The sequence below is a fragment of the Pseudomonas sp. MOIL14HWK12:I2 genome (genome assembly GCF_000510745.1).
GTDB lineage: Bacteria > Pseudomonadota > Gammaproteobacteria > Pseudomonadales > Pseudomonadaceae > Chryseomonas > Chryseomonas oryzihabitans.
The window spans coordinates 54,614-105,087 of sequence record NZ_AZOA01000016.1 but is presented as its reverse complement, the minus strand read 5'-3'; the positions used below and the strand labels follow the sequence as shown (position 1 = coordinate 105,087).

Below are 50,474 nucleotides of genomic sequence, written 5' to 3'. Positions count from 1 at the left end.
CGAAGACCTTGGTTTTCACCTTCAGGCTGCGGACGTCACGCAGCCACAGACAATCGAATTTGTGCTTGCTGATGTCGATACCGATGATCGCCATTTCTCGCTCCTTGCCTTGTGCATACAGCCTCACTCCCGCAGAGGGGCTTGGATACCATTCAGGATGTAGAGAAAGGGAGCCGGCAGGCACACTCTACGGTACAGCATCGAGTGCTCAGGTTGGGTAGGTGCTTAACCGGCTCCGGGTAATGAGGTAGCTAATCCCATTACCCGGGAGAGATACAAGGTTGGGTTGAGGCAACTCCACCGGCGAAGCCCAACAATCAGCCCATCTCCCCGTGTTGGGCTTCGCTACGCTCGGCGCCAACCTACGTCGATTCCCTGGGCCCGTAGGTTGGGTTGCGGCAGCTCCACCGCCGAAGCCCAGCCAGGCAGGCCTTTATCGCGGGTAGGGCTCCAGTGCGTAGAGGGCTAGCCTGTATCGATCTATCGGGACCGGCTCGTCACCCTCGGTGCGCCATGCCCACTCGAATTCGAGGCATAAAAAAGGGGCGCCTAGGCGCCCCTTTTCATGGCTGGCGGAGATCAGCCGGGATGATTTTCCCGCGACTCCTTGAGCTTGCGATCGAGTTCGGCCTGGGTGGCTTCATCCTCTTTCACCGCATCGGCCTTGGGAGCCTCCGCAGGGGTGTCGGCTTCGCCGGTCAGGGCGACGGTAGCCGCTTCTTCCTGCGCAGGGCTGGGCACGGTTTCCACGGGCTCTTCCACCACGATCGGCGCCGATTCGGCTTCGGCTGCAGGCAGCTCTTCAGCGATCGGGGCCGGCTGGGCCTCGGGCGTCTGTTGCGGCTCGACGGTACCTACCGCCGCGGTGGCGAAGGTTTCCTCGGTTTCTGCAATGGCACCCAGGGCAGGGGCCTGAGCGTCCTGCTCGGCCTGCTTGGCGCGTGCCGCTTCGGCTTCACGTGCCAGGCGCTCGCGACGACGGCGCTCACGCGGATCGTTGGAGGCGCGACCGGCAGCCGATTCCGCAGCTTCGGTCTCGACCGGTGCCGCGGGAATGGGCGCGGTGGCCGTTACCGGAGCGGTCTGCTCGACCACCGGCGTGGTGATCTTGACTTCCTGGTGCGGCGCACGCTCGTCCTGCAGCTGGCTCACCTGGGGGGTGAGGATCTCCGGCTGGGCAGGGGCGTCCGCTGCGGGCTGCTCCATTGCAGCCTCCTGGGTGGCTTCGGTGGCGGCCGGGGGTTCGGCGGTGGCTGCCGACTCCTGCTGGCGAACGTCACGAACCTCTTCCTGGGTGGCAATGGCGGTCACGCTTTCGCTGACCACGACGGCGGTACCCAGGGCGACCGCGGCCGGCGCGACAGGGGTGTCGGTGGCTGCAGTACCTTGCTCTTCGTCTTCGATGAAGTTGCCGTTGGCATCACGCTGACGCTCGCGACGGTTGCTGCGACGACGCTGGCCGCGGGAACGGCGACGCGGACGCTCTTCGCCTTCTTCCAGCTCTTCGTTGCCTTCCAGCACCTCTTCTTCGTTCAGCTCTTCGGCGCTGGCCGCTTCCTGGCGCTCTTCGCGGGCCTTGCGTTCTTCGCGCGGCTGACGCTCTTCACGCGGCTTGCGCTCTTCACGCGGCTGACGCTCTTCGCGAGCCGGACGCTCTTCAGCGCTCACGCGCTCTTCGCGGGGTTGACGCTCCTCACGAGGTTGACGCTCTTCGCGGGGCTGACGCTCTTCACGCGGCTGGCGCTCTTCGCGAGTGGCACGCTCCTCGCGGGGCTGACGCTCTTCGCGCGGTTGACGCTCCTCGCGGGGCTGGCGTTCTTCGCGCGGTTGGCGCTCTTCGCGATTGGCGCGCTCTTCGCGGGGCTGACGCTCCTCGCGAGCCGGGCGGTCTTCACGAACCTGACGCTCTTCGCGCGGCTGGCGCTCTTCACGCGGCTTGCGCTCTTCGCGGGCCGGGCGCTCGCTGCGCTCGCCGCGATCAGCGCGCGGCTGGCGTTCTTCACGCGGCTTGCGCTCGTCGTCACGGCGGCCTTCACGGCGGCGATTCTGCTGACGACCGTTGCGGCGCTCGTCCTGGCGACGCTGCTCGTCGCTGCTCTTGGGCGCTTCCGGAGTGGCAGCGGTCTTGTCGACCATGGGCTGCTCTTCGGTCTTGCCGGCGAACAGGCTGACCAGGGACTTCACCAGACCCTTGAACAGGTTCGGCTCGGCGCTGGTCTTGGCGGCAGGGGCAGCGGGGGCGACCACTTCGGCGGCGACCGGGGTGGGAGCCGGTGCGCGCTCGGGCGCCACCTTCACGGCCGCTTCCTGGCGCACCAGGGTACGGGTGGAGCTGACCGGCTGCACCTCTTCGGCTTCGGTGTTGGCCATCTCGTAGCTGGACTGGCTGTTCAGCAGCTCGGGATTGTCGTCACGCAGACGCTGCACTTCGAAGTGCGGGGTCTCGATGTGATCGTCCGGCAGGATGATGATGCGCACGCGGGTGCGCAGCTCGATCTTGGTGATGCTGTTGCGCTTCTCGTTGAGCAGGAAGGACGCCACCTGGATGGGTACGTGGGCGCGCACCTCGGCGGTGCGATCCTTGAGGGCTTCTTCCTCGATCAGGCGCAGGATGGCCAGCGACAGGGATTCCACGTCGCGGATGATGCCCTGGCCGTTGCAACGGGGGCAGACGATGCCGCTGGTTTCGCGCAGGGAAGGGCGCAGGCGCTGGCGGGACATTTCCAGCAGGCCGAAGCGGGAGATGCGACCGATCTGCACGCGGGCGCGGTCGGCTTCCAGGGCTTCGCGGACGCGATCTTCCACGGCGCGCTGGTTCTTGACCGGGGTCATGTCGATGAAGTCGATGACGATCAGGCCGCCGATGTCGCGCAGGCGCAGCTGACGGGCGATTTCCTCGGCCGCTTCCAGGTTGGTCTGCAGGGCGGTTTCTTCGATGTCGCCACCCTTGGTGGCGCGCGCCGAGTTGATGTCGATGGACACCAGGGCCTCGGTGGGATCGATGACGATGGAGCCGCCTGACGGCAGCTTCACTTCACGCTGGAAGGCGGTCTCGATCTGGCTTTCGATCTGGAAGCGATTGAACAGCGGGACACTGTCCTGATAGAGCTTGATCTTGCTGGCGTACTGCGGCATCACCTGACGGATGAAGCTCAGGGCTTCTTCCTGGGCTTCGACGCTGTCGACCAGGACTTCACCGATGTCCTGACGCAGGTAGTCGCGGATGGCGCGGATGATGACGTTGCTTTCCTGATAGATCAGGAAGGGGCCCTTGCGCTCACCCGAGGCTTCGGTGATGGCGGACCAGAGTTGCAGCAGGTAATCGAGGTCCCACTGCAGTTCTTCGGTGCTGCGGCCCAGGCCGGCGGTGCGCACGATCAGGCCCATGTCGCCCGGGGCATTCAGGCCGTTCAGGGCTTCGCGCAGTTCGTTGCGCTCTTCACCCTCGATGCGACGGGAGATGCCGCCGGCACGGGGATTGTTGGGCATCAGCACCAGGTAGCGACCGGCGAGGCTGATGAAGGTGGTCAGGGCGGCGCCCTTGTTGCCGCGCTCTTCCTTTTCGACCTGGACGACTACTTCCTGGCCTTCGGAGAGCACTTCCTTAATGTTGACGCGGCCTTCCGGGTTCTTCTTGAAGTATTCCCGGGAGATTTCCTTCAGCGGGAGGAAGCCGTGGCGATCGGCGCCGAAGTCGACGAAGGCGGCTTCCAGACTGGGTTCGATGCGGGTGATGCGGCCTTTGTAGATGTTGGCCTTTTTCTGTTCGCGGGCTCCGGACTCGATGTCCAGGTCGAACAGCCGTTGACCGTCGACCAGTGCAACCCGCAATTCCTCGGGCTGGGTCGCGTTGATGAGCATTCTCTTCATGTAATACCACTACGTTCCGGGCTCTCGGCCCGCAGGGTGGCAACAGGATTCAAGAGAAGGGTGCACGGGGTCGTATCGAAGCCGGGCAAAGCCGGCCTTCGTGTCCAGCAGCAGGCCCTGGGGCGTGCCGCGACTACGTCTCCTGCAGGCGCTTGAGCGACTGCCGTTGCAGCTCCACAGGAGGAGGAATCAACCAGGCATGGTGCGGGCGTGACAGCCGAAAGGCTCGGGCAGCCGGGTCGTCGCGGGATTCGTGTCAGGTGTCGCTCGGTTGGAGCATCGGCCGTTGGCCTTGAGGCTTCCACCTGCGATCGTCACCTTGGCCGAAGCTGGGCGCGAAGCGGGCTGCAGGCGTACTGTCAGGCTACGCGATACGCTGGTTGTGCATCTCCATCCTGCACACAATCTTCAGGAATCAGGTGCCGCCCGCAAGGTCCGGAGCGGTTGTCGTTTTACAGCTGGCACCCTGGGTGCCGCTGCCTTGGTTACCAGGCGGATCGCAGATCGCCACTCAACCCCTTGGGCAGAGTCGGCGTTCTGCTGGACGGCCAGACGTCCAGTGACTATTGCATTTGCAGCCTATATTCGCGGGCGGAATCTACGGCCTCGCGAGCGGTGCCATCCAGACAGGACTGATAACCGCCTCCGGACTATAGCAGCAAGCTTTAAGTGCTTCAAATAAGGGAAAATTGCTATCATCTGCCGATGACTAAGCCTCCTTCTCCCAGCACCGGCGTTCAACTGCTCGATGTGCCCGCCGACTATGCCGGCCAGCGCATCGACAACTTCCTGCGTACCCACCTCAAGGGTGCGCCCAAGACCCTCATCTATCGCATCCTGCGCAAGGGCGAAGTACGGGTGAACAAGGGCCGCATCAAGCCCGACTACCGCCTGCAGGCCGGCGACCAGATCCGCGTACCGCCGCTGCGTCTGTCCGAGCCCGACGAGCCGGCGCCCCTGGCCAGGGGGCTGCTCGAGCGTCTGGAGGATTCCATCGTTCACGAGGACAAGGCCCTCATCGTCATCAACAAGCCGGCCGGGATCGCCGTGCACGGCGGTAGTGGCCTGTCCGGTGGGGTCATCGAGGTCTTTCGCCAACTGCGTCCCGACGCCCGCGACATCGAGCTGGTCCATCGTCTCGACCGGGATACCTCCGGGCTGCTGATGATCGCCAAGAAGCGCAGCATGCTGCGCTTCTTGCACGAGGCCCTGCGCGGCGACGGCGTCGATAAGCGCTATCACGCCCTGGTGCGCGGCCATTGGCCGGCGGCCAAGAAGAAGATCAGCGCGCCCCTGCTCAAGAACACCCTCAGATCCGGTGAGCGCATGGTCGAGGTCAATGACGAAGGCAAGGAGGCGCTCACCGAATTCCGCGTGCTGCGGCGCTATGGCGAATTCGCCACCCTGGTCGAGGCGCGGCCGGTGACCGGGCGTACCCACCAGATCCGCGTCCATGCCCGCCACGCCGGGCACGCCATCGCCGGCGATCCCAAATACGGCGACGAAGACTTCTCCCAGGAGATTCGCGAGCTGGGCGGCAAGCGGCTGTTCCTGCACTCGGCGAGCCTGGTTATTCCGCTGCCCGAAGGCGGCGAGTTGCGCCTGGAGGCGCCGGTCGACAGCACCTGGAGTCAGACGCTGGAGCGTCTGGATGCCTGATTACCAGCTGCTGATCTTCGACTGGGACGGCACCCTGGCGGATTCCATCGGCCGGATCGTCGAGGTGATGCACGTGGCGGCCGAGCAGCTGGGCTTGCCACCGCGCAGCGACGTGGCCGTCAAGGGCATCATCGGCCTGGAGCTGGTCGCGGCCATCCAGACGCTCTATCCGCATCTGGTCACTCCGGCGCAGATCGAGGGCTTTCGCGATGCCTACAGCGCCGAATTCGTCCGTCGCGAACAGCAGGCGTCGCCTCTGTTTCCCGAGGTGCTGAGCGGGCTGCAGCGCTTTCGCGCCCTGGGTTACCAGCTGGCCGTGGCGACGGGTAAGAGCCGGCGCGGCCTGGCCCGTTCGCTGCAGCAGCATGGCCTGAGCGAGTTCTTCGACATCACCCGTTGCGCCGACGAGGCCGCCGGCAAGCCCGATCCGCAAATGGTCGAGGAGATTCTCGCCCATTGCCGCGTGGCGCCGGAGCGCGCCCTGCTGATCGGGGATGCGGTGTTCGACCTGGAAATGGCCCGTCGCGCCGGGGTCGCTGCGGTCGGGGTGGCCTATGGTGCCCAGCCGGCCGAGGTGCTGAGGGATTTCGGGCCGCGCCTGGTGATCGAAGCTTTCGCGGACCTGGCGCTATGGCTGGGTGACAACGTTGTGGTCAGGAGTGAGGTTGGGCATGGCTGACGAGTGGAAGGAAGACAGCGGACGTACGCGTCCGGCGGACGACAAGACCTGGGCCCTGATCGAGAAGACCATGCTCGCCAGCGTGCGCGAGCAGCGGCGGGCGCGGCGCTGGGGCATCTTTTTCAAGCTGCTGACCTTCGCCTACCTGATCGTCATGCTGGTGCTGTTCACGCCCCTGCTGTCGCTGGGCAAGAAGGGTGGGGTGACCGAGTCCGGCGCCCATACCGCGCTCATCGAACTCAAGGGCGTGATCGCCGACGACGAAAAGGCCAGTGCCGACAATGTGGTCACGGCCCTGCGCAAGGCCTTCGACGACAGCAACACCCGTGGCGTGGTGCTGCGCATCAACAGTCCGGGCGGCAGTCCGGTGCAGTCCGGCTACATCTATGACGAGATCAAGCGCCTGCGCGGTCTGCATCCGGATATCAAGCTGTATGCGGTGATCACCGACCTCGGGGCCTCTGGCGCCTACTATGTGGCCAGCGCGGCCGACGCCATCTATGCCGACAAGGCCAGCCTGGTCGGCTCCATCGGCGTGACGGCGGCTTCCTTCGGTTTCGTCGGCACCATGGAAAAGCTGGGCGTGGAACGCCGGGTCTACACCTCGGGCGAACACAAGGCCTTCCTCGATCCCTTCCAGCCGCAGAAGCCCGAAGAGACCCGATTCTGGCAGCAGGTGCTGGATACCACCCATCAGCAGTTCATCGACAGCGTCAAGAAGGGGCGTGGCGACCGGCTCAAGGTCGAGGGTCATCCGGAGCTGTTCTCCGGGCTGGTCTGGTCCGGCGAGCAGGCGCTGTCCCTGGGGCTGATCGATGGCCTCGGCAGCGCCAGCTATGTGGCGCGCGATGTGGTCAAGGAAGAGCGGCTGGTCGACTACACCCAGGAAGACTCGCCCTTCGACCGTTTCGCCAAGCGCCTGGGCGCCAGTGTCGCCGAGCGCCTGGCGCTTTACATGGGCTGGCAGGGTCCGGCGCTGCGCTAGGGCGACAGCCTGCAGGTCTCAAGGGACCTGCAGGCCAGCCTCCCGCAGCAGTGCGGCGAGGCGGATGAGGGGGAGGCCGATCAGGCTGGTCGGGTCGTCCCCCTGCATGGCCTCGAACAAGGCGATGCCCAGGCCCTCGGCCTTGAAGCTGCCGGCGCAATCGTAGGGCTGTTCCGCCAGCAGGTAGCGGTCGATGGTCGCAGCCTCGAGCGGGCGAAAGCGCACCTGGAAATCCACCACCTCGCTGCGGCACTCCCCGGTGCGGCTGTCCAGCACGGCCAGTCCGGTATGGAACACCAGGGTGCGACCGCTGGCCCGGGCCAGTTGCTGCCGGGCTCGCTCATGGGTCAGGGGCTTGCCGAGAATCTCGCCGTCGATGGCGGTCGCCTGATCCGAGCCGATGATCAGGGTCGGCTCCGGCTGGTCGGCCAGGGCAGCGGCCTTGGCCCGGGCCAGGCGCTCCACTAGCGCCCTCGGGCTTTCGTCAGGCCGTGGCGTTTCGTCGATGTCCGGCGACCGATGAGCAAAGGGCAGCTGGAGTCTTTCCAGCAATTGGCGGCGGTAAGGCGAGCTGGAAGCGAGTAGAATGAGAGGCATCAGTTTGTTCTCGGGCGAGATCGACCAGAGGTCGGTCGGAGTCGCTTCGGGGTTAATTTCCTTTGACAGCCGTAAGGCCGTCCCTATAATGGCGCGCTTATGTTGAATGGGCCAATTCCACCTCAGGTCGATCCTCGCAAATTGGCGGATCGCGGCGTAACCCTCAAGGGTGAGCTGCCTCTCGCGAACATGCGGCGTGTCGGCGAGCAGCTCGTGAAGTCCGAAGGCGCGGTAGCCGTCGTCCTCGACTTCGGGCGTGATCAACAGCGGCAGTTCGTCATCCACGGTGTCCTCGATACCGCGGTCGAGATGATCTGCCAGCGTTGTCTGGAGCCGGCAGTGCTTCCCATCCACAGCGAATTCGATTTCGCCGTGCTCTGGGAGGGGCAGTCGGCCGATGCCTTGCCACAGGGTTACGATGCCCTGGAGGTTGGCGAAGATCCGCTGGATCTGCATAGCCTGATCGAAGAAGAGCTGTTGCTCGCTCTGCCGATCATCCCTGTGCATCCGGAAGGGGATTGCCAGCATCCGGAAGGTTTCGAGGCGCCCGAAGAGCCGGCGGACGAGGAAAAGCGACCCAACCCGTTCAGTGTACTTGCGCAGTTGAAGCGTGACCCAAACGTTTAGGAGTTAAATCATGGCTGTTCAGCAGAACAAAAAATCCCGTTCCGCTCGCGACATGCGTCGTTCGCACGACGCCCTCGAAGCGAACGCTCTGTCCGTGGAAAAGAGCACCGGTGAAGTTCACCTGCGCCACCACGTGTCGCCCGACGGTTTCTACTGCGGTCGCAAAGTGATCGACAAGGGTTCCGACGAGTAATCCTCGATCGAAATCGTCATCGCGATCGATGCAATGGGCGGGGACTTCGGTCCCCGCTGCATTGTTCCTGCTTCATTCGACGCTCTCGAGCGTTTCCCCGCCCTACATCTTCTCCTCTGTGGTCAGCGCGACGCCCTGTCGGCCTGGTCACCGCCTGCCTCTCTCGCCAATCGCCTGCAGTTCGACTACGTCGATGCCCTTGTCGGGCCCGATGAACGCCCCGCTGCCGTGGTGCGCAGTCGTACCCGGACGTCCATGCATGCTGCGCTCGACGCGGTCCGGCAGGGGCGTGCCCAGGGCTGCCTGAGCGCCGGCAATACCGGGGCCTGGATGGCGCTCGCGCGACAGCTGCTGGGGACGCTGCCGGACATCGATCGCCCCGCGATGATGTCGGCGTTGCCTGGACGGGGAGAGCACCAGACGCTGCTGCTCGATCTCGGCGCCAATCTCGACAGCTCTGCCGAACAGCTGGTGCAATTCGCCTATCTGGGGGCGGGTGCGGCCCAGGCGCGTGGCCTGGTGCGGCCAAGGGTCGCGCTACTCAATGTCGGGCGCGAACCGGGCAAGGGCACGCCGGTGATCCAGGAGGCGGCACGGCGCCTCGCCCAGAGTCAGGCCTTCGATTTCATCGGCTTCGTCGAGGGCAGCGATCTCTATGCCGCCGTCGCGGACGTGGTGGTCTGCGATGGCTTCACCGGCAATGCGGTGCTCAAGTCCGGCGAGGCGTTGCTGCGCCTGCTGGTCGAGCGCAGCGGCACGGCCTCCTGGCTCGAGCGTCAGTTGCTGCAGCCCTGGCTGGCCCGGCGTTTCCGCCACTGGGATCCGGAGCTGCGCAACGGCGCGAGCTTTCTCGGCCTGAATGCGGTGGTGGTGAAAAGCCATGGCGCGGCAGGCGAAGTCGGTCTCGTTCAGGCCATCGAGCGCGCCCTGCGCGACGTGGAGACTGATCTCCCCGAGCGGATCCGGTTAAACTTGGCGGCTCTGAAAGCGGTGTGACCGACCGGTCGACACCGACATCTCAGTCTGTCAGTGGCGGAACCGCGGTTTCGCCAGCAATGGACCTACAAGAGACCTGCCTATGTCTGCCTCTCTCGCTTTCGTCTTTCCCGGTCAGGGCTCCCAGGCCCTGGGCATGCTGGGTGAGCTGGCCACGCACCACGCACTGATCGGTGAAACCTTCGCCGAGGCCTCCGCCGTCCTCGGCTACGACCTCTGGGCGCTGACCCAGCAGGGCCCGCAGGAGTCGCTCAACCAGACCGACCGTACCCAGCCCGCCATCCTGACCGCCTCCATCGCGCTGTGGCGTCTGTGGCTGGCCGAGGGCGGCGCCAAGCCGGCCTATGTCGCCGGGCACAGCCTGGGCGAATACTCGGCACTGGTCGCCGCGGGCAGCCTGCCGTTCGCCGAGGCGGTCCGCCTGGTGGCGCGCCGGGGTGAGCTGATGCAGCAGGCGGTGCCGGCCGGGCAAGGCGGCATGGCCGCCATCCTCGGTCTGGAAGACGCCCAGGTGCTGGCCGCCTGTGCCGAAGCCGCTCAGGGCGAGGTCGTCAGCGCAGTCAACTTCAATGCTCCCGGTCAGGTGGTGATCGCCGGTGCCGCCGCGGCGGTGGAGCGCGCCATCGAGGCCTGCAAGGCCTTGGGCGCCAAGCGCGCCGTGGCCCTGCCGGTCAGCGTGCCCTCCCATTGCGAACTGATGCGCCCGGCGGCCGAGCGCTTCGCCGAGGACGTGCGTGGCTGCACCTGGAGCCAGCCGCAGATTCCGGTGGTGCAGAACGTCAATGCCGGCGTCAACACCGACCTGGACAGTCTCCAGCAGGACCTGCTGGCCCAGCTGTACAGCCCGGTGCGCTGGGTCGAATCCGTGCAGTACTTGGCGGCCCAGGGCGTCACCCACCTGGTGGAGTGCGGCCCCGGCAAGGTGCTGGCCGGTCTGAACAAGAGATGCGTCAAGGGCGTGGAAACGCTGGCCCTGGACACCCCCGACGCCTTCGCCGCCGCTCGCGCGGCTTTTTGAATCGAGGAAAACGAGATGAGTCTGCAAGGTAAGGTCGCCCTGGTCACGGGCGCTACCCGTGGTATCGGTCAAGCCATCGCCCTGGAACTGGGTCGGCTGGGCGCCACCGTGATCGGCACCGCGACCAGCGAGGCGGGCGCCCAGCGCATCGCCGAGTCGCTCAAGGCCAACGGCATCGAAGGCACCGGCCTGGTGCTCAACGTGTCCGACAACGCCTCCGTCGCGGCCGCCCTCGAGCAGGTCCAGACCCAGTTCGGCGCCCCGTCCATCCTGGTCAACAACGCCGGCATCACCCGCGACAACCTGATGCTGCGGATGAAGGACGATGAGTGGTTCGACGTGATCGATACCAACCTCAACAGCCTGTTCCGCCTGTCCAAGGCCGTGCTCAAGGGCATGACCAAGGGCCGCTGGGGTCGCATCGTCAGTATCGGCTCGGTGGTGGGTGCCATGGGCAACGCCGGCCAGGCCAACTATGCCGCCGCCAAGGCCGGTCTCGAGGGCTTCACCCGGGCACTGGCCCGCGAGGTGGGTTCGCGCAACATCACCGTCAACGCCGTGGCTCCGGGTTTCATCGACACCGACATGACCCGTGAACTGCCGGAAGCCCAGCGCACCGCGCTGCTGACCCAGATCCCGGCCGGTCGCCTCGGCCAGGCCGATGAGATCGCCAAGGTGGTCGGCTTCCTGGCGGGCGAGGGCGCGGCCTATGTGACCGGCGCCACGATCCCCGTCAACGGCGGAATGTACATGAGCTGACCGGCGTTACCCCCGCGCGGCTATTGCGCTAAGCTGGTAAACTGTCGGACCAGCAATGGCCGCGCATACGTCTTGATGTCGCGTCAGCTTGAAATACGGAAATCCCTTTCTATACACTTACGCGCAATCCGTTGTGCGGATTTTTCCTTTAGGAGTGAGAACACGGTATGAGCACCATCGAAGAACGCGTTAAGAAGATCGTCGCTGAGCAGCTCGGCGTGAAGGAAGAGGAAGTTACCAACAGCGCTTCCTTCGTCGAGGATCTGGGCGCCGACTCCCTTGACACCGTCGAACTGGTGATGGCTCTGGAAGAGGAATTCGAGACCGAAATCCCGGACGAGCAGGCTGAGAAGATCACCACCGTCCAGGAAGCTATCGACTACATCGTTGCTCATCAGCAATAAGTAGTCGCCAGTTTCGGACACAAGAAGCCGCACGTCCTGTAGGGCGTGCGGCTTTTCTTTAGGTCCAAGGTCAAGATTGATGGAATCGGCTTTTTTTAAGAGGGGTGGCCGCCCCGGAAGGACAAGAGGAGTTGGGTGTGTCGCGTAGACGTGTCGTGATCACGGGTATGGGCATGGTATCGCCGCTTGGCGCCGATGTGGCGAGCAGCTGGGAAGGCATCCTGGCCGGTCGCAGCGGTATCGCGCCGATCGAGCATATGGACGTCTCTGCCTTCAGCACGCGGATCGGCGGATCGGTCAAGGGATTCGACGTGGAGCAGTACCTGTCCGCGAAGGAAGCCCGCAAGCTGGATCTGTTCATCCAATACGGTCTCGCTGCCAGCTTCCAGGCCATGCGTGACAGCGGTCTCGAGATTAACGATGGCAATCGCGAGCGCGTGGGTGTCGCCATGGGTTCCGGCATCGGTGGACTGACCAATATCGAGGCGAATTGCCAGTCGCTGCTCGCCCAGGGTCCACGCCGTATTTCCCCCTTTTTCGTACCGGGCTCCATCATCAACATGGTGTCCGGCTTCCTGTCGATCCACCTGGGTCTGCAGGGTCCCAACTATGCCATTGCCACCGCCTGTACCACGGCGACGCACTGCATCGGCATGGCGGCGCGCAACATCGCCTACGGTGAGGCCGACGCCATGGTCGCCGGCGGTTCGGAGATGGCGACCTCGGGTCTGGGTCTGGGCGGCTTCGGCGCGGCGCGTGCCCTGTCGACCCGCAACGACGATCCGACCCGTGCCAGCCGTCCCTGGGATCGCGACCGTGACGGCTTCGTGCTGTCCGATGGGGCCGGCGCCCTGGTGCTGGAAGAGTACGAGCACGCCAAGGCGCGGGGCGCCCGCATCTATGCCGAGCTGATCGGTTTCGGGATGAGCGCGGACGCCTTCCACATGACCGCCCCGCCGGAAGACGGCGCGGGTGCCGCGCGCTGCATGAAGGCGACCCTCAAGGACGCCGGTATCGCGCCGGAAGCGGTCGATTACGTCAATGCCCATGGCACCTCCACGCCGGCTGGCGACCTGGCCGAAGTGGCGGCCCTGAAGCAGGTGTTCGGCGAGCAGGCCAAGCGCCTGAGCGTGAGTTCGACCAAGTCCATGACTGGTCACCTGCTGGGTGCCGCCGGCGCGGTGGAGGCCATCTTCACGGTGCTCGCCCTGCGCGATCAGGTGGCGCCGCCCACCATCAATCTGGACAATCCCAGCGACGGCTGCGATCTGGACTTCGTGCCCCACGAGGCGCGGCAGCGGCCCATCGAAGTGGCCCTGTCCAACTCGTTCGGCTTTGGTGGCACCAACGGCAGTCTGGTGTTCCGGCGCTTCGACGCTTGATCCAGGACTGGCTCAATGGCCAACCGCTGGATCCCGGTCTGCAACGCGACCGGGGTCTGGCCTATGGCGATGGACTGTTCGAGACCATCGCGGTTCGCCGGGGCCAGCCACGTCTGCTGGACCGTCATCTGCAGCGGCTGGTCACCGGTTGCCAGCGGCTGCGCCTTCCCTGCGATGTCGCTCAGCTGGACGCGGAGATCCGCGCCTATGCGGCGCTGCTGGGAGAGGGCGTCGCCAAGCTGCTGCTCACCCGCGGTGACGGCCTGCGCGGGTATGCCCCGCCCGCCGAGCCCGAGGTGCGGCGCCTGTTGCTGGGCTCTCCCGTCCCGGCCTATCCGGCGGCCCATGCCATCGAGGGCATCGACCTCTATCCTTGCACCACCCGCCTGGCCCGTCAGCCGTTGCTGGCCGGACTCAAGCACCTGAATCGACTCGAGCAGGTCCTGGCGCGGGGGGAGTGGAATGACCCCCGCTATGCCGAAGGCCTGATGCTGGATCAGGACGGCAGGCCGATCGAGGGCGTGTTCAGCAATCTGTTCCTGGTCCGCGCCGGGCGGCTGCTGACCCCCGCGCTGGACGGCTGTGGCGTGGCCGGCGTGCTGCGCGGTCTGCTGCTCGATATCGCTGCCCGGGAAGGCATCCAGGCCGAGGTCCTGCCGCTGGCGCTGGACGATCTGCTGGCGGCCGACGAAGTTTTCCTCTGCAACAGCCAGTACGGTATCTGGCCCGTGCGCCGGTACGCAGCCGCGAACTGGTCCGTGGGGCCGGTGACCCGTAAACTGCAAGGTTCGATAAACGAGATTCTGGAATAGCCGATGCGCAAGGCGAGAGCTCTGCTTACGGCGCTGCTGGCCGCTGGCGGCCTGCTGCTGGTCCTGGCCGGTTGGCGCCAGCACCAGGCGCTGATTCAGCCGCTGAAGGTCGACGGCGAGCAACTGATCGAGATCCCCAAGGGCGGAACCCCGGGGGGCAGTCTGCTGCGCCTGGAAGAGCAGGGCGTGCTTGATGGCGCCTTCTGGCTGCGCCTGTACTGGCGCTTCAATCTGGCCGGGCAGACGCTGCACAGCGGTGAATACCGCCTGACCCCCGGCATGACGGTGGAACAGTTGTTCAGCCTCTGGCGCAAGGGCGAAGTGGTGCAGTACGGGCTCACCCTGGTGGAAGGCTGGAATGTCCGTCAGGTACGCGCCGCCCTGGCGCGGCAGCCCAAGCTCGAGCACGACACCGCCGAGCTGGACGATGCCGCCCTGATGAAGCGCCTGGGCCTGGACGGCCAGCACCCCGAGGGGCGTTTCTTTCCCGACACCTATCGCTATGTGAAGGGCCAGCGCGAATCCGATCTGTTGCGCCAGGCCAACCAGCGCCTGCAGGCCGTGCTCGATCAGGAGTGGGAGGCACGCGATCCCGCGGTGCCCTACAAGGACGCCTACCAGGCACTGATCATGGCCTCGCTGGTGGAGAAGGAGACCGGCGTGCCCGAGGAGCGCGACGAGATCGCCGGGGTCTTCGTCCGTCGCCTGGCGGCCGGCATGCTGCTGCAGACCGATCCCACCGTGATCTACGGCATGGGCGAGCGCTACAACGGCCGCATCACCCGCGCCGATCTGCGCGAGCCCTCGCCCTACAACACCTATCTCAACGCGGGACTACCGCCGACGCCGATTGCCATGCCCGGTCGCGAGGCCATCCATGCGGCGCTGCATCCCAAGGACGGCGACAGCCTGTATTTCGTCGCCCGTGGTGACGGCAGCCATGTCTTTTCCAAGGACCTGGAGGCGCACAACCAGGCGGTTCGCGACTTCCAGCTCAAGCGGCGCTCCGACTACCGCTCCAGTCCCGCTCCGCAGACGCCCGACAGCAAGGAAACCCCATGACGGCAAACGGCCTGTTCATCACCCTCGAAGGCCCCGAGGGCGCGGGCAAGAGCACCAACCGCGACTATCTCGCCGAACTCCTCGGCAGCGGTGGGCGCGAGGTGGTGCTGACCCGTGAGCCGGGCGGCACGCCACTGGCCGAGCGCATCCGCGAGATCCTGCTGGCGCCGGCCGCCGAGCCCATGGCGGTGGATACCGAATTGCTGCTGATGTTCGCCGCCCGCGCCCAGCACCTGGCCCAGGTCGTCCGGCCCGCCCTGGCGCGCGGTGCCCTGGTGCTCTGCGATCGTTTCGTCGATGCGACCTATGCCTATCAGGGCGGCGGCCGCGGTGTGCCCGTGGAACGCATCGCCACCCTGGAAGCCTTCGTGCTGGGCGACCTGCAACCCGACCTGACCCTGGTCTTCGACTTGCCGGTGGAGATCGGCCTGGCACGGGCGGCCCGGCGCGGCGCCCTGGATCGTTTCGAACAGGAGCAGCGCGCCTTCTTCGAGGCGGTGCGCCAGACCTACCTGGACCGTGCCCAGGCCGTGCCGGCGCGCTATCGCCTGATCGATGCCTCGCGCAGTCTGGCCGAGGTTCAGGCTGAGCTGCGGGCCCTGGTCGCCACCCTGGAGCCGACGCCAGGTGGCTGACGTCTATCCCTGGCAGGAGGAGCTCTGGGCGCGGATCTGGCCCCGGCGACAGCATCCCCATGCCTATCTGCTGCATGGCCCGCGCGGCATCGGCAAGCGCGACCTGGCCGAGCGCCTGGCCGCGCTGCTGCTGTGCCAGGCGCCCCAGGGCGCTGCCGCCTGCGGCCAGTGCAAGGCCTGCGCCCTGCTCAGGGCGGGGACCCATCCCGATTACTGCGTGATCCAGCCGGAAGAGGCCGAAAAGCCCATTCGCGTTGATCAGATCCGCGGCCTGGTGGACTTCGTCTCCCAGACCGCCCAGCTGGGCGGGCGCAAGCTGATCCTGCTGGAGCCGGTCGAGGCGATGAACCTCAATGCCGCCAACGCCCTGCTCAAGAGCCTGGAAGAGCCCTCGGGCGCTACCGTGCTGCTGCTGGTGAGCCACCAGCCGAGCCGCCTGCTGCCCACCGTGCGCAGTCGCTGCGTGCAACAGGCCTGTCCGGTGCCCTCGCGGGCTGAAAGTCTCGCCTGGCTGGGCGAGCGCCTGCCGGACCTCGAGGCGGAGGTCCGTACCCAGTTGCTGGTGCTGGCCGGCGGCTCGCCGCTGGCGGCCCTGCGTCTGCATGGCGAGGACGTGCTGGCCCGCCGGGCCCTAGTGGTGGAGGGGGTCAAGCGCCTGCTCAAGCGCCAGGCGGCGCCCAGTCAGCTGGCCGAGAGCTGGAATGCCGTGCCCCTGCCGCTGCTGCTCGACTGGTTCTGCGAATGGACCCATGGTGTCCTGCGCCAGCAGTGGGGTGGCGCCGATGCCGAGGCTGCGCCGGACATGGCCAAGGTGCTGGGTTATCTGGCGGAGAAGAGCGCGCCGCACGAGGTGCTGGCCCTGCAGGAATGGCTGCATACCGAGCGGCAGAAGGTGCTGGGCAAAGCCAACCTCAACCGCGTATTGTTGCTGGAATCGCTGTTGATCCGCTGGGCCGGTCTGGTGCCCGGACGCTAGCGATCCGCGCGTCCGTCTTGTCTGTGTCGAGAGAATCTCATGAGTTTGCCGCAGAACCTGGGCCCCCGTAATGGCATCCTGTCCCTCACCATCAAGGACAAGTCGGTGCTCTACGCCGCCTACATGCCCTTCATCCGCAACGGTGGCCTGTTCATCCCGACCGGCAAGACCTACAAGCTCGGCGACGAGGTCTTCATGCTGCTCAACCTGATGGACGAGCCGGACAAGATCCCGGTCGCCGGCAAGGTGGTCTGGATCACACCCAAGGGCGCCCAGGGCAACAGAGCCGCCGGGGTCGGCGTGCAGTTCAACGAAGGCGACAATACCGCGCGCAACAAGATCGAAACCTATCTGGCCGGCTCGCTGAAGTCGGACCGTCCCACCCATACCATGTGACGCCTGCGCCGTCCCGCTCGGGGCGGGGCGTCGCTGCTGATTCAAGGCTATTTCCCGTGCACTTCGTCGACTCCCACTGTCACCTGGATCGACTCGATCTTTCCCTTCATGACGGCTCCCTGGATGCAGCGCTCGATGCCGCGCGCGCCCGGGGTGTCAGCCAGTTCCTCTGCATCGGCGTCGATGCCGACAATGCCCCCACGGTGCAGGCCCTGGCCGAACGCTATGCCGACGTCCACTGCGCCGTGGGCATCCATCCGCTGGATGCCGCTCAGGGCAGCGCCATCGATCTCGACTGGCTGCTGGCGCGGCTGGCCCATCCGCGCGTCGCCGCCATCGGCGAGACCGGCCTCGACTATCACTACCAGCCCGACACCGCCGAGATCCAGCAGCGCTCCTTCGCCCTGCACCTCGAGGCGGCTCGGCGCACGGGGCTGCCGCTGGTGATCCACACCCGCGAGGCGCGCGCCGATACCCTGGCCATGCTGGGGGCCGCCGACCTGCCGGGCGCCGGGGTGCTGCACTGCTTCACCGAGGACTGGGCAACGGCCAAGGCGGCGCTGGATCTGGGCTTCTACATCTCCTTTTCCGGCATCCTGACCTTCCGCAATGCCGCCGATCTGCGCGACGTCGCGCGCCAGGTACCGGCCGATCGCCTGCTGGTGGAGACCGATTCGCCCTATCTGGCGCCGGTGCCCCACCGCGGCAAGGCCAACCTGCCGCAATTCGTGGTCGAGGTCGCCCAGTGCCTGGCCGACGTGCGCGGGGTGTCCCTGGAAACCCTCGCCGAGCAGACCACCGCCAACTTCCACCGGCTGTTTCCCCGCGCCACCCTGTAGGCAAAAAATGGCCCGGGTATCCTGGGATACCCGGGCCGGACCAGCGGTTCGCCCAGACGGAGAGCCGCCTCCCTGGCCCGCGCCGCGGGGGTCGACGCGGCCAGTCACTTGAGTATTGGCCAGCTCGGGGAAAGGTCCAGTCGGGATTGGACGTTTTTTAAACAGTTTTGGAATAGCGCCGTCCCGACATTGGCTATCTCGGGCCTTTCAGGCCCTTAGAAGCGTGCCAGCGCCCCGATCAGATCCAGTGTCTGCTCCAGCACGTGCTCGCTGGTATAGAAATGCGGCGACAGGCGGATGCCCGGACCGCGTTGGGCGCAGACCACGTCGGCGGTCTTGAGTCGCTCGAACAGCTGGCGATTGTCCCAGCCCTCGAGCGAGAAGGTGAGGATGCCCGAGCGGCGCTCGGCAGTGACCGGTGAATGCAGGACGGCACCGGGGAGACGGCGGATATGGCTGTCGAGCAGTTCGATCCGTGCCAGCAGGTCTTTGCCCACCTGTTCCATGCCGGCATCTTCCAGCAGCGACAGACTCGCCTCCAGGGCCACCGCGCCAAGCATGTTCGGGCTGCCGCACTCGAAGCGCATCGCCGTCTTGGCCGGTTGCCATTCACGCTGGCTGTAGTCGCCGGCGTTGTCCAGCATGTGCCAGCCGTATTCGTGCAGCTTCAGCTGCTCGCGCAGATCGGCGCGGCAATAGAACACCCCCAGGCCTTCCGGGCCGAGCATCCACTTGTGGCCGTCGGCCATGGCGAAGGCGCAGTTGCAGGCCTGGGCATCGAAGGGCAGGGCGCCCAGTTGCTGGATGGCATCGACGCACAGCAGCACGCCCTTGGCGTCGCAGCCCTGGCCCAGCTGGGGCAGGTCCAGGCGCAGGCCGCTGGCGTACTGCACGGCGCTGATGGCCATCAGGCGGGTGCGCGGACCGCAGGCGGCCAACAGATTGGCCTCGGGGGTGTCACCCAGGCCGACTTCCACCACCTCGACGCCAAAGCGCGCCAGGGCTTCCCAGACCACCCGGTTGGAGGGGAACTCCTCGTCGCTGATCACCACCTGGTCGCCGCTCTGCCAGTCGAGGCCGAAGGCGACGAAGGAGAGAGCCTCGGAGGTGTTCTTCACCAGGGCGATGTCGCTGCTGGACGGCGCATTGAGCAGGCGGGTCAGGCGCTCGCGCAGGCGCTGTTCCATGACCAGCCAGGTCGGATAGTTGCGCGCACCGTACTGGCAGTTTTCGGCGGCGAATTCGGTGACGGCCTGCGCGGCGCGCTTGGGCCACGGGGCCACGGCCGCGTGGTTGAGGTATCTCATGGCGTAGGCCTGAGGGAATTCGTGCTTCCAGGAAGACATTGACTCGATCCGTACAATCTGGGTGTGATGGGGCATAATAAGGGGCGCGCCCGCGCGGTTCACCGATGCTTTCGGTGCAGCTCGCCCAAGGTGTGACGAAGTGCCGGTATGCCGAGGGGTGACTGGCGATTCGAAGGCCCTATCCCTTTTCAAAACAACAAGTGGGCTGCCATGCAGAAAGAATCCCGCAAAGTCCGCGAGTTCCGTCGCCGCGAACAGGAAATCCTCGATACCGCCCTGCAGCTGTTTCTCTCCGAAGGAGAAGACAGCGTCACCGTCGAGATGATCGCCGAGGCGGTCGGTATCGGCAAAGGCACCATCTACAAGCACTTCAATTCCAAGGCCGAGATCTATCTGCGGCTGATGCTGGATTACGAACGGGACCTGGCCGAGCTGTTCCAGTCGGACAACGTTGCCCGCGACCGCGAGGCGCTCTCCCGCGCCTATTTCGAATTCCGCATGAGCGATCCGCAGCGCTACCGCCTGTTCGATCGCCTCGAGGAGAAGGTGGTCAAGACGCGGCAGGTGCCCGAACTGGTCGAGCAGCTGCACAGCATCCGCACCTCCAACTTCCAGCGGCTGACCAGCCTGATCGAAGGCCGCATCGACGAAGGCAAGCTCGAGGACGTGCCGCCCTATTTCCACTACTGCGCCGCCTGGGCGCTGGTGCACGGGGCCGTGGCCCTTTACCATTCGCCGTTCTGGCGCGACGTGCTGGAGGATCAGGAAGGCTTCTTCCAGTTCCTCATGGAGATCGGCGTTCGCATGGGCAACCGGCGCAAGCGAGACGTCGAAACGCCTGTCCGATCCTAGGGTCCGATAGAGGCGAGGGATGCCGCGCCATCCCTTTTCTCTTGTCCCACTGGAGTAACCCCCAAGATGATCGTCGACCGCCAGGGTAGGGCGTTTCGCAACTTGCGGATCAGCCTCACGGCGGCCTGCAACTATGCCTGTACGTACTGCGTGCCCAACGGCAAGCGGCTCGTGGCTGCGCAGGACGAACTCAGTGCCGAAACCATGGCACGGGGCGTGGAATACCTCATCGATGCCGCCGGTATCGAACGGCTGCGCATCACCGGGGGCGAGCCCCTGGTCACGCCGCGGCTGGAACCCTTTCTCGCCCGCGTTTCCCAGCTCGGTCTCAAGGACATCAGCCTGACCACCAATGGTCAGCTGCTGCCGCGCAAGCTGGATTTCCTCATCGACCACGGCATCCGCCGGCTCAACGTCTCCCTGGATACCCTCGATGCCGAGGCCTTTCCGCGTCTGGCGCGGGGGGGCGATCTGGCCACAGTGCTGGCCGGACTCGAAGCGGCCCGTGCGGCCGGTCTCAAGATCAAGCTCAACATGGTGCCCCTGCGTGGCCAGAATCTCGATCAGGTGCTGCCGCTGCTGGACTACTGCCTGGAGCGCGGCTTCGAACTCAGATTCATCGAGCTGATGCGCATGGGCCACCTGGCGAAGGATCCGGTCGCGTTCAACAACCAGTTGGTCTCCCTGGCCGAGTTGCTGGAGATCATCGGCTCGCGCCATGCCTATGTGCAGGCCGATGCGCCGGTGGACTCCACGGCGCTGCGCTACCGCGTCGAGTCGGGTGGGCATTTCGGCGTCATCGCCAATGAAAGCGTGCCCTTCTGCCGGACCTGCTCGCGACTGCGGCTGTCGTCCACGGGCTGGCTGCACGGCTGCCTGTCGTCGAGCAACCGCCACTATGTCGGCGATCTCTTGGACAAGCCGCGGCACCTGGCGCTGCCGGCGTTGCAGCGGCTGCTGGTCAAGGCGCTGGGCGACAAGCAGGACGTGGCCTTCTCGGGGGGCGTGACGGTCATGAAGATCATCGGCGGCTGATCTACCCGCTGCGCCTCAAGCTGGCGCGAAAGCTGCTAAGGCCCCTGTATCGACGGCAACTTGGCGCCGGACAGGGGTCTGCTTTCCATGGTCACACTGCGTTTTCTGTTCATTTCCGTGCTGCTGGCCGCTCTGGGTGGCTGCATGAACGTCAGCGACATGGCGTCCGGGGTCGAGTACCACCTGCGCGATGCGGGGCTGCTCGACTACAGCAAGACCCAGCGGCTGAACAACTTTCGGCTGCAGGCCGACTCCTACATCTACATAGCCCAGGGCGCCTTCGTGCCCCTCGGCCATCCCTATGCCCGCCCGAACGTGGTGGCGGAAGAGGCCTTCAAGGGCTTCGTGGAGTATTTCCCCCGGGTGCGTCGGGCGGACAAGCCGGAGGGCTTCGACGAGGCCATGGCCAAGGCCCGCCAGCTTGGGGCCCACTATGTGCTCTACACTCGCTTCGCCGGTGCGGACGATCGCATCGGGACGTGGGAAGAGTGGGAAGACCAGGACGACATCGGCCGGGTAGGGCGCGATCGCAGCGTCGTGCAGATGATGCTGGTGGAGGTCGCCACCTTCCGCCTGGTGGACACGGCGCGGATCCGCAGTCGTGGCGGCTTCCTGACGTTCTATGACGAGCGTCCGGAAGACCTGCTCGGACCGGCGCTCAACCAATACGCTCAACGCCTGCTGGGGTTGGGCAGCCGCTAGAGGAGAAGGACGTGAGCCAGGTCGATGTGACGCGCAACCTGCTGGCGCAGTTGCCAGCTGCGGAAGAGGGCCGGCTGCCGCCCGTGGAGCTCTGGCATCCGCCCTTCTGCGGCGACATCGACATGCGCATCGCCCGGGACGGCACCTGGTATCACCAGGGCACCCCCATCACCCGACCGGCCATGGTGCGGCTGTTTTCCACCATCCTGCGCCGCGATCCCGAGCGCTTCGTACTGGTGACGCCGGTGGAATGCGTGGGCATCCAGGTGGAAGACGCGCCCTTTCTGGCCGTGGACGTCGAATGGCGTGGCAGTGGCCAGGAGCAGACCCTGGATCTGGTTACGAACGTGGGCGACAGGGTCGCCGTCGATGCCGAACATCCATTGCGCTTCGAGGAGCAGGATGACCAGCCGGCACCCTATGTGCGGGTGCGTGGCGGTCTGGAGGCGCGGCTCAATCGGGCGGTGTTCTACCGGCTGATGGAGAGGGTCGAGGAGAGTGACCACGAGGGCCGTTCCTGGCTCGGTCTCTGGAGCCGTGGCAGCTTCTTTCCCGTAGCGCCCGCTGAATGAAGAAAGGGCCCCTCGGGGCCCTTTCTTACGCTTACATGTTGGGGTAGTTGGGGCCCCCGCTGCCTTCCGGCGCCACCCAGGTGATGTTCTGCGCCGGGTCCTTGATGTCGCAGGTCTTGCAGTGGACGCAGTTCTGGGCATTGATCTGGAAGCGCGGCTCGCCGCCATCGCGGACCACCTCGTAGACGCCGGCCGGGCAGTAGCGCTGGGCGGGTTCGTCATACAGCGGCAGGTTCTGCGCGATGGGAATCGAGGGATCCCTGAGCTTCAGGTGAACCGGCTGGTCTTCCTCGTGGTTGGTGTTGGAGAGGAACACCGAGGACAGCTTGTCGAAGCTCAGCTTGCCATCCGGCTTGGGATAGCTGATGCGTGGCGCCTCGTCGGCCTTCTTCAGGCAGGTGTGGTCCATGCGCCGATCGTGCAGGGTGAAGGGCAGGGCGCCCCCCAGCAGGTTGTGCTCGACGAAGGCGAAGGCCGGGCCGAGCAGCGGACCGAACTTGTGCATGGCCGGACCGAAGTTGCGGCTGGCATGGAGTTCCTCCTGCAGCCAGCTGCCCTTGAAGCCATCGACGTAGCCCTGAAGTTCATCACCTTCGCGACCGGCCGCCAGCGCGGCGACGATGGCGTCGGCGGCGAGCATGCCGGACTTCATGGCGGTATGGCTGCCCTTGATCTTGGCCGGGTTCAAGGTGCCCAGGTCGCAGCCGATCAGGGCGCCACCGGGAAAGACCATCTTCGGCAGGGAATTAAGGCCGCCCTTGACCAGGGCGCGGGCGCCGTAGGAGACGCGCTTGCCGCCTTCCAGGTACTGGGCCACCACCGGGTGGTGCTTGTAGCGCTGGAACTCGTCATAGGGCGAGAGGTGCGGATTGCTGTAGGCCAGATCGACGATCAGCCCGACCACCACCTGATTGTCTTCCAGGTGATAGAGGAAGGAACCCCCCGGGTTCTCCTTGTCCAGCGGCCAGCCGGAGGTGTGGATCACCAGGCCCTGCTCGTGCTTGGCCGGGTCGATCTCCCACAGCTCCTTGATGCCGATGCCGTAGTGCTGCGGATCGGCGCCTTCGCCGAGCTTGAATCTCTGGCCCAGCTGCTTGCCCAGATGGCCACGGCAGCCCTCGGCGAACAGGGTGTACTTGCCGCGCAGTTCCATGCCGGGGGTGTAGACCCCCTCCTTGGGCTGGCCTTCGCGATCCACGCCCAGGTCGCCGGTGATGATGCCGCGCACCACGCCCTGCTCATCGATCAGCGGCTCCTGGGCGGCAAAGCCCGGATAGATCTCCACGCCCAGGGCTTCGGCCTGCTGGCCCAGCCAGCGGCAGAGGTTGCCCAGGGAGATGATGTAGTTGCCCTCGTTGTGCATGGGCTTGGGCACGAAGAAATTCGGTACCTTGGTCGCCTGACGCTCGTCCTTGAGCAGGTAGATGTCGTCGCGCTTGACCGGGGTGTTCAGCGGCGCGCCCAGTTCCTTCCAGTTGGGAAAGAGCTCGTCCAGGGCGCGCGGTTCGAAGACCGCACCGGAGAGAATGTGGGCGCCGACCTCGGAGCCTTTCTCGACCACGCAGACGCTGATCTCCTGGCCTTTCTCGGCCGCCTGCTGCTTGAGACGACAGGCCGCGGACAGGCCCGCGGGGCCGGCCCCGACGATCACCACGTCGAATTCCATGTATTCGCGTTCCACGGCTCACTCTCCTCAGGCAAAGCTCACGATCTGGTTATTTATGTAGGGGTGCAACAAAAGACTTCATTATATCCCGCGTGCTCCCTGGCACCCATTCAAACGTTTGTTTAAATTTTCTGCAAGCCTGTTAGACTCGGGAGTTACTGGCCCCTGACGGACTGTCGCGTTGACCCCTGCTGCCGTGGAGGTCAACATAAGAAGAATTTGCAACAAGGTTGGAGCGGCAGGGGTCGTGTCCAACGCAAGGCCGCCTTGGCGTCCTGTTTATTCACCAGAATAAATCGAGGGATTCATGAAGGTTCTCGTAGCTGTCAAACGCGTGGTGGACTACAACGTCAAGGTCCGCGTCAAGGCCGACCAGACCGGTGTCGACCTGGCCAACGTCAAGATGTCCATGAACCCCTTCTGCGAGATCGCCGTGGAAGAAGCGGTGCGCCTGAAGGAAAAGGGTATCGCCAGCGAGATCGTGGTCGTGACCGCGGGTCCCGCCCAGGCGCAGGAGCAACTGCGTACCGCCCTGGCACTGGGCGCCGATCGCGCCGTGCTGATCGACACCGGCACTGCCGAGCTGTCGTCGCTGACCACTGCCAAGCTGCTCAAGGCCGTGGTGGACAAGGAACAGCCCCAGCTGGTGATCCTGGGCAAGCAGGCCATCGACAGCGACAACAACCAGACCGGCCAGATGCTGGCGGCCCTGACCGGCTTCGCCCAGGGCACCTTCGCCTCCAAGGTGGAGCAGGCCGGTGACGGCCTCAACGTGACCCGCGAGATCGATGGCGGTCTGCAGACCGTGGCGCTCAAGCTGCCGGCGGTGGTGACCACCGACCTGCGCCTCAACGAGCCGCGCTACGCCTCGCTGCCCAACATCATGAAGGCCAAGAAGAAGCCGCTGGAAACCCTGACCCCGGACGCCCTCGGCGTGGCGGTGAAGGCCTCCTACGAGGTGGTCAAGGTGGAAGCCCCGGCCGGTCGTCAGGCGGGCATCAAGGTCAAGTCCGTGGCCGAACTGGTCGAAAAACTCAAGAACGAAGCGAAGGTGATCTGATGGCCATTCTCGTCATTGCCGACCACGACAACGCCAACCTCTTCGGCGCTACCCTGAACACCGTCGCCGCGGCCCAGGCCATCGGTGGCGATATCCATGTGCTGGTCGCCGGCCAGAATGCCCAGCCGGTCGCCGACGCCGCCGCCAAGGTCGCCGGTGTCAGCAAGGTGCTCCTGGCCGACAACGCCGCCTACGCTCACCAGCTGCCGGAAAACCTTGCGCCGCTGGTGGTCGAGCTGGCCGCCAACTACAGCCACGTCCTGGCCGCTGCCAGCACCAATGGCAAGAACTTCCTGCCGCGCGTCGCCGCACTGCTCGACGTCGACCAGATCTCCGAGATCATCGCCGTCGAATCCGCCGACACCTTCAAGCGGCCGATCTACGCCGGCAACGCCATCGCCACCGTGCGCTCCACGGCGCCGATCAAGGTGATCACCGTGCGCGCCACCGGTTTCGATCCGGTCGCCGCTGAGGGCGGTTCCGCCGCCATCGAAGGCGTGAGCCTGGTAAAGGACGCCGGCATCTCCAGCTTCGTCGGCGAAGAGCTGGCCAAGTCCGACCGTCCGGAGCTGGGCGCCGCCAAGGTGGTGGTCTCCGGTGGTCGCGGTCTGCAGAACGGTGACAACTTCAAGATCCTCTACGCCCTGGCCGACAAGCTGGGCGCCGCCGTGGGTGCCTCGCGCGCCGCGGTCGACGCCGGCTTCGTGCCCAACGACATGCAGGTCGGCCAGACCGGCAAGATCGTCGCGCCGCAGCTGTACATCGCCGTGGGCATCTCCGGTGCCATCCAGCACCTGGCGGGCATGAAGGACTCCAAGGTGATCGTCGCCATCAACAAGGACGAGGAGGCGCCGATCTTCCAGGTGGCCGACTACGGCCTGGTGGGTGACCTGTTCGAATTGATCCCCGAGCTGGAAAAGGCCATCTGAGGCCCACCCTCGTGCAAGAGCCCGCCCCTTGGCGGGCTTTTTCATGGGCGCGACAAGCCCTCTGGCAGAGCCCCTGGCGTCAAGGAGGGGTGCGCCGGTTCCTTGTCGTTTTTGGACATTGCCGCCCCGGGAAGGGAAGGGTTAAGGTCAGGCCTAGCTGTACCGGTATACCTTCAGGGTAGCCTGCTACTGTTCCGCTTTCGTCCAGGAAGACGCCATGACCAATCTGTTGCTCTATCAGCGCATCGCCCAGCAACTGGCGAACGACATCCGCACGGGGGTCTACAAGCCCGGCGAACGGGTGCCTTCGGTGCGCAAGCTGAGCCAGCAGCTGGGCGTCAGTCATGCCAGCGTCCTGCAGGCCTATGCCACCCTGGAAGACCAGGGGCTGATCCGCGCCCGGCCGCAGTCGGGCTTCTATGTGCACCAGACCCCGGCGCTGACCGCGCCGACGCCGGACATCGCCACGGTGGAGCGGCCCAGTCTGGTGACCCGTGCCGGCATCATCAACCAGGTGCTGGCGGAATCACGGCGGGAAGGCGTGGTCCCCCTGGGCATGGCGGTACCCCAGCCCGACTATCTGCCGCTGCGGGCCCTGCACCAGCAGCTGTCCAAGGTCACCCGTTTCCAGGCCCGCGCGGCCTTTTCCTACCTGCACAGTCCCGGCTACGAGCCTCTGCGCCGCCAGGTCGCCATTCGCCTGCGCGATGCGGGGGTGGTGGTGGGGCCGGAAGAGGTGGTGATCACCCATGGCTGCGTGGATGCGCTGCAGATGTCGCTGCGGGTGCTGACCAAGCCGGGCGACCTGATCGCCACCGAATCGCCGTCCTACTACGGGCTGCTGCAACTGGCCGAGGTGCTGGGTCTCAAGGTGATCGAGATCCCCTGTGATCCGGATACCGGGCTCAGCGTGGAAGCACTGCAGCTGGCCGCGAGCCAGTGGCCGGTCAAGGCCCTGGTGGTGGCTGCCCGCCTGAGCAATCCCCTGGGGGGCAGCATGCCGGAAGCGCGGCAGAAGCAGCTGCTCAGGCTGGCCGCCGAGCGCAACATCGTCATCGTCGAGGACGACATCTATGGCGAGCTGACCTACGACAGTGGCTCCAAGGCACTCAAGGCCCTCGACAAGCAGGGGCGGGTCATCTACTGCTCGAGCTTTTCCAAGACCATCTCGCCGGGCGTCCGCATCGGCTGGGTGGTGGCCGGGCCCTACCAGGAAGACATCTGCCGCCTGCAGACCTTCACCACCCATTCCGCCTGCAGCGTGACCCAGATGGGCGTCTCGGCCTATCTGGAGAACGGCGGCTACGACCGCCACCTGCGCGCCATCCGCCAGGAATACCGGCGCAACATGACCGCCTTCCAGCTGGCGATCCAGGAGCATTTCCCCGAGGGCACCCAGATGAGCCGTCCCAATGGCGGCTTCATCCTCTGGGTCAGCCTGCCGGTGCGGGTGGATACCCGGCTGCTGCACCAGCGTGCCCTGGATCAGGGGGTGAGCATCGCGCCCGGCATGATCTTCAGCAACACCGACCAGTTCAATCACTGCATCCGCCTCAATTGCGGTCTGCCCTGGGGACGCGATGCCCAGCGGGCGCTGATGACCCTGGGCCTGCTCGCCCGTCAGCTCTGCCAGGAAACCCTGGCCGCCTAGCGGCAGGCCTGGAACCCGCCGTGGGGCGGCGGAGTCGGTTGTAGAGACTGACCCTGTCGCACCTGGTGCTCCACTCCGGGCGCGATGCCCTGAGTGTGGTGAGCCCATGCGTGGATACCTGGCAACGACGGCGCTGGCCGTGACCCTGCTGTTGGCGGGCTGCGATAACGAGTCACCGCCTGCCACGGCCAAGACGCCTCCCGCACCAGCGCCAGTGCCAGAGGCACCGAAGCCGCCGGTGGCCGCCGAGCCCCAGGGCAGCGCCGCCGATCTGCGCGCCTACCGCCTGGATCCACTGCCCGGCAAGGCCTTCGTGTTGCCGGCCCCGCCCCCGAAAAAGCAGGACCTGGCCAAGAACAGCCAGGTCAAAAAGCCCGCCGTGCCCAAGCCGGCATCGGCTGCAGCCCATCCCCTCGATCTCAGCGTACCCGGAGAGGCGGCCACGCCCCAGGCGGTGAGCACGCGTCACCTGGGCGCAGGCAAGGCCGACAGCAGCGTCGCCGAGGCGGGTCTGCTGCCGCAGTTGTTTCGCAAGGCGGACGATCCCGGGCGTTTCGAATTGGGCGGGCGGGTGATCAGCCGGGATCGCAGCGACGATTTCGAAGGCGCGGAAGTCGAGTTGCGCTTTCGCCGCTAGCCTGACGCGGGCGCAGTGCCGTCGTCGAACGGCTGTCCGGAACTTCCTGGCCGCAACGCTTGCCGACAGTTCAGGTGGCGGACACGTCGTCTGCCTGGATTCGGGAGCGTTCCATGCCCAGCGCAACAGGCAAGATTCGTTATGCAGTGGTAGCAGGTGGCTGGATTTCCCAGGGCGCCTTCATGCCCGGGGTCGGCCAGACCAGCAATTCCGAGATGACCGCCCTGGTCACCGGCGATCCCGTCAAGGCGCGGGATCTGGCCGCCAAGTACGGCCTCAAGAGCTACAGCTACGAAGAATTTCCCAGCTTGCTCACGTCGGGCGAGATCGATGCCATCTACCTGGCCACGCCGAACTTCCGCCATCTGGAATTCGCGGTGCCGGCGCTGGAGGCTGGCATCCATGTCCTGCTAGAAAAGCCCATGGCCATCAGCGAGGAAGAATGCCAGGCGATCAACGCCGCGGCCGCGCGCTCCGGCGCCAAGTTGATGATCGCCTATCGACTGCACTGCGAGCCGGGCACGGTGGAGATGATCGAGCGGGTACGCAATGGCGAGATCGGCGATCCGCGCCTGTTCACCTCGACCTTCACCCAGCCGGTCGACACGGCCAACCACCGCGCCCAGAGCGGCTTCTGGGCCGGTCCCGTCACCGACATGGGGCCCTATCCACTCAATGCCGTGCGGGCGCTCTTCGCTGACGAGCCCATCGAAGTCAGTGCCGTGGGGATAAGGACACCCGGGCGCGACGTCACCACCTGGGATGCCGTGACCGTGACCCTGCGCTTTCCTGAAGAACGGCTGGCGAGCTTTACCGTCAGTTTCAGCGGCCCCAACACCGAGCGTTTCCAGCTGATCGGTCGCAAGGGCGAGATCGAGGCCTCGCCGTGCTTTGGCTTCGGTGAAGGCGTCGCCATCGGCTATCGCCTGACCGTGGACGGAGAGACCGAAGAATTCAAGGCGCCGGTGGTGGATCACTTCGGCGGCGAGACGGCCTATTTCTCCGATTGCATCCTGCAGGATCGGCAGCCGGAAATGGACGGGGAGGAGGGCTGGCGCGACGTGCGTGTGCTGGCGGCCATCGAGCGCGCCCTAGAAAGCGGTCAGCCGCAATCCCTGGAACCGCTGCCCAAGCGTCAGGGACCGACCCGTGAGCAGGTGCGCAGCCTGCCACTGGCGGAGGTGCCGGAATACGTCAATACCAAGGCACCGCTGGAGTCCTGATGCTACAGAGCCCTGCCACCCAGAGGGTGACAGGGCTCTGCCTGGACGCCCGGGGCGCGCGATCAGCGGTCCTGGGCCTCCTTGGCATCCATCTCGGCATTGCGCTGCCGGATCTTGGTTTTCTGTTCGTCGGTCAAGGGCACCTTGCGCGCCGTGTCCTTGAGCATGAGCAGGCTGCCGACCACCGAGCCGATGGCAACCAGCAGGATCAACCAGGCATACCAGGGCATCTGTCTTCTCCTTGAGTGGCTATATCGCTTCGACCACGGACAAGGCTATCAGTGCGCCCGGCAGGTCGCATTCGTGCGCCTGAGCCAGGCGGCGTAACCCAGGTCGTAGAGCCAGTTGAAGGCCAGGGTGTAGGGCAGGAAGAACAGGATCAGTCCCAGGTCCAGCAGCAGCGCCTGCCACAGGCTGATGGACAGCCACCAGGCGGCCAGCGGCACCAGCACCAGGATCAGTCCGCCTTCGAAGCCGAGGGCGTGCAGCAGGCGGACACCCAGGCCACGGGTGAAGCCCAGGCGCTGTTGCAGCCGATCGAAACCCAGGTTGAACACCAGATTCCAGAGCATGGCGATGGCCGAAAAAGCGGCGGTGAGCAGGCCCATGTGCCCCAGGGAGCGATCCAGCAGCCAGGCCAGGGTCGGAGTGGCGAGCAGCACGGCGATCCCCTCGAACAGCAGGGCATGCAGGATGCGGGCACTGGCGGGACGCTGGGTGAGGGGGCCGGACATGAGGTGACTCCACGATGGACAGGTCCTCAGTCTCATCGGTTAAGCTGGGGAGATCAAAGTGGATTCCATAGGGTAAGCCGATATGTATCCCAATGCCGAAGCCCTCGAGGCCTTCGTCGAGGCGGCCGCGGCCGGCTCCTTCAGCGCCGCGGCACGGGTGCTGGGCAAGCGGCAGTCCAGTATCAGCGAGAGCATCGCCCGGCTGGAGGACGACCTGGGGGTGTCGCTGTTCGATCGCCACGGCCGCTACCCGCTGCTGACGGCCGCTGGCGAGCAGCTGCTCGACCAGGCCCGCGCCGTGTTGTCGGCCCATGATCGCCTGGCCAATCGCGCCACCCAGCTGGCGGCCGGGGTGGAGCCGCGCCTGACCCTGGTGATCTCCGATACCTATCAGCCCACCCGTTACGAGGCGCTGCTGACGGAGCTGGACCAGCGCTATCCGGATCTCGAGTTCGAATGCCTGATCGCCGAGGACGCCGATGTGCTCAGCCTGGTGCAGGGACGCGCGGATCTGGGCCTGCTGGCCGGTCAGCCGCCCTATCCGGCGGACATCGAGGCGGCCACCCTGGATGGTCTGGTCACCTTCGGTCTCTATGTCGCCGTCGATCATCCGCTGGCAGCGCTGGAGCGGGTCACACCGGCCGACCTGGCGCCCTATCGGCTGCTGCGCCTGAGCACCGTGACCGAAGCCTCTCCCCAGGTCAGCCGCCTGCCGGACACCCGCGGCCGCTGCTGGTCGGCGCCCGACTACCTGCTGCTGCTGGACATGGCGGTGCAGGGCTTCGGCTGGGCCGAACTGCCGCTGTGGCTGGTGACGACCTTTGGCCAGGGGCGGCTGGTGGAGCTGGCCGTGCCGGGCTGGCCGCAACGGGTGGCGGTGGACGTGGTCTGGTCACGGCGACGGCCGCTGGGTCCGGCGGGCAACTGGCTGCGCGAACGCCTGCTCAGGCCGAGCTGACGGACGAGAACGGCCAAGTGCCGGCGCGGCGCTTTTCTGCGAAAATGCCGGCCTTTGCCGTTTTGCCGAGAGCTCCCATGTCCGCCTGCCAGTCTCCCATCATCGTCGCCTTGGATTTCCCTTCGTCGTCCGCCGCCCTGGCGCTGGCCGACCGCCTCGACCCCGCCACCTGCCGGGTCAAGGTCGGCAAGGAGCTGTTCACCGCCAGCGCCGCCGGGGTGGTAGAGGCTCTGCGCACACGCGGCTTCGAAGTCTTCCTCGACCTGAAATTCCACGACATCCCCAACACCACCGCCATGGCGGTCAAGGCCGCGGCGGAGATGGGCGTCTGGATGGTCAATGTCCACTGCTCGGGCGGCCTGCGCATGATGACCGCCTGTCGCGAGACTCTGGAGGCCTTCCAGGGTCCCAAGCCGCTGCTGATCGGTGTCACCGTGCTGACCAGCATGGAGCGCGAGGACCTGGCGGACATCGGCCTGGACGTGGATCCCCAGGAGCAGGTACTGCGCCTGGCCGGTCTGGCCGCTCGCGCCGGGCTGGACGGCCTGGTCTGCTCGGCTCAGGAGGCCTCCGCGCTCAAGGCTGCGCAACCGGCGCTGCAACTGGTCACCCCCGGCATCCGGCCGGCCGGCAGCGCCCTGGATGACCAGCGCCGCATCCTCACCCCGCGCGAGGCCCTGGACGCCGGCTCCGATTACCTGGTGATCGGCCGGCCCATCGCCCGCGCCGCCGATCCGGCCCGCGCCGTGGAAGAGATCCTCGCCACCCTGAAATAAGCGGTAAAGCTCCGGGGCGGCGGTCGCCGGCAAAAGGTGCTGCTATTCTCGTCTTGCAGGCCGACGCCTTCTCATGTCGGCGCAAGGCGAGAGACCTCAGGGCATGCACGATAGGTTGAACGCCTGTCTCAAGGCGGTAGACGGCGTTTTGTTGGGCAAGGAAACCCAGGTCAGGCTGGCGCTGGCCTGCCTGCTGGCGCGGGGGCACCTGCTGATCGAGGACCTGCCCGGCATGGGCAAGACCACCCTCAGCCATGCCCTGGCCAGGGTGCTGGGACTGTCGTTCCAGCGCATCCAGTTCACCTCCGACCTCCTGCCCGGCGATATCCTCGGCACCTCGGTGTTCGATCGCGACAGCGGCCAGTTCGTCTTCCATCCCGGGCCGGTGTTCGCCGAGTTGCTGCTGGCCGACGAGATCAATCGCGCCACGCCCAAGAGCCAGAGCGCGCTGCTCGAGGCCATGGAGGAGGGGCAGGTGACCATCGAAGGTGCCACCCGGCCCTTGCCCGATCCCTTCTTTGTCATCGCCACCCAGAATCCCATCTCCCAGGGCGGCACCTTCGCCCTGCCGGAATCCCAGCTCGACCGCTTCCTAATGCGGCTGTCGCTGGGTTATCCCGGACGCGCCGCCGAGCGCGCGCTGCTGCTTGGCGGTTCCGGGCGCGAGCAGCTGCCGCGCCTGGAGCCCCTGCTGGATCATGCCCAGCTGCGGCTGGTCCAGGCCGAGGTGCCGCGCATCCATGCCAGCGAGGCGGTAGTGGACTACGTGCTGCGCCTGGTGGAGGCCACCCGCACCCAGACGTCCTTCGCCCTCGGCCTGTCGCCGCGCGGCAGTCTGGCGCTGCTGGCCGCGGCGCGCGCCTGGGCGCTGCTGGCGGGGCGCGACCATGTGCTGCCCGAGGATGTCCAGACGGTGCTGCCGGCGGTGGCTGGACATCGCCTGCGCGACATCGCCGATCCCGCCGGGCATGGCGGTGGCGCCCTGGTGCAGTGGCTGCTGCGCGAAGTCCCGGCGCTGTGACCGGCGGCGCCTGGCAGCGCTATCGAGAAGGCTGGCTGGCGCGGCGGATTCCCCCGGCCAATCGCATCACCCTCGATCAGCGACGCATCTTCATCCTGCCCACCCGCCAGGGGGGCGCCTTCGCCATCGCCCTGCTGCTGATGCTGCTGGCCGGCATCAACTACCAGAACAGCCTGGCCTATGGCCTGACCTTCCTGCTGTTTTCCCTGGCGCTGGTGGCCATGCTGCACACCTATCGCAACCTGGCCGGTCTGCAACTGGTCGGCGGCGGCGCCAGTCCGGTGTTCGCCGGCGAGGCCGCCGGCTTTCGCCTGCGCCTGGAGAGCGAGCGCCGCGCGCACCAGGGCATTGCCCTGGGCTGGCGCAACGAGCCGCTGGTGCTCAGCGACGTACCGGCAGGAGAGAGCGTCGCCCTGCAGATCTTCCACCCGGCGCCAGATCGCGGCTGGCTCAGACCCGGGCGGCTGCGGGTGGAGAGCCGTTTTCCCCTCGGCCTGTTCGTCGCCTGGAGCTGGCTGGACCTGGACGTGCGCGCCCTGGTCTATCCGCAGCCACTGGCGACCACGACGCCGCTGCGCGGCGGCCAGGATGCCGGCAACGAGGAAGGCCAGCGCCAGACGGGACAGGGGGCCGACGACTTTCAGGGGTTGCGGTCCTATCAGCCGGGCGACTCGCGTCGGCGGCTGGACTGGAAGGCCTTTTCCCGCGGGCAGGGCCTGCTGGTCAAGGACTTCACCGCCCTGGCCGGCAGCGAACTCTGGCTGGATTTCAGCGTGCTCGATGGCGACACCGAAACGCGGCTGTCCTGGCTGTGCCAGGCGGTGCTGGATTGCAGCGCCCGCCAGCTGCGCTTCGGCCTCAGGGTGCCCGGGGTGGAGCTGGCGCCGGCCAGCGGCGAAAGCCAGCGTGACGCGGCGCTGCAGGCCCTGGCCCTGTTCGGGCGGCCATCATGAGCACCGCCGTGCCGCAAGCCATTCCGCGCATCGCCCTGATCTGGCTGCTGGTGGCCCAGGCGCTGGTGATCCTGCCGCACCTCACCCATCTGCCGCCCTGGGTCGGCCTGCTCTGGGCCTTTTGCGCCGGCTGGCGGGTGCTGCTGTTTCGCATGCGGGTGCGGGCGCCGACGCGGATCGAGAAGGGCGGCCTGCTGCTGCTGACCATGGGCGGCATCTGGCTGTCGCGTGGCTCCTTCATCGGTCTGGATGCCGGTGCCGTGCTGCTGCTGGTGACCTTTGCCCTCAAGCTGATCGAGATGCACAGCCGCCGCGATGCCCTGGTGGTGATCTATCTGGGGTTCTTCGCGGTGGTGATCGCCTACCTGTTCGAGGATGGCCTGCTCGCCGCGCTCTACAGCCTGCTGCCGGTGACCGCCCTGGTGGCGGCGCTGATCGGCCTGCAGCAGAGTGCCCTGGCCAGTCGGCCGCTGGCGACGCTGAAAGTCGCCGGCACCCTGCTGCTGCAGGCGGTGCCGCTGATGCTGCTGCTGTTCCTGGTGTTTCCCCGTATCGGCCCGCTGTGGTCGTTGCCACAACCGGGCGACCAGGCGCGCACCGGACTGGGCGACAGCATGGCGCCGGGGGAGATCGCCCAGCTCTCGCAATCCGCCGAGCGGGTGTTTCGCGTCAGTTTCGCCGGCGACCGGCCGGCGCAGCGTGATCTCTACTGGCGGGCGACCACCTACGAGCGCTTCGACGGCGCGCGCTGGTCGGTGGATCCCGACACGGCCTGGAGTCCGGAACCGGCCTGGACGCCGAGCGGTCCCCGACTGGACTACCAGGTGGTCATGGAGCCGAGCGGTCGGCCCTGGCTCTACGGCCTGGACGTGGCGCGCAGCGATCAGCGCGACGTGCGCCTGGCCAGCGACTTCCATCTGCAGCGCCGCCGCCCGGTGGATCAGGCGCTGCTCTATCGGGTATCCAGCTGGCCGCAGGCCACTCGCGAGCCGGAGCGGCTGTCCGCCTCCAGCCAGAGGCGCGCGCTGCAGCTGCCCAGTGGCGGCGAGCCGCGCACCCGTGCCTGGGTAGCCGGGCTCAAGACTCGCGCGCCAACGCCCGAGGCCCTGGCCCAGGCGATCCTGGCCTATTTCCGCCAGCAACCCTTCGTCTACACCCTGCAACCGCCCACGGCAGGCGTCGATGCCATCGACGCCTTTCTCTTCGACAACCATCGCGGCTTCTGCGCCCACTATGCCGGCGCCATGACCTTTGCCCTGCGGGTGGCGGGCATTCCGGCGCGGGTGGTGGCGGGCTACCAGGGCGGTGAATTCAATGCCGCGGGCGGCTATCTGCTGGTGCAGCAATTCGATGCCCATGCCTGGGTGGAATACTGGCTGCCGGGGCGCGGCTGGGTCAGCGTCGACCCTACCGCCCAGGTGGCGCCCGAGCGTATCGAGCGGGGTCTGCAGGAGGCCCTGGCGGCCCAGGGCGCGGCCAACGAATTCCTCGCCGACAATCCCTTCGCCGCCAATCGCTATCGCAACCTGGCCTGGCTCAATGACCTGCGTCTGGGCTGGGACCGCCTCAACTACGGCTGGCAGCGCTGGGTGCTCAACTACCAGGAGGATACCCAGGGCGAACTCTTCAAGCGGCTGCTCGGCGAGGGTTCGCTGCAACGCCTGGGGCTGCTGCTGGCGCTGGTGGTGTTGGGCGTGCTCGGGGTGATGGCCCTGCTGGTGCTCAAGCCCTGGCAGCGGACGCGGGATCCCCTGTTGACGCGTTTCGACCAGTTCGAGCGGCTGCTGGCGCGGCAAGGCGTCAGGCGTCGAAGCGGCGAGGCGGCGGGCAGCTTCGCCGGACGCGCCATGGCCGAGCTGCCGGCGGCGCGCGCAGCGATCTCGGCCTTTTCCCAGGAATTCCAGGCGCAGCGCTATGCCGGTCGGCCGCAGGATCCTGCGGCTCTGACCAGGACGCTGAAGCTATTGAAACGTCAGCTGCGTGGCCGTCAGGCGCGCAGCGACTGAGGCACGGGGAGGGCGTCAGGCTCTTGCAGGGCGAAGGCCACCAGGCAGACGACGGCCGCCAGGATCAGCGGTTGTGGATGGGGGTTGCCGAGCGCCTGGGCGATGCAGCCCAGGCCCAGCAACAACAGCACGGCGGAAGTGAGGGTGGTGACCGAGCGCATGACGGTTCTCCGAAAAACGTGCGGGCATCTTGCCGCCTGTCGGGCAACCGCGCGAATGCGCTCTCGCTATGGAGGCTATAGGCGCAACTGGCGAATCGCCTGATTCAGGGTTCCTGCGAGGGCGGCCAGTTCGGTGCTGGTGCTGGCCGACTCCTGCGTCAGCAGCATGGTCCTTTCCGTGACATCGCGGATGCCTACAACCGACCTGCTCATCTCTTCCGCCACCTGGGCCTGCTGTTCGGCGGCCACGGCGATCTGGGTGTTGCTGTCGCGCATCAGGGTCACGGCGGCGGTGATGTCGGCCAGGGCCTGCCCGGCAGCGCCGGCCTGGACCACGCAGTCATCGGCCTTGAGCGAGCTTTCGCGCATGAATTCCACGGCATCGCGGGTGCCGGCCTGGAGGCCGTCGACCATGCGGGTGATCTCGTCGGTGGAACCCTGCACCCGCTTGGCCAGGTTGCGCACCTCGTCGGCCACCACGGCGAAGCCGCGGCCAGCCTCGCCGGCGCGGGCCGCCTCGATGGCAGCGTTGAGCGCCAGCAGGTTGGTCTGTTCGGCGATGCCATGGATGACGTTGACCACGCTGGTGATGCGCTCGCTGTTTTCGGCCAGCTCCTGGATCATCACCGCGGTCTGCTGCACGCCCTGGGAGAGGTCGGCGATGGAATGGCTGACGCGCTCCACCGCCTGCTGGCCGGCGCCGGCCAGGCGGTCGGCTTCCTGGGACTGGTCACGGGTACCGGCGGCGTGCTCGGCGATCTGCTGCACGGTGGCGCTCATCTCGTTGATGGCGGTGGCCGCTTGGTCGGTTTCGTGCTGCTGATCCTGCATGCCGCCCCGCACGCCCTGCATGCCGCTGGCCAGGCGTCCGGCGCCTTCGTCCAGGCGGGCGGCGCTGGCGGCCACGGTACCGACGACGCGGGTGTAGCTGTCCTGCATGGCGTTGAAGGCCTGGGTCATCTGCCCGACCTCGTCGCGCCCGCGCACCTCGACCCGGGCGGTGAGGTCGCCGTCGCGCTCCACCCGCAGCATGGTGTCCTTGAGGCGTTGCAGATTGCCGAGGATGAAGCGGATCAGGAGCTGCGAGGCCACCAGCAGCACCAGCATCAGCACGCCCACGGCCAGGGCGTATTCCGGTGCCCGGGCCAGGAAGATGTCGGTAAAGGTCGGGGCGCTCAGGCTGGCAGCCGCCTCACCCACGACGGCCTTGACCGCCTTGAGCTGCTCGGCGCGGCCGGAGACCTCCAGTTGCATGGCGAACAGCACCAGCAGGAGGCTGGTGACGAAGGCAACGGCGTTGACCGCCCAGAATTTGTACTTGAGGGAAATATCGCGCAGCCAGGCAAACATAGGGGGCATCCAGTCGGCGGGGCCGCACAGCCTGGCAGGCCGGCGCGACCCGGATCTTGACTGGCGTCAATGTCCTGCGAGAAGACGTCTGACGCCGTGGAATAAGCCCAAAGGTTAACGGCTTGCACGGGTCTGACTTTAGCGAAACGGCAACCCTGCCTAGTCGAATTCCTCGATCCGCTCTAACACGGCGATCTCCGGCAGCCCGAAGAAGGCGCGGGCGGTGGCACTGGTGTGCAGGGCGGTCTGCTCGGGCGTTTCGTTGCGCAGGCGCGCCACGGTGCGCAGGATCTCCGGCAGGAAGGCCGGCTCGTTGTGGCCGTGGCGCGGCTTGGGTCTGAGGGTGCGCGGCAGCAGGTAGGGGGCATCGGTTTCCAGCATCAGCCGACCGACCGGGATCTGCCCGACCAGCTCATGCAGGTGCAGGCCGCGGCGCTCGTCGCAGATCCAGCCGGTGATGCCCAGGTGCAGGTCGAGATCCAGGTAGCCATAGAGCGCCTTGCGTTCGCCGGTGAAGCAGTGCACCACGGCGGCCGGCAGGTGGTCGCGATAGTCGCGCAGGATCGCCAGCATGCGCTCGCTGGCGTCGCGCTCGTGGAGAAACACCGGGCGGCGCAATTCGGCGGCCAGGGCCAGCTGTTCCTCGAAGCAGCGCTCCTGCTGCGGCCGCGGGGTGAAGTCGCGATTGAAGTCCAGGCCGCATTCGCCCAGGGCCCGTACCTTGGGCTGGCTGGCCAGGTCGCGCAGGGTCCTGGCGGCGGCCGCGCTCCAGGTCGAGGCTTCGTGGGGATGGACGCCCGCGGTGCTGAACAGCGCCTCGCCCGCATCCAGGCGCAGGCAGAGATTGAGGGCGTTCTCGCTGTCTTCGAGGGTGGTGCCGGTCAGCACCAGTTGCATCACACCGGCGGCCTGGGCCCGCTCGATCACCGCGTCCACCTGCTTGAGCAGACTGGGGTGGGTGAGGTTGACGCCGATGTCGATCAATTGCATGGTGCGGACCTTCCACAGATTTTGTCCCTTCATTCTATCCGTAGTCCGGGTGCTATCGGCGCTGTCCCGGCCAGGTCAGGAGTCCTGGATGCCGTTTCGATTCACCCTGGTCCTTGTTGGCTGCCTGCTCGCCTGCTCCGCCCAGGCACGGCTCGGTGCCCTGCCACCCGAAGCACCACGCCATGTCGCGGCGCGCGACCTGACCGCCATCGAGCGGGCCGGCGAGTTGCGCGTCCTGGTCAACCAGAGTCGGCACAGCTCCGGCGAATGGAACGGCCAGGCGCTCGGCATCGAGTATCGGCGCCTGCAGGCCTTCGCCCGTTACCTGCAGCACCAGCCCGGGGGCCGGCCGCTGCGCCTGGTCTTCGTGCCCAAGGCCAAGGACGACCTCCTGGCGGCGCTGCAGCGCGGCGAGGGCGATCTGGTGGCGCCGGGCGAAACCCTGCTGCCGCCGCCGCATTCAGCGCTGATCGCCGCGTCGGTGGCGGCGCCCACCAGTCTGGTGGTGGTGGGTGGGCGCGGTCAGCGCCTGCCCCGCCATCTGGAGCAACTGGCCGGACGCCGGGTGGTGCTGCCCCAGGGCAGCGCGGCCGGTCCGGCCCTGGCCCGGCTCAACGCCCAGCTGGAGAAGCGCAGGCTGCGGCCGGTGCAGGTCGAGTGGGCCGATCCGACCCTGGCGGTGGAAGACGTCCTGGAGCTGACCCAGGCCGGCATCTATCCGCTCAGCGTCGTCGAGTCCGGGTTGGCCCATCGCTGGGCGCGGGTGCTGCCACGCCTGCGGGTGGCCGATCGGCTGGTGGTGGCCCATGACCAGGCGCAGCTCTGGTATCTGCGCGCCCCGGCGCACCAGCTCGCCGAGCGGATCCGGACCTTCGCCCGGCAACCCCAGGCGCGCGACGACGACCAGGCCTTTCGCCAGGCCTATGCGCGCCGCTACCAGGTGCGCGATCCACTGCAGGCCCATGACCGCAAGCGCCTGGCCCAGGTGCGGCCGCTGCTGCAGCGCTACGCCAAGGCCTACGACTTCGACTGGCTGACCCTGGCCGCCATGGCCTACAAGGAATCCGGCCTCGATCCCCATGCCCGCGGTGCCGGCCGCGCCGCGGGGCTGCTGCAGATCACCCCGCGGGCGGCGCGCAGCGTCGGGGTGCGCAACCTGCATTCCGCCGAGGACAACGTCAGGGCCGCCACCCGGTATCTGGCGCGCCTGCGCCGCGAATTCTTCTCCAGTCCGCGGCTCGCCGAGCGCGAGCGCCGCGCTTTTACCCTGGCGGCCTACAACCTTGGCCCGGAGCGCGTCCAGGCGCTCCGGGCCAAGGCGCGCAAGCAGGGGCTGGACGGCGATCGCTGGTTCTTCCAGGTCGAGCGCATCGCTGCCGAGGAGGTGGGTGTCGGGGTGGTCAACTACGTGGCCAGCGTCAACAAGTACCGGGTGGCCTTCAGTCGCGAACGGGCCCGGCTGGAAGCGCCGGCCGTGGCGGCGACTGGGGCCAGGGAGAACGGTCGCGGGGACGGTTGAAGCCCGCTTGACAGGGCGGTCGAGCCCTCCCTAGGATGATCCCGCGCCGATTTAAACAGCAACTTGCGGGGCGCTCCCAAATACCGCTAAAGCGCTGGACGGAACAGGCCTCGTACTACCGCCCAGCTGGATCTACGAGGCGGAATTTCGTCCATGCTACCGCTCCCGCTACGCCTGACTCCCCTGACCCAGGGCAAACTCGCCAGTCATCCCGCCATCCTCCTCGGCGGTCCCGACCAGCCCACCCTGTTGCGTTACCTCGAAGGCTGGCCCAAGCGCTGGCCGCACAGCCGCACCCTGCAGATCCGCTTCGCCGACCGGGCCGAACAGCTGCGCGCCTTCGGCGACGACAGCTTCGATTTCGCCGTGGTGCAGTCGCCGGGCCAGGCCGGTCTCGAACCCCTGGTGCGGGAACTGACCCGCGTGGCGCGGCAGGGCGTGATCACCCGTCGCCGCTAGCCGTCATTCCTCGGGATAGGCGATCTCGACGATGTACCAGCGCTGTTCGCCGGCCGGCGTCTGCAGGCGGACCTCGGCGTCCAGCGCCTTGCCGACCAGCGCCCGCGCTAGGGGCGAGTCGATGCTGATGAGATTCTGCCGGAGGTCGAGTTCGTCCGGGCCGACGATGCGATAGCGCTTTTCCGCGCCCTCGTCGTCTTCCAGGGTGACCCAGGCGCCGAAATAGACCTTGGTCGGATCGGCCGGTCGTTCGCGGATCACCTTGAGATTCTCCAGCCGCTTGCGCAGGAAGCGCACCCGGCTGTCGATCTCCCGCAGCATCTTCTTGCCGTAGATGTACTCGGCGTTTTCCGAACGATCGCCCAGCGCGGCCGCCTCGCTCACCGCCTGGGTGACCTGGGGCCGGCGCACGTTCCACAGTTCGTGCAGTTCGGCGCGCAACCGGGCTTCGCCGGCGGCGGTGATCAGGGGCGTGCCGGCGGTGCGCGGCGGACGGTAACGACTCATGGATCAGCTTTCTCTCAGGATCAGTAACGGACTGGCGGTGAGGGCCCGCCGCGTGCCCAGCAGGCCCGCCGCGCCGACCAGCAGGGCGCCCAGCACCGGCAACAGCAGCAGCCAGGGATGGGGTTGCCAGTCCAGGTCGAAGGCCAGCCGGTAGAGCAGGGCGCTGACGATCTCGCAACCGAGCGCCGCGAGCAAGCCGCTGGCGCCGCCGAGCAGGATGAATTCGGTGCGCCGCGCCCGTTGCAGCAACTCGCGCCGGGCACCCAGGGCGCGCAGCAGGGCGCCCTGGCGGATGCGTTCGTCGAGGGTCGCCTGCAGGCCGGCCAGCAGCACGGCGATGCCGGCGGCCAGCACGAACAGCAGCACGAACTCCACCGCCACGCTGACTTGGCGCAGGATGCTGCGCAGCTGATCGAGCAGGGCGTCGATGGGCAGCAGGGTCACCGCCGGGAATTGCCGGGCCAGGGCCAGCAATTCGCGATCGTGCCCGGGCGGCAGGTAGAAGCTGCCCAGGTAGGTGAAGGGCACGTCCTGCAGGGCGCCCGGGGCGAAGATCACGAAGAAGTTCGGCTGGAAGTTGTCCCAGCTGACCTGCCGCAGGCTGGTGACTCGCGCCTCGATCTGGCGATCGCCGATGACGAAGCCCAGGGTGTCGCCCAGGCCGACGCCGAGGCTGCGCGCCAGCTCGCTTTCCAGGGACACCCCGGGCAGGTCGCCGGTGGGCAGCGCGTCCCACCACTGACCGGCTTCCAGGCGGTTGCCGTCCGGCAACCCAGCCGACCAGGTCAGGTTGAGATCGCGCCGGGTGGCACGGCCACCGCGGGAGTCGTCTTCCAGGCCTTCCTGGGCCGGATGCCCCTTCACGCTGACCAGGCGGCCCTGCACGATCGGATAGAGCGGACTGGCGTGGGGCGAGAGACCGGCCACCGCCGCGGCGAAGGCCTGGCGCTCGTCCGGCAGCACATTGAGGGCGAAGTGGTTGGGCGCCTCGGCCGGCAGTTGCGCCTGCCAGCGTTCCAGCAGCTCGCCCCGCAGCAGCACCACCAGACTCATGGCCAGCAGGATCAGGCCGAAGGCCAGGGTCTGGCCCACCGCCGCCAGGGGATGCCGGAGCAACTGACCCAGACCCAGCCGCCAGGCCAGGGGCGCACCCTGCATGGCCCGGCGCAGGCCACGCAGGGCCAGGTAGAGCAGACTGCCGAACAGCAGTCCCGCGACCAGGCCACCCACCAGCAGCGCCAGGGTCAGGCGCAGATCCAGCGACAGGCGCCACATGATCAGCCCCAGGGCGAGCAGGGCGCAGCCATAGACCAGCCAGGTGCGCAGGGGCACGGGCTGCAGATCGCTGCGGAGCACCCGCAGCGGCGGGACCCGCCCCAGGGCGGCCAGCGGCGGCAGGGCGAAGCCGACCAGGGCGACCAGGCCGGTGCCCATGCCGGCCAGCGCCGGGCCGATCCCGACCGCCGGCAGGCGCGCAGGCAGGAGGCCATGCAGCAGCTCGAACAGCACCAGCTGCGCCAGCCAGCCGAGCAGGGCGCCGAGCAGACTCGCCGCCAGCCCCAGCAATCCCAATTGCAGGCCGTAGAGCACCAGGGCGTCGCGGCGGGTCAGACCCAGGCAGCGCAGCAGGGCGCTGGCATCGAAGCGCCGCGCGGCGAAGCGATTGGCCGACAGCGCCACGGCCACGCCGGCCAGCACCACCGCCACCAGGCTGGCCAGCCCCAGATAGCGCTGGGCACGTTCCAGGGCATTGCCCAGCTGGCGATTGCCATCGCCCGGCCCTTCGAAGCGCTGGTTGGCGGCCAGGGCCGGGGTGAGCGCCTGACGATAGGCGGCCAGGGCCTGGGGCTCGCCGCGCCAGAGTTCGCGATAGCGCACCCGACTGCCGGGCTGGATGACGCCGGTGGCGGCCACGTCGTCGAGATTGATCAGTATCCGCGGCGTCAGGCTGTAGAAGTCACCCGCCCGATCCGGTTCGTAGGTGAGCACCCGGGTGATGGTGAGGGCCTTGCGCCCGATGTCCAGGCGATCACCAACCTTGGCGTCCAGGGCCAGCAGCAGGCGCGGCTCGACCCAGGCCTCACCGGGCGCCGGAGCGCCGCCCGGCTGGTCGGGCGCGTCCGGCGCCGCCGCGCTGCGCACCTCGCCGCGCAGGGGAAAGTTGGCCTGGACCGCCTTGACGCTGGCCAGCTGCAGGGCCTCGGCACCTGCGGCCATGGTGCTGAAATTGAGCGAGCGGCTGTGTTCGAGGCCCCGCTGCAGGCCGGCGTCTACCTGTTCCGGACGTGGCGGTTCGCTGCCCAGCAGCACCAGGTCGGCGGCGAGGAATTCGCTGGCGCGATTTTCCATGCCCGCGCCCAGGCGGGCGGTGAAGTAGCCGATGGCGACGCTGGCGGCGACGGCCACCACCAGTGCCAGGCAGAGCATGCGGATCTCGCCGGCGCGGAGCTCTCTCAGACTCTGGCGCCAGGCCAGGCCGAACAGCCGGGTGAAGGGCAGACCGGTACGCCTCATGCCGCGACCTGCCGGCCGCCTTCTAGGCGCAGTTGGCGGGCGCAGCGCGCGGCCAGGCGCTCGTCATGGGTCACCAGTACCAGCGTCGTGCCGCGCTCACGATTGAGTTCGAACAGCAGATCGCTGATATGGGCACCGGTACGGCTGTCGAGGTTGCCGGTGGGTTCGTCGGCGAAGAGGATGCTCGGGCGCGGCGCGAAGGCGCGCGCCAGGGCGACCCGCTGCTGCTCGCCGCCGGAGAGCTGCCGGGGATAGTGGCGCAGTCGTTCGCCCAGGCCGACCCGTTCCAGCAGGGCCACCGCCTGCTCGCGGGCCTGGCGCACGCCCTCCAGCTCCAGCGGCAGCATGACGTTTTCCAGCGCCGTGAGGCTGTCCAGCAGCTGGAAGGACTGGAACACGAAGCCCACCCGTTCGGCGCGCAGGCGGGCACGGGCGTCTTCGTCGAGGGTATCCAGGCGCTGACCGGCGAGATGGACCTCGCCGCCGCTGGGCAGGTCGAGACCGGCCAAGAGACCGAGCAGGGTGGACTTGCCGGAACCCGAGCTGCCGACGATGGCCAAACTGTCGCCGGCCTGCAGTTGCAGATCCAGCGCCTGGAGGATCGGCAGCGCGCCTTCCGCGCCCGTGACGACCTTGCTAAGGTCGCGTGCCAGCAGTATGACTTCGCTCATGAGGTATCCGATGCCGTATTCGAAGGGCCCGCATGCGGGCGGCTGTGGCGAGTTAGAGTCAAAAAAGCGGGCGAAGTCCAGCGCGCCTTTGCGGCAAGGCATTGCCTGGCTGCTGGCGCTGCTCTGCCTGACCCTCACGCCCCTGGCCATGGCGCGCACCCTGCTGGTGGTGGGCGACAGCATCAGCGCCGGCTACGGCCTCGCCGAAGGGCAGGGCTGGGTACGCCTGCTGGAGCGGCGCCTGCAGGCGCAGCGGCTCGACTACCAGGTGGTGAATGCCTCCATCAGCGGCGACACCACCGCCGGCGGCCTGGCGCGCCTGCCACGGTTGCTGGCTGAGCATCGACCCGACGTGGTGGCCATCGAGCTGGGCGGCAACGACGGCCTGCGCGGCCAGCCGCTGGCGCAGTTCGAGCGCAACCTCACCGCCCTGGTGGAACAGGCCAAGGCCCGAGGCGCGCGCGTCCTGCTGCTGGGCATGCGCCTGCCGCCCAACTACGGGCCGCGCTATACCGATGGCTTCGCCCAGGTCTACACGGACGTGGCCAAGGCCCAGCAGGTGGCCCTGGTGCCCTTCCTGCTGGAAGGGGTAGGCGGCGATCCGGGCTATATGCAGCCGGATGGCATCCACCCCCAGGCCAATGCCCAGCAGCGCCTGCTGGACAACGCCTGGCCCCAGTTGCAGCCGCTGCTGCGCGACTGAACGCCGGACTTTTCCCCGACGGGGCTTTCCGCTAAGGTTGCGCGCCCCGCCGGTCCGGCCAATCGACCGCCCGGCGGAACCGCCCCTGGAGTATCCCGATGTCCCGCCTTTCCCGGTCCATGCACGGCTATCAGCTGATCCAGCCCGATGCCCAGCTCGACCTGTTCGCCTGCCGCGAGGGCCGAGTCCATATCGTCGCCCGGCAGCTGGAGCTGGGCTCGCCGACCGACCGGACGCTGTGCGGTACCCTGCTGCCGGCGCGTCCCCGCCTGCATCCGCTGAATCGCCGGGCGCTCGGCCTCAAGACCCTCTGTCCGGCCTGCATGCAGCGGCTGCAGGGCGCCAAACGGGGATTGCCGAATCCGTTACAGGTCTTTTGAGGCCCTGCCGGACGCCGATCGAGGCGTGTACAATTCGCGCCGTCACCTTTTTGCTCCTTGCAAGGATTCATCCCATGCCCGCGCGCGTTTCGACCCTGGTCGGTTCCCTCTCGCTGTTTGGTCTGTTGAGCGCGGGTACGGCGCAGGCACTGGAGTTGCCGCTGCCGCCACCCGGTGAAGACGTGGTCGGCGAGGTTCAGGTCATCAAGGCCGCCTACGAAGACACCTTTGCCGATCTCGGCCAGAAGTACGATCTGGGCTACACCGAGATGGTGGCCGCCAACCCGGGCGTCGATGCCTGGCTGCCGGGCGCCGGCACCGAGATCGTGCTGCCCACGCGCTTCATCCTGCCGCCCGGCCCGCGCGAAGGCATCGTCATCAACATCGCCGAATACCGCATGTACTACTACCCCAAGGGTGGTCACACGGTGTTCACCTACCCGCTGGGCATCGGCCGCGAAGGCTGGGGTTCGCCCATCGGCGTGACCAAGGTGGTGGACAAGATCAAGGATCCGTCCTGGTATCCGCCGGAGTCGGTACGCGCCGAGCACGCCGCCGAAGGCGATCCGCTGCCCAAGGTGGTGCCGCCCGGTCCGGACAATCCCCTGGGGCCCTACAAGATCCGCCTGACCCTGCCGGGCTATCTCATCCACGGCTCGGACAAGAAATTCGGCATCGGCATGCAGGTCAGCCATGGCTGCTTCCGCATGTACAACTTCAACGTGACCGAACTGGTCGGCATGCTGCCCGTGGGCACGCCGGTGCGCATCATCGACGAGCCCTACAAGTTCGGCGTGAGCCAGGGCAAGCTCTACCTGGAAGCCCACCAGCCGGTGACCGTGAAGGGCGATCCGACCGAGATCGACCGTCAGGCCGCGGTGGTCAATGCGCTGATCAAGCGTGACGACCTGCTGCAGGCCAATAGCGCGGTGAACTGGAACACGGTGCGTGACGTGGTCCAGGGCCAGGACGGCCTGCCAGTGGAAATCGCCGACCTGCCGGCCGGGATGACGCCGGGTGCGGTGGCCAAGGCGCCTGCCAAGACCCTGTGATCGCGACCGGCCGAGCGCGCTCGGCCGGCCAGACAAACAAAAAGCCCGCCATCTGAGATGGCGGGCTTTTTGTTTGCTCCGGGAAAGGCGACTGTTGCCACTCGCCTTTCCAGCCGAGGCGCTTACTTGCGGCTGGCTTTTTCCAGCATACGCAGGGCGCGCTCGTTGGCTTCGTCAGCGGTCTGCTGAGCTTTCTGAGCGGCGGCCAGGGCCTCGTCAGCGTGACGGTAGGCTTCGTCAGCACGAGCCTGAGCACGGGCAGCGGCGTCTTCGGTAGCGGTCAGGCGAGCTTCGCTTTCCTTGTTAGCGGTGCTGCAACCAGTGGCCAGAGCAGCGGCCAGAGCCAGGGCGGCGAATTTCAGAGCGTTGTTCATCGTAAACCCCTTGAGGTAGACATCCTGTTTTAAGATCAATTTCCCAGGTGGAAAATTGCGGCTACATACTACTCATTACCGGTCGTAAGTAAACTGAGCGAACCCGTTGAAGAAGGATTTTTTGCGGAAAATCCTTCTCGGCTCCCCGTGTTCGTCCCGGAATCCCTGCGCACCCGGTATCAGCAATTGCTTGGATGGCTTAAAGTCGCGAACGTTTCAAAACGTTAGAGGATGAGCGGAAGTTGTCAAGCGCTGAGCCGCGCCTGCTCCCGCGCAGGCGGCCCTGATATAGTGTGTCTTCTCGGTGCGACGGCTGGTCAGAACCTGCTTCTTCCGGAGGGGTCTGACGCGCTGTGGCTCAGTCCCGCACAGGAAGGGTGCGTTCTCGTCTTCGGGTATCATCGATAACAATGGATAAGGCGGAGCCAAACCGCCAAGGAGTAGTCATGAACGAGTCCCTGCACGTGGAACACGATGAGGCCAATCATCAATTCCACCTTTCTGTCGACGGCCAGCGCGCCTATCTCGCCTACATGGATCTGGGCAAGCAGACCATGGATTTCTATCGCACCTTCGTCCCCGATGCCCTGCGTGGGCGCGGCCTGGCAGCGCGGCTGACCGAGTACGCGCTGAACTACGCCGAGAGCCGCGGCTACAGCGTCATTCCCTCCTGCTCCTATGTGGAGCACTACCTGGAACGTCGTGGCCAGGTGACGCCGCTGGCCTGAATGGCCACGCCAAGAAAAACGCCGGGCTGAGCCCGGCGTTTTCGTATCTGCTGCAGGATCAGCTGCGCGCGCGGCGCGGCAGCACATCCTTGAGCTTGCGGTGCATGTCGAGAATGCTCTTCTCGGTCATGGCCCAGTCGATGCAGGCGTCGGTCACCGAGACGCCATACTGCAGCTGCGACAGATCCGCCGGAATCGGCTGGCTGCCAAAGCCCAGGTGGCTTTCCACCATCAGGCCGACGATGGAGTTGTTGCCTTCGACGATCTGGTTGGCGACGTTGTCCATCACCAGCGGCTGCAGGGCGGCGTCCTTGTTGGAGTTGGCGTGGCTGCAGTCGACCATGATGTTCGGCTTGACCTTGGCCTTGACCAGCGCCTGCTCGCACAGGGTGACGCTGACCGAATCGTAGTTGGGCTTGCCGTTGCCGCCGCGCAGCACCACATGGCCATAGGCGTTGCCCTTGGTCATGACTACGGATACCTGGCCGCGCTGGTCGATACCCAGGAAGCGGTGCGGGCTAGACACCGACTGCAGGGCGTTGATGGCCACGGTCAGGCTGCCGTCGGTGCCGTTCTTGAAGCCGACCGCGGAGGAGAGGCCCGAGGCCATTTCCCGGTGGGTCTGGGATTCGGTCGTACGGGCGCCGATCGCTGACCAGCTGATCAGGTCCTGCAGGTATTGGGGGGAGATGGGGTCCAGCGCCTCGGTGGCGGTGGGCAGACCCTTTTCCGCCAGGTCCAGCAGCAGCTGGCGACCGATGTGCAGGCCGTCCTGGATCTTGAAGGAGTCGTCCAGGTAGGGATCGTTGATCAGGCCCTTCCAGCCCACGGTGGTGCGGGGCTTCTCGAAGTAGACGCGCATGACCAGATAGAGGCTGTCGCTGACCTGGGCGGCCAGCGCCTTGAGGCGCTCGGCGTATTCGTGGGCGGCCTTGATGTCATGGATGGAGCAGGGGCCGATCACCACGAACAGGCGGTGGTCCTTGCCGTCGAGAATGTCGCGGATGACCTGGCGGCCCTGGGCGACGGTGTCGGCGGCGAGATCGCTCAGCGGGATCTCCTGCTTGAGCTGCTCGGGGGTGATGAGCGGCTCGTTGGCTTCGATGTTGAGGTCGTTAAGGCGGGGCTGTGCGGCCATGGTGCTACTCGTCGGTCACGGCGCTGCGACAGGTCAGGGCCCGTGCAGGCAAAATACGATGGAGAGGGTGGGGCACCTTAACGCTTGTCCCGCCCGCTCACAATGGCTACGACGCTATCGACGCGCCCGAAGGCGTGCTTTGGCGATGATCGCGACGAGGAAAGCATGGAATTGGACGATGGGACGGCCGATGCCGTCCTGCTGGCGGCGCCGGGGCGCTCCCTGCTGATCTTTACCAGCGCCGGTTGCGCCTCCTGCCGCCTGGCGCGCCAGGTGCTGCCGACGGCGGCGCTGCCGGTCGAGCGGCTGTACTGGGTGGATGCCGAGCGCAGTGGCGGTCTGGTGCAGCGCTATGGAGTCTTTCATCTGCCGGCGCTGTTCCTGATCGGGGATGGCGACTTCTTCGGCCCGGTGCAGGCGCCCCTGCGCGAGCCGGCCCTGGTGGCGGCGATCCAGGCCGCGGCGGCGCGGGAGCCCGAGGAAATACCCTGAAAGGCCTCTAACGCGCGCTTCGCAGCGCAAATGTCTTTCCCCTGCTACGCTGGAAAGGGCTATCCCGCATTGCACCGGTCAGGTCGCCTGATCTGGCCAGGAGGAATCGTGATCCGCTCGCTGCTCTATGCCACGGACCTGGGCCTATGTTCGTCCTATGTCTTTCAGCATGCCTTGAATCTCGCCCGCATCCATCAGGCCCGGCTGTATGTCGTCCATGTGGTGGAGCCGCTCGGCCTGCTGGCCTCCACGCTGCTGCAACAGCATCCGAATGGTGAATCCCTGGATCGCCTGCGCAATGGCGGTCTGGAGCTGGTACTGGAGACCATCGAGCAGCAGGTGTTCGAGTCGCTGCGCGAGGACCTGCTGGAGACCCCGGCCACCGTGGGTCTGATCCGGGCCGTGCGGGTGGTGCAGGGCGATCCGCCGGCCGCCATTCTCAAGCAGGCCCAGGACTTCGCCGCGGATCTGCTGGTGATCGGCAGTCGCAGCCAGGGCGACGCCCAGGTCGCCCCGCTGGGACGTACCGCCAGCCGCCTGCTGCAGACCGCACGCATCCCGGTGTACCTGGTGCCGCTGCGACAGGGCTGATCCGTAAGCGTCAGCCTTACTTCTCCGCGACTTAATTCGATTTCGGTCTAGAAAAACCTTAAGGCCTGCTTTACTGTTATATGCTTGCGCATGGGTCAGCGAGGAGCCGGCATGAAGCTGCAACAGTTGCGATATATCTGGGAAGTCGCCCACCACGATCTGAACGTTTCCGCCACCGCCCAGAGCCTCTATACCTCGCAGCCTGGCATCAGCAAGCAGATCCGCCTGCTCGAGGACGAATTGGGGGTCGAGGTCTTTGCCCGCAGCGGCAAGCACCTGACCCGGGTGACCCCGGCCGGCGAACGCATCATCCAGACCGCCGGCGAGATCCTGCGCAAGTGCGAGAGCATCAAGCAGATCGCCCAGGAATTCTCCAACGAGCGCAAGGGCACCCTGTCCATCGCCACCACCCACACCCAGGCGCGCTATGCGCTGCCGGACGTGATCAGCGAATTCATCAAGCAGTATCCGGACGTGGCCCTGCACATGCACCAGGGCTCGCCGACCCAGATCGCCGAGATGGCCGCCGACGGCACCGTCGACTTCGCCATCGCCACCGAGGGTCTGGAACGCTTCAACGATCTGGTGATGATGCCCTGCTATCGCTGGAACCGCTGTGTCATCGTGCCCCAGGGTCACCCCCTGGCCAAGGTGGAACACCTGACCCTGGAACACCTGGCGGAACAGCCGCTGGTGACCTACGTCTTCGGCTTCACCGGCCGCTCCAAGCTCGACGAGGCCTTTGCCCGCCAGGGTCTTGAGCCCAACGTGGTGCTGACCGCGGCGGACGCCGACGTCATCAAGACCTATGTCCGCCTCGGCCTGGGCGTGGGCATCGTCGCCGACATGGCGGTGGATCACAAAGCCGATGCCG

The 50,474-nt window shown here is 66.7% G+C and carries 52 protein-coding genes and 2 pseudogenes (1 of these 54 cut by a window edge); 39 read left to right on the top strand and 15 right to left on the bottom strand.

Features of this window, described 5'->3' with window-relative positions; genetic code table 11:
* Window positions 1-579 precede the first annotated feature (579 nt).
* Complete coding sequence (gene rne, locus PSK12I2_RS0115030) at window positions 580-3,870, bottom strand: ribonuclease E (RefSeq protein WP_027599036.1); 3,291 nt, start codon at window positions 3,868-3,870, stop codon at window positions 580-582.
* Between the two features lie 705 nt (window positions 3,871-4,575).
* Between rne and rluC the strand changes: the two genes are divergently transcribed.
* From rluC to sppA, 3 genes are read left to right on the top strand one after another with little or no spacing between them, the layout of a single operon-like run.
* Entirely contained in the window at window positions 4,576-5,529 is a 954-nt protein-coding gene (rluC, locus tag PSK12I2_RS0115025) for a 23S rRNA pseudouridine(955/2504/2580) synthase RluC (RefSeq protein ID WP_007160606.1), read from the top strand.
* Complete coding sequence (locus PSK12I2_RS0115020) at window positions 5,522-6,208, top strand: HAD-IIIA family hydrolase (RefSeq protein ID WP_007160605.1); 687 nt, start codon at window positions 5,522-5,524, stop codon at window positions 6,206-6,208. The genes rluC and PSK12I2_RS0115020 overlap by 8 nt, the downstream gene beginning before the upstream one ends.
* The gene (gene sppA / locus PSK12I2_RS0115015; protein WP_007160604.1) at window positions 6,201-7,193 is read left to right on the top strand and encodes a signal peptide peptidase SppA; all 993 of its coding nucleotides are present in this window, start codon (window positions 6,201-6,203) and stop codon (window positions 7,191-7,193) included. Before PSK12I2_RS0115020 ends, sppA begins: the two co-directional genes overlap by 8 nt.
* Window positions 7,194-7,211: 18 nt before the next feature.
* Here the strand turns inward: sppA and PSK12I2_RS0115010 are convergent, their stop codons facing one another.
* Window positions 7,212-7,790: a nucleoside triphosphate pyrophosphatase gene (locus PSK12I2_RS0115010; protein WP_027599035.1), complete on the bottom strand. Its 579-nt coding sequence runs from the start codon at window positions 7,788-7,790 to the stop codon at window positions 7,212-7,214.
* Between the two features lie 99 nt (window positions 7,791-7,889).
* Between PSK12I2_RS0115010 and PSK12I2_RS0115005 the strand changes: the two genes are divergently transcribed.
* The 13 genes from PSK12I2_RS0115005 (at window position 7,890) to PSK12I2_RS0114945 (ending at window position 17,889) form a co-directional block, all read left to right on the top strand.
* The gene (locus PSK12I2_RS0115005) at window positions 7,890-8,417 is read left to right on the top strand and encodes a YceD family protein (protein ID WP_027599034.1); all 528 of its coding nucleotides are present in this window, start codon (window positions 7,890-7,892) and stop codon (window positions 8,415-8,417) included.
* A gap of 10 nt (window positions 8,418-8,427) precedes the next feature.
* Window positions 8,428-8,610, top strand: coding sequence for a 50S ribosomal protein L32 (rpmF, locus tag PSK12I2_RS0115000; protein WP_027599033.1), 183 nt, complete (start codon window positions 8,428-8,430; stop codon window positions 8,608-8,610).
* A gap of 6 nt (window positions 8,611-8,616) precedes the next feature.
* On the top strand, window positions 8,617-9,606 hold the full coding sequence (gene plsX, locus PSK12I2_RS0114995) for a phosphate acyltransferase PlsX (protein WP_371100622.1): 990 nt from the start codon (window positions 8,617-8,619) through the stop codon (window positions 9,604-9,606).
* Between the two features lie 82 nt (window positions 9,607-9,688).
* Complete coding sequence (fabD, locus tag PSK12I2_RS0114990; RefSeq protein WP_007160599.1) at window positions 9,689-10,624, top strand: ACP S-malonyltransferase; 936 nt, start codon at window positions 9,689-9,691, stop codon at window positions 10,622-10,624.
* A 15-nt stretch (window positions 10,625-10,639) separates the two neighbouring features.
* The gene (fabG, locus tag PSK12I2_RS0114985) at window positions 10,640-11,383 is read left to right on the top strand and encodes a 3-oxoacyl-ACP reductase FabG (RefSeq protein WP_007160598.1); all 744 of its coding nucleotides are present in this window, start codon (window positions 10,640-10,642) and stop codon (window positions 11,381-11,383) included.
* 167 nt (window positions 11,384-11,550) lie between these two features.
* Window positions 11,551-11,787, top strand: coding sequence for an acyl carrier protein (acpP, locus tag PSK12I2_RS0114980; RefSeq protein WP_007160597.1), 237 nt, complete (start codon window positions 11,551-11,553; stop codon window positions 11,785-11,787).
* Between the two features lie 137 nt (window positions 11,788-11,924).
* Window positions 11,925-13,169 (top strand): beta-ketoacyl-ACP synthase II, encoded by a 1,245-nt coding sequence (fabF, locus tag PSK12I2_RS0114975; RefSeq protein WP_007160596.1) that lies wholly within the window; start codon window positions 11,925-11,927, stop codon window positions 13,167-13,169.
* A complete protein-coding gene (gene pabC, locus PSK12I2_RS0114970; RefSeq protein WP_027599031.1) occupies window positions 13,169-13,981 on the top strand; it encodes an aminodeoxychorismate lyase in 813 nt (270 codons plus the stop codon). The genes fabF and pabC overlap by 1 nt, the downstream gene beginning before the upstream one ends.
* Window positions 13,982-13,984: 3 nt before the next feature.
* Window positions 13,985-15,043, top strand: coding sequence for an endolytic transglycosylase MltG (mltG, locus tag PSK12I2_RS0114965; protein ID WP_027599030.1), 1,059 nt, complete (start codon window positions 13,985-13,987; stop codon window positions 15,041-15,043).
* Window positions 15,040-15,678 carry a dTMP kinase gene (gene tmk / locus PSK12I2_RS0114960; protein ID WP_027599029.1) on the top strand — a complete coding sequence of 213 codons (639 nt, stop codon included), beginning with the start codon at window positions 15,040-15,042 and terminating at the stop codon, window positions 15,676-15,678. The genes mltG and tmk overlap by 4 nt, the downstream gene beginning before the upstream one ends.
* Entirely contained in the window at window positions 15,671-16,654 is a 984-nt protein-coding gene (locus tag PSK12I2_RS0114955; protein ID WP_027599028.1) for a DNA polymerase III subunit delta', read from the top strand. The genes tmk and PSK12I2_RS0114955 overlap by 8 nt, the downstream gene beginning before the upstream one ends.
* Window positions 16,655-16,693: 39 nt before the next feature.
* Window positions 16,694-17,050, top strand: a complete 357-nt coding sequence (locus PSK12I2_RS0114950) for a PilZ domain-containing protein (RefSeq protein ID WP_017641886.1) — start codon at window positions 16,694-16,696, stop codon at window positions 17,048-17,050.
* A 56-nt stretch (window positions 17,051-17,106) separates the two neighbouring features.
* Window positions 17,107-17,889 (top strand): TatD family hydrolase, encoded by a 783-nt coding sequence (locus tag PSK12I2_RS0114945; RefSeq protein WP_027599027.1) that lies wholly within the window; start codon window positions 17,107-17,109, stop codon window positions 17,887-17,889.
* 215 nt (window positions 17,890-18,104) lie between these two features.
* On the opposite strand, the gene PSK12I2_RS0114940 is transcribed toward PSK12I2_RS0114945, so the two are convergent.
* Window positions 18,105-19,235 (bottom strand): aminotransferase class V-fold PLP-dependent enzyme, encoded by a 1,131-nt coding sequence (locus PSK12I2_RS0114940; RefSeq protein WP_027599026.1) that lies wholly within the window; start codon window positions 19,233-19,235, stop codon window positions 18,105-18,107.
* 171 nt (window positions 19,236-19,406) lie between these two features.
* Here PSK12I2_RS0114940 and PSK12I2_RS0114935 point away from each other — a divergent pair, with 171 nt between their 5' ends.
* The 4 genes from PSK12I2_RS0114935 (at window position 19,407) to PSK12I2_RS0114920 (ending at window position 22,357) form a co-directional block, all read left to right on the top strand.
* Window positions 19,407-20,048 carry a TetR/AcrR family transcriptional regulator gene (locus tag PSK12I2_RS0114935; RefSeq protein ID WP_007160588.1) on the top strand — a complete coding sequence of 214 codons (642 nt, stop codon included), beginning with the start codon at window positions 19,407-19,409 and terminating at the stop codon, window positions 20,046-20,048.
* A gap of 66 nt (window positions 20,049-20,114) precedes the next feature.
* The gene (locus PSK12I2_RS0114930) at window positions 20,115-21,083 is read left to right on the top strand and encodes a GTP 3',8-cyclase MoaA (RefSeq protein WP_027599025.1); all 969 of its coding nucleotides are present in this window, start codon (window positions 20,115-20,117) and stop codon (window positions 21,081-21,083) included.
* A gap of 87 nt (window positions 21,084-21,170) precedes the next feature.
* Window positions 21,171-21,785, top strand: a complete 615-nt coding sequence (locus PSK12I2_RS0114925; RefSeq protein ID WP_115946467.1) for a DUF4823 domain-containing protein — start codon at window positions 21,171-21,173, stop codon at window positions 21,783-21,785.
* An 11-nt stretch (window positions 21,786-21,796) separates the two neighbouring features.
* Window positions 21,797-22,357, top strand: coding sequence for a DUF1285 domain-containing protein (locus PSK12I2_RS0114920; protein ID WP_027599023.1), 561 nt, complete (start codon window positions 21,797-21,799; stop codon window positions 22,355-22,357).
* A 31-nt stretch (window positions 22,358-22,388) separates the two neighbouring features.
* Here PSK12I2_RS0114920 and PSK12I2_RS0114915 read toward each other — a convergent pair whose 3' ends face one another.
* Window positions 22,389-24,038: an electron transfer flavoprotein-ubiquinone oxidoreductase gene (locus PSK12I2_RS0114915; RefSeq protein ID WP_027599022.1), complete on the bottom strand. Its 1,650-nt coding sequence runs from the start codon at window positions 24,036-24,038 to the stop codon at window positions 22,389-22,391.
* Window positions 24,039-24,330: 292 nt separating this feature from the next.
* Here PSK12I2_RS0114915 and PSK12I2_RS0114910 point away from each other — a divergent pair, with 292 nt between their 5' ends.
* The 5 genes from PSK12I2_RS0114910 to PSK12I2_RS0114890 all read left to right on the top strand — a co-directional run bounded on the left by PSK12I2_RS0114910 (window position 24,331) and on the right by PSK12I2_RS0114890 (window position 29,523).
* Complete coding sequence (locus PSK12I2_RS0114910) at window positions 24,331-25,083, top strand: electron transfer flavoprotein subunit beta/FixA family protein (protein WP_027599021.1); 753 nt, start codon at window positions 24,331-24,333, stop codon at window positions 25,081-25,083.
* Window positions 25,083-26,012 carry an electron transfer flavoprotein subunit alpha/FixB family protein gene (locus PSK12I2_RS0114905; protein ID WP_027599020.1) on the top strand — a complete coding sequence of 310 codons (930 nt, stop codon included), beginning with the start codon at window positions 25,083-25,085 and terminating at the stop codon, window positions 26,010-26,012. Before PSK12I2_RS0114910 ends, PSK12I2_RS0114905 begins: the two co-directional genes overlap by 1 nt.
* Window positions 26,013-26,229: 217 nt before the next feature.
* A complete protein-coding gene (locus PSK12I2_RS0114900; RefSeq protein ID WP_027599019.1) occupies window positions 26,230-27,663 on the top strand; it encodes a PLP-dependent aminotransferase family protein in 1,434 nt (477 codons plus the stop codon).
* 106 nt (window positions 27,664-27,769) lie between these two features.
* The gene (locus PSK12I2_RS0114895; RefSeq protein ID WP_223855364.1) at window positions 27,770-28,300 is read left to right on the top strand and encodes a hypothetical protein; all 531 of its coding nucleotides are present in this window, start codon (window positions 27,770-27,772) and stop codon (window positions 28,298-28,300) included.
* A gap of 113 nt (window positions 28,301-28,413) precedes the next feature.
* The gene (locus PSK12I2_RS0114890) at window positions 28,414-29,523 is read left to right on the top strand and encodes a Gfo/Idh/MocA family protein (RefSeq protein ID WP_027599017.1); all 1,110 of its coding nucleotides are present in this window, start codon (window positions 28,414-28,416) and stop codon (window positions 29,521-29,523) included.
* A gap of 62 nt (window positions 29,524-29,585) precedes the next feature.
* Here PSK12I2_RS0114890 and PSK12I2_RS24620 read toward each other — a convergent pair whose 3' ends face one another.
* The gene (locus PSK12I2_RS24620) at window positions 29,586-29,753 is read right to left on the bottom strand and encodes a DUF2897 family protein (RefSeq protein WP_007160578.1); all 168 of its coding nucleotides are present in this window, start codon (window positions 29,751-29,753) and stop codon (window positions 29,586-29,588) included.
* Window positions 29,754-29,801: 48 nt separating this feature from the next.
* The gene (locus PSK12I2_RS0114880) at window positions 29,802-30,257 is read right to left on the bottom strand and encodes a multidrug/biocide efflux PACE transporter (RefSeq protein WP_027599016.1); all 456 of its coding nucleotides are present in this window, start codon (window positions 30,255-30,257) and stop codon (window positions 29,802-29,804) included.
* A gap of 82 nt (window positions 30,258-30,339) precedes the next feature.
* Here PSK12I2_RS0114880 and PSK12I2_RS0114875 point away from each other — a divergent pair, with 82 nt between their 5' ends.
* From PSK12I2_RS0114875 to PSK12I2_RS0114855, 5 genes are all read left to right on the top strand, one after another.
* Entirely contained in the window at window positions 30,340-31,215 is an 876-nt protein-coding gene (locus PSK12I2_RS0114875) for a LysR family transcriptional regulator (RefSeq protein ID WP_027599015.1), read from the top strand.
* Between the two features lie 77 nt (window positions 31,216-31,292).
* Window positions 31,293-31,991, top strand: coding sequence for an orotidine-5'-phosphate decarboxylase (gene pyrF / locus PSK12I2_RS0114870; RefSeq protein ID WP_027599014.1), 699 nt, complete (start codon window positions 31,293-31,295; stop codon window positions 31,989-31,991).
* A gap of 103 nt (window positions 31,992-32,094) precedes the next feature.
* On the top strand, window positions 32,095-33,012 hold the full coding sequence (locus PSK12I2_RS0114865; RefSeq protein ID WP_027599013.1) for a MoxR family ATPase: 918 nt from the start codon (window positions 32,095-32,097) through the stop codon (window positions 33,010-33,012).
* Window positions 32,982-33,965: a DUF58 domain-containing protein gene (locus tag PSK12I2_RS0114860; protein WP_371100615.1), complete on the top strand. Its 984-nt coding sequence runs from the start codon at window positions 32,982-32,984 to the stop codon at window positions 33,963-33,965. Before PSK12I2_RS0114865 ends, PSK12I2_RS0114860 begins: the two co-directional genes overlap by 31 nt.
* Window positions 33,962-35,971, top strand: coding sequence for a DUF3488 and transglutaminase-like domain-containing protein (locus PSK12I2_RS0114855; RefSeq protein ID WP_027599011.1), 2,010 nt, complete (start codon window positions 33,962-33,964; stop codon window positions 35,969-35,971). The genes PSK12I2_RS0114860 and PSK12I2_RS0114855 overlap by 4 nt, the downstream gene beginning before the upstream one ends.
* On the opposite strand, the gene PSK12I2_RS0114850 is transcribed toward PSK12I2_RS0114855, so the two are convergent.
* The 4 genes and pseudogenes from PSK12I2_RS0114850 to PSK12I2_RS0114840 all read right to left on the bottom strand — a co-directional run bounded on the left by PSK12I2_RS0114850 (window position 35,953) and on the right by PSK12I2_RS0114840 (window position 38,472).
* Window positions 35,953-36,132, bottom strand: a complete 180-nt coding sequence (locus PSK12I2_RS0114850) for a hypothetical protein (RefSeq protein WP_007160571.1) — start codon at window positions 36,130-36,132, stop codon at window positions 35,953-35,955. The two genes, PSK12I2_RS0114855 and PSK12I2_RS0114850, sit on opposite strands and share 19 nt — an antisense overlap.
* A gap of 75 nt (window positions 36,133-36,207) precedes the next feature.
* Window positions 36,208-36,738 (bottom strand): annotated as a pseudogene (locus tag PSK12I2_RS25575) (methyl-accepting chemotaxis protein); the annotation flags it as partial.
* Between the two features lie 333 nt (window positions 36,739-37,071).
* A pseudogene (locus PSK12I2_RS25570) lies at window positions 37,072-37,239 on the bottom strand (HAMP domain-containing protein); the annotation flags it as partial.
* Window positions 37,240-37,641: 402 nt separating this feature from the next.
* On the bottom strand, window positions 37,642-38,472 hold the full coding sequence (locus tag PSK12I2_RS0114840; protein ID WP_027599009.1) for a TatD family hydrolase: 831 nt from the start codon (window positions 38,470-38,472) through the stop codon (window positions 37,642-37,644).
* Between the two features lie 88 nt (window positions 38,473-38,560).
* Here PSK12I2_RS0114840 and PSK12I2_RS0114835 point away from each other — a divergent pair, with 88 nt between their 5' ends.
* Together PSK12I2_RS0114835 and PSK12I2_RS0114830 are read left to right on the top strand one after the other, a co-directional pair.
* Complete coding sequence (locus PSK12I2_RS0114835; protein WP_027599008.1) at window positions 38,561-39,991, top strand: transglycosylase SLT domain-containing protein; 1,431 nt, start codon at window positions 38,561-38,563, stop codon at window positions 39,989-39,991.
* Between the two features lie 153 nt (window positions 39,992-40,144).
* Window positions 40,145-40,450 (top strand): hypothetical protein, encoded by a 306-nt coding sequence (locus tag PSK12I2_RS0114830; protein WP_027599007.1) that lies wholly within the window; start codon window positions 40,145-40,147, stop codon window positions 40,448-40,450.
* Between the two features lie 3 nt (window positions 40,451-40,453).
* Here the strand turns inward: PSK12I2_RS0114830 and greB are convergent, their stop codons facing one another.
* Genes greB through PSK12I2_RS0114815 form a run of 3 tightly spaced genes read right to left on the bottom strand, consistent with a single transcriptional unit; the run spans window position 40,454 to window position 44,142 of the window.
* The gene (greB, locus tag PSK12I2_RS0114825; RefSeq protein ID WP_027599006.1) at window positions 40,454-40,957 is read right to left on the bottom strand and encodes a transcription elongation factor GreB; all 504 of its coding nucleotides are present in this window, start codon (window positions 40,955-40,957) and stop codon (window positions 40,454-40,456) included.
* Between the two features lie 3 nt (window positions 40,958-40,960).
* Window positions 40,961-43,471, bottom strand: a complete 2,511-nt coding sequence (locus PSK12I2_RS0114820) for an ABC transporter permease (protein ID WP_027599005.1) — start codon at window positions 43,469-43,471, stop codon at window positions 40,961-40,963.
* Window positions 43,468-44,142: an ABC transporter ATP-binding protein gene (locus PSK12I2_RS0114815; RefSeq protein ID WP_007160564.1), complete on the bottom strand. Its 675-nt coding sequence runs from the start codon at window positions 44,140-44,142 to the stop codon at window positions 43,468-43,470. The genes PSK12I2_RS0114820 and PSK12I2_RS0114815 overlap by 4 nt, the downstream gene beginning before the upstream one ends.
* Before the next feature lie 148 nt (window positions 44,143-44,290).
* Between PSK12I2_RS0114815 and PSK12I2_RS0114810 the strand changes: the two genes are divergently transcribed.
* The 3 genes from PSK12I2_RS0114810 to PSK12I2_RS0114800 all read left to right on the top strand — a co-directional run bounded on the left by PSK12I2_RS0114810 (window position 44,291) and on the right by PSK12I2_RS0114800 (window position 46,277).
* The gene (locus tag PSK12I2_RS0114810; RefSeq protein ID WP_241495322.1) at window positions 44,291-44,845 is read left to right on the top strand and encodes an arylesterase; all 555 of its coding nucleotides are present in this window, start codon (window positions 44,291-44,293) and stop codon (window positions 44,843-44,845) included.
* A gap of 98 nt (window positions 44,846-44,943) precedes the next feature.
* Window positions 44,944-45,225 carry a hypothetical protein gene (locus PSK12I2_RS0114805; protein ID WP_007160562.1) on the top strand — a complete coding sequence of 94 codons (282 nt, stop codon included), beginning with the start codon at window positions 44,944-44,946 and terminating at the stop codon, window positions 45,223-45,225.
* Window positions 45,226-45,299: 74 nt separating this feature from the next.
* Window positions 45,300-46,277, top strand: coding sequence for a L,D-transpeptidase family protein (locus PSK12I2_RS0114800; protein WP_027599003.1), 978 nt, complete (start codon window positions 45,300-45,302; stop codon window positions 46,275-46,277).
* A 122-nt stretch (window positions 46,278-46,399) separates the two neighbouring features.
* Here PSK12I2_RS0114800 and PSK12I2_RS0114795 read toward each other — a convergent pair whose 3' ends face one another.
* Window positions 46,400-46,651, bottom strand: coding sequence for an Lpp/OprI family alanine-zipper lipoprotein (locus PSK12I2_RS0114795; RefSeq protein WP_007160560.1), 252 nt, complete (start codon window positions 46,649-46,651; stop codon window positions 46,400-46,402).
* A 446-nt stretch (window positions 46,652-47,097) separates the two neighbouring features.
* Here PSK12I2_RS0114795 and PSK12I2_RS0114790 point away from each other — a divergent pair, with 446 nt between their 5' ends.
* On the top strand, window positions 47,098-47,379 hold the full coding sequence (locus PSK12I2_RS0114790) for a GNAT family N-acetyltransferase (protein WP_007160559.1): 282 nt from the start codon (window positions 47,098-47,100) through the stop codon (window positions 47,377-47,379).
* A 58-nt stretch (window positions 47,380-47,437) separates the two neighbouring features.
* Here PSK12I2_RS0114790 and PSK12I2_RS0114785 read toward each other — a convergent pair whose 3' ends face one another.
* Window positions 47,438-48,517, bottom strand: a complete 1,080-nt coding sequence (locus PSK12I2_RS0114785) for a 3-deoxy-7-phosphoheptulonate synthase (protein ID WP_007160558.1) — start codon at window positions 48,515-48,517, stop codon at window positions 47,438-47,440.
* A 165-nt stretch (window positions 48,518-48,682) separates the two neighbouring features.
* Between PSK12I2_RS0114785 and PSK12I2_RS0114780 the strand changes: the two genes are divergently transcribed.
* From PSK12I2_RS0114780 to cysB, 3 genes are all read left to right on the top strand, one after another.
* The gene (locus PSK12I2_RS0114780) at window positions 48,683-49,009 is read left to right on the top strand and encodes a co-chaperone YbbN (RefSeq protein ID WP_007160557.1); all 327 of its coding nucleotides are present in this window, start codon (window positions 48,683-48,685) and stop codon (window positions 49,007-49,009) included.
* A 108-nt stretch (window positions 49,010-49,117) separates the two neighbouring features.
* Entirely contained in the window at window positions 49,118-49,600 is a 483-nt protein-coding gene (locus tag PSK12I2_RS0114775) for a universal stress protein (RefSeq protein WP_007160556.1), read from the top strand.
* 111 nt (window positions 49,601-49,711) lie between these two features.
* Window positions 49,712-50,474, top strand: partial view of an HTH-type transcriptional regulator CysB gene (gene cysB / locus PSK12I2_RS0114770; protein WP_007160555.1) — the 5' portion only. 212 nt of this gene lie beyond the right edge of the window; only the first 763 of its 975 coding nucleotides appear in the window; its start codon is at window positions 49,712-49,714; the stop codon falls past the right edge of the window.

What these genes read in the sequence shown, in the direction of transcription:
- PSK12I2_RS0114785 (WP_007160558.1), bottom strand. Translation starts at nt 48,517, where the DNA reads ATGGCCGCACAGCCCCGCCTTAACGACCTCAACATCGAAGCCAACGAG.
- PSK12I2_RS0115010 (WP_027599035.1), bottom strand. Translation starts at nt 7,790, where the DNA reads ATGCCTCTCATTCTACTCGCTTCCAGCTCGCCTTACCGCCGCCAATTG.
- PSK12I2_RS0114895 (WP_223855364.1), top strand. Translation starts at nt 27,770, where the DNA reads ATGCGTGGATACCTGGCAACGACGGCGCTGGCCGTGACCCTGCTGTTG.
- PSK12I2_RS0114780 (WP_007160557.1), top strand. Translation starts at nt 48,683, where the DNA reads ATGGAATTGGACGATGGGACGGCCGATGCCGTCCTGCTGGCGGCGCCG.
- PSK12I2_RS0114815 (WP_007160564.1), bottom strand. Translation starts at nt 44,142, where the DNA reads ATGAGCGAAGTCATACTGCTGGCACGCGACCTTAGCAAGGTCGTCACG.
- PSK12I2_RS24620 (WP_007160578.1), bottom strand. Translation starts at nt 29,753, where the DNA reads ATGCCCTGGTATGCCTGGTTGATCCTGCTGGTTGCCATCGGCTCGGTG.
- rne (WP_027599036.1), bottom strand. Translation starts at nt 3,870, where the DNA reads ATGAAGAGAATGCTCATCAACGCGACCCAGCCCGAGGAATTGCGGGTT.
- sppA (WP_007160604.1), top strand. Translation starts at nt 6,201, where the DNA reads ATGGCTGACGAGTGGAAGGAAGACAGCGGACGTACGCGTCCGGCGGAC.
- PSK12I2_RS0114810 (WP_241495322.1), top strand. Translation starts at nt 44,291, where the DNA reads ATGGCGCGCACCCTGCTGGTGGTGGGCGACAGCATCAGCGCCGGCTAC.
- pyrF (WP_027599014.1), top strand. Translation starts at nt 31,293, where the DNA reads ATGTCCGCCTGCCAGTCTCCCATCATCGTCGCCTTGGATTTCCCTTCG.
- PSK12I2_RS0114935 (WP_007160588.1), top strand. Translation starts at nt 19,407, where the DNA reads ATGCAGAAAGAATCCCGCAAAGTCCGCGAGTTCCGTCGCCGCGAACAG.
- tmk (WP_027599029.1), top strand. Translation starts at nt 15,040, where the DNA reads ATGACGGCAAACGGCCTGTTCATCACCCTCGAAGGCCCCGAGGGCGCG.
- PSK12I2_RS0115005 (WP_027599034.1), top strand. Translation starts at nt 7,890, where the DNA reads ATGTTGAATGGGCCAATTCCACCTCAGGTCGATCCTCGCAAATTGGCG.
- PSK12I2_RS0114910 (WP_027599021.1), top strand. Translation starts at nt 24,331, where the DNA reads ATGAAGGTTCTCGTAGCTGTCAAACGCGTGGTGGACTACAACGTCAAG.
- fabG (WP_007160598.1), top strand. Translation starts at nt 10,640, where the DNA reads ATGAGTCTGCAAGGTAAGGTCGCCCTGGTCACGGGCGCTACCCGTGGT.
- PSK12I2_RS0114830 (WP_027599007.1), top strand. Translation starts at nt 40,145, where the DNA reads ATGCTACCGCTCCCGCTACGCCTGACTCCCCTGACCCAGGGCAAACTC.
- greB (WP_027599006.1), bottom strand. Translation starts at nt 40,957, where the DNA reads ATGAGTCGTTACCGTCCGCCGCGCACCGCCGGCACGCCCCTGATCACC.
- PSK12I2_RS0114875 (WP_027599015.1), top strand. Translation starts at nt 30,340, where the DNA reads ATGTATCCCAATGCCGAAGCCCTCGAGGCCTTCGTCGAGGCGGCCGCG.
- PSK12I2_RS0115020 (WP_007160605.1), top strand. Translation starts at nt 5,522, where the DNA reads ATGCCTGATTACCAGCTGCTGATCTTCGACTGGGACGGCACCCTGGCG.
- PSK12I2_RS0114950 (WP_017641886.1), top strand. Translation starts at nt 16,694, where the DNA reads ATGAGTTTGCCGCAGAACCTGGGCCCCCGTAATGGCATCCTGTCCCTC.
- PSK12I2_RS0114850 (WP_007160571.1), bottom strand. Translation starts at nt 36,132, where the DNA reads ATGCGCTCGGTCACCACCCTCACTTCCGCCGTGCTGTTGTTGCTGGGC.
- PSK12I2_RS0114890 (WP_027599017.1), top strand. Translation starts at nt 28,414, where the DNA reads ATGCCCAGCGCAACAGGCAAGATTCGTTATGCAGTGGTAGCAGGTGGC.
- PSK12I2_RS0114880 (WP_027599016.1), bottom strand. Translation starts at nt 30,257, where the DNA reads ATGTCCGGCCCCCTCACCCAGCGTCCCGCCAGTGCCCGCATCCTGCAT.
- PSK12I2_RS0114835 (WP_027599008.1), top strand. Translation starts at nt 38,561, where the DNA reads ATGCCGTTTCGATTCACCCTGGTCCTTGTTGGCTGCCTGCTCGCCTGC.
- PSK12I2_RS0114840 (WP_027599009.1), bottom strand. Translation starts at nt 38,472, where the DNA reads ATGCAATTGATCGACATCGGCGTCAACCTCACCCACCCCAGTCTGCTC.
- PSK12I2_RS0114905 (WP_027599020.1), top strand. Translation starts at nt 25,083, where the DNA reads ATGGCCATTCTCGTCATTGCCGACCACGACAACGCCAACCTCTTCGGC.
- fabD (WP_007160599.1), top strand. Translation starts at nt 9,689, where the DNA reads ATGTCTGCCTCTCTCGCTTTCGTCTTTCCCGGTCAGGGCTCCCAGGCC.
- PSK12I2_RS0114940 (WP_027599026.1), bottom strand. Translation starts at nt 19,235, where the DNA reads ATGTCTTCCTGGAAGCACGAATTCCCTCAGGCCTACGCCATGAGATAC.
- PSK12I2_RS0114795 (WP_007160560.1), bottom strand. Translation starts at nt 46,651, where the DNA reads ATGAACAACGCTCTGAAATTCGCCGCCCTGGCTCTGGCCGCTGCTCTG.
- PSK12I2_RS0114800 (WP_027599003.1), top strand. Translation starts at nt 45,300, where the DNA reads ATGCCCGCGCGCGTTTCGACCCTGGTCGGTTCCCTCTCGCTGTTTGGT.
- rluC (WP_007160606.1), top strand. Translation starts at nt 4,576, where the DNA reads ATGACTAAGCCTCCTTCTCCCAGCACCGGCGTTCAACTGCTCGATGTG.
- PSK12I2_RS0114930 (WP_027599025.1), top strand. Translation starts at nt 20,115, where the DNA reads ATGATCGTCGACCGCCAGGGTAGGGCGTTTCGCAACTTGCGGATCAGC.
- mltG (WP_027599030.1), top strand. Translation starts at nt 13,985, where the DNA reads ATGCGCAAGGCGAGAGCTCTGCTTACGGCGCTGCTGGCCGCTGGCGGC.
- PSK12I2_RS0114790 (WP_007160559.1), top strand. Translation starts at nt 47,098, where the DNA reads ATGAACGAGTCCCTGCACGTGGAACACGATGAGGCCAATCATCAATTC.
- PSK12I2_RS0114865 (WP_027599013.1), top strand. Translation starts at nt 32,095, where the DNA reads ATGCACGATAGGTTGAACGCCTGTCTCAAGGCGGTAGACGGCGTTTTG.
- PSK12I2_RS0114925 (WP_115946467.1), top strand. Translation starts at nt 21,171, where the DNA reads ATGGTCACACTGCGTTTTCTGTTCATTTCCGTGCTGCTGGCCGCTCTG.
- PSK12I2_RS0114820 (WP_027599005.1), bottom strand. Translation starts at nt 43,471, where the DNA reads ATGAGGCGTACCGGTCTGCCCTTCACCCGGCTGTTCGGCCTGGCCTGG.
- PSK12I2_RS0114805 (WP_007160562.1), top strand. Translation starts at nt 44,944, where the DNA reads ATGTCCCGCCTTTCCCGGTCCATGCACGGCTATCAGCTGATCCAGCCC.
- PSK12I2_RS0114855 (WP_027599011.1), top strand. Translation starts at nt 33,962, where the DNA reads ATGAGCACCGCCGTGCCGCAAGCCATTCCGCGCATCGCCCTGATCTGG.
- rpmF (WP_027599033.1), top strand. Translation starts at nt 8,428, where the DNA reads ATGGCTGTTCAGCAGAACAAAAAATCCCGTTCCGCTCGCGACATGCGT.
- PSK12I2_RS0114900 (WP_027599019.1), top strand. Translation starts at nt 26,230, where the DNA reads ATGACCAATCTGTTGCTCTATCAGCGCATCGCCCAGCAACTGGCGAAC.
- acpP (WP_007160597.1), top strand. Translation starts at nt 11,551, where the DNA reads ATGAGCACCATCGAAGAACGCGTTAAGAAGATCGTCGCTGAGCAGCTC.